General features: G+C 70.3%; 38 protein-coding genes and 1 pseudogene. 12 read left to right on the forward strand and 27 right to left on the reverse strand.

Annotation, left to right across the window (positions count from 1 at the left end; translation table 11 throughout):
• The 12 genes from IEJ02_RS24730 to IEJ02_RS24785 form a co-directional block, all read right to left on the reverse strand.
• Positions 1-575: SDR family NAD(P)-dependent oxidoreductase (locus IEJ02_RS24730; RefSeq protein ID WP_191066879.1), on the reverse strand; the 575-nt coding region annotated here is incomplete at its 3' end.
• Positions 576-613: 38 nt separating this feature from the next.
• Positions 614-1,372, reverse strand: coding sequence for an SDR family NAD(P)-dependent oxidoreductase (locus IEJ02_RS24735; protein WP_191066880.1), 759 nt, complete (start codon positions 1,370-1,372; stop codon positions 614-616).
• A 76-nt stretch (positions 1,373-1,448) separates the two neighbouring features.
• Entirely contained in the window at positions 1,449-2,936 is a 1,488-nt protein-coding gene (locus IEJ02_RS24740; RefSeq protein ID WP_191066881.1) for an APC family permease, read from the reverse strand.
• A gap of 197 nt (positions 2,937-3,133) precedes the next feature.
• Positions 3,134-4,489 carry an NAD-dependent succinate-semialdehyde dehydrogenase gene (locus IEJ02_RS24745; RefSeq protein ID WP_191066882.1) on the reverse strand — a complete coding sequence of 452 codons (1,356 nt, stop codon included), beginning with the start codon at positions 4,487-4,489 and terminating at the stop codon, positions 3,134-3,136.
• Between the two features lie 114 nt (positions 4,490-4,603).
• Positions 4,604-6,559, reverse strand: a complete 1,956-nt coding sequence (iolD, locus tag IEJ02_RS24750) for a 3D-(3,5/4)-trihydroxycyclohexane-1,2-dione acylhydrolase (decyclizing) (protein ID WP_191066883.1) — start codon at positions 6,557-6,559, stop codon at positions 4,604-4,606.
• 59 nt (positions 6,560-6,618) lie between these two features.
• On the reverse strand, positions 6,619-7,761 hold the full coding sequence (locus IEJ02_RS24755) for a Gfo/Idh/MocA family protein (RefSeq protein WP_191066884.1): 1,143 nt from the start codon (positions 7,759-7,761) through the stop codon (positions 6,619-6,621).
• Between the two features lie 159 nt (positions 7,762-7,920).
• Entirely contained in the window at positions 7,921-9,684 is a 1,764-nt protein-coding gene (locus IEJ02_RS24760) for a hydantoinase B/oxoprolinase family protein (protein ID WP_191066885.1), read from the reverse strand.
• Position 9,685: 1 nt separating this feature from the next.
• Complete coding sequence (locus tag IEJ02_RS24765) at positions 9,686-11,782, reverse strand: hydantoinase/oxoprolinase family protein (protein ID WP_191066886.1); 2,097 nt, start codon at positions 11,780-11,782, stop codon at positions 9,686-9,688.
• Positions 11,783-11,852: 70 nt separating this feature from the next.
• On the reverse strand, positions 11,853-12,737 hold the full coding sequence (locus IEJ02_RS24770) for a fumarylacetoacetate hydrolase family protein (RefSeq protein WP_191066887.1): 885 nt from the start codon (positions 12,735-12,737) through the stop codon (positions 11,853-11,855).
• A gap of 13 nt (positions 12,738-12,750) precedes the next feature.
• Positions 12,751-14,028, reverse strand: a complete 1,278-nt coding sequence (locus IEJ02_RS24775) for an aspartate aminotransferase family protein (protein ID WP_275559769.1) — start codon at positions 14,026-14,028, stop codon at positions 12,751-12,753.
• 18 nt (positions 14,029-14,046) lie between these two features.
• Entirely contained in the window at positions 14,047-14,994 is a 948-nt protein-coding gene (locus IEJ02_RS24780; RefSeq protein ID WP_191066888.1) for a C-terminal binding protein, read from the reverse strand.
• Between the two features lie 206 nt (positions 14,995-15,200).
• The gene (locus tag IEJ02_RS24785; RefSeq protein WP_223864363.1) at positions 15,201-16,985 is read right to left on the reverse strand and encodes a sigma-54-dependent Fis family transcriptional regulator; all 1,785 of its coding nucleotides are present in this window, start codon (positions 16,983-16,985) and stop codon (positions 15,201-15,203) included.
• A 770-nt stretch (positions 16,986-17,755) separates the two neighbouring features.
• On the opposite strand from IEJ02_RS24785, the gene IEJ02_RS24790 reads away from it, so the two are divergent.
• Entirely contained in the window at positions 17,756-18,982 is a 1,227-nt protein-coding gene (locus IEJ02_RS24790; RefSeq protein WP_191066890.1) for an MFS transporter, read from the forward strand.
• A 25-nt stretch (positions 18,983-19,007) separates the two neighbouring features.
• On the opposite strand, the gene IEJ02_RS24795 is transcribed toward IEJ02_RS24790, so the two are convergent.
• A complete protein-coding gene (locus IEJ02_RS24795; protein ID WP_191066891.1) occupies positions 19,008-21,734 on the reverse strand; it encodes a DUF6493 family protein in 2,727 nt (908 codons plus the stop codon).
• Positions 21,731-23,206, reverse strand: coding sequence for an SWIM zinc finger family protein (locus tag IEJ02_RS24800; protein ID WP_191066892.1), 1,476 nt, complete (start codon positions 23,204-23,206; stop codon positions 21,731-21,733). Before IEJ02_RS24800 ends, IEJ02_RS24795 begins: the two co-directional genes overlap by 4 nt.
• Before the next feature lie 52 nt (positions 23,207-23,258).
• On the opposite strand from IEJ02_RS24800, the pseudogene IEJ02_RS48810 reads away from it, so the two are divergent.
• From IEJ02_RS48810 to IEJ02_RS24815, 4 genes and pseudogenes are all read left to right on the forward strand, one after another.
• Positions 23,259-23,437: pseudogene (locus tag IEJ02_RS48810) on the forward strand (IS5/IS1182 family transposase); the annotation flags it as partial.
• A 428-nt stretch (positions 23,438-23,865) separates the two neighbouring features.
• On the forward strand, positions 23,866-24,951 hold the full coding sequence (locus tag IEJ02_RS24805) for a TolB-like translocation protein (protein ID WP_317985907.1): 1,086 nt from the start codon (positions 23,866-23,868) through the stop codon (positions 24,949-24,951).
• A 466-nt stretch (positions 24,952-25,417) separates the two neighbouring features.
• Positions 25,418-25,645 carry a hypothetical protein gene (locus IEJ02_RS24810; protein ID WP_191066894.1) on the forward strand — a complete coding sequence of 76 codons (228 nt, stop codon included), beginning with the start codon at positions 25,418-25,420 and terminating at the stop codon, positions 25,643-25,645.
• Between the two features lie 239 nt (positions 25,646-25,884).
• A complete protein-coding gene (locus IEJ02_RS24815) occupies positions 25,885-26,637 on the forward strand; it encodes a M56 family metallopeptidase (RefSeq protein ID WP_191066895.1) in 753 nt (250 codons plus the stop codon).
• Positions 26,638-26,702: 65 nt separating this feature from the next.
• Here IEJ02_RS24815 and IEJ02_RS24820 read toward each other — a convergent pair whose 3' ends face one another.
• The 4 genes from IEJ02_RS24820 to IEJ02_RS24835 all read right to left on the reverse strand — a co-directional run bounded on the left by IEJ02_RS24820 (position 26,703) and on the right by IEJ02_RS24835 (position 30,953).
• On the reverse strand, positions 26,703-27,083 hold the full coding sequence (locus IEJ02_RS24820; RefSeq protein ID WP_191066896.1) for a BlaI/MecI/CopY family transcriptional regulator: 381 nt from the start codon (positions 27,081-27,083) through the stop codon (positions 26,703-26,705).
• Between the two features lie 79 nt (positions 27,084-27,162).
• Positions 27,163-27,786 (reverse strand): TetR/AcrR family transcriptional regulator, encoded by a 624-nt coding sequence (locus tag IEJ02_RS24825; protein ID WP_191066897.1) that lies wholly within the window; start codon positions 27,784-27,786, stop codon positions 27,163-27,165.
• A 63-nt stretch (positions 27,787-27,849) separates the two neighbouring features.
• Complete coding sequence (locus tag IEJ02_RS24830) at positions 27,850-29,193, reverse strand: salicylate synthase (RefSeq protein WP_191066898.1); 1,344 nt, start codon at positions 29,191-29,193, stop codon at positions 27,850-27,852.
• Positions 29,194-29,294: 101 nt separating this feature from the next.
• Positions 29,295-30,953, reverse strand: coding sequence for a (2,3-dihydroxybenzoyl)adenylate synthase (locus IEJ02_RS24835; RefSeq protein ID WP_317985909.1), 1,659 nt, complete (start codon positions 30,951-30,953; stop codon positions 29,295-29,297).
• 325 nt (positions 30,954-31,278) lie between these two features.
• Between IEJ02_RS24835 and IEJ02_RS24840 the strand changes: the two genes are divergently transcribed.
• The 4 genes from IEJ02_RS24840 (at position 31,279) to IEJ02_RS24855 (ending at position 38,722) form a co-directional block, all read left to right on the forward strand.
• The gene (locus tag IEJ02_RS24840; RefSeq protein WP_191066900.1) at positions 31,279-35,991 is read left to right on the forward strand and encodes a non-ribosomal peptide synthetase; all 4,713 of its coding nucleotides are present in this window, start codon (positions 31,279-31,281) and stop codon (positions 35,989-35,991) included.
• A gap of 5 nt (positions 35,992-35,996) precedes the next feature.
• The gene (locus tag IEJ02_RS24845; RefSeq protein ID WP_223864380.1) at positions 35,997-36,788 is read left to right on the forward strand and encodes a thioesterase II family protein; all 792 of its coding nucleotides are present in this window, start codon (positions 35,997-35,999) and stop codon (positions 36,786-36,788) included.
• 116 nt (positions 36,789-36,904) lie between these two features.
• Positions 36,905-38,317: an amidophosphoribosyltransferase gene (gene purF, locus IEJ02_RS24850; RefSeq protein WP_191066902.1), complete on the forward strand. Its 1,413-nt coding sequence runs from the start codon at positions 36,905-36,907 to the stop codon at positions 38,315-38,317.
• Positions 38,318-38,356: 39 nt separating this feature from the next.
• The gene (locus IEJ02_RS24855) at positions 38,357-38,722 is read left to right on the forward strand and encodes a BlaI/MecI/CopY family transcriptional regulator (protein WP_191066903.1); all 366 of its coding nucleotides are present in this window, start codon (positions 38,357-38,359) and stop codon (positions 38,720-38,722) included.
• Here the strand turns inward: IEJ02_RS24855 and IEJ02_RS24860 are convergent.
• The 8 genes from IEJ02_RS24860 to IEJ02_RS24895 are packed head-to-tail and all read right to left on the reverse strand — an operon-like array spanning position 38,702 to position 52,757.
• The gene (locus tag IEJ02_RS24860) at positions 38,702-42,595 is read right to left on the reverse strand and encodes a type I polyketide synthase (RefSeq protein ID WP_191066904.1); all 3,894 of its coding nucleotides are present in this window, start codon (positions 42,593-42,595) and stop codon (positions 38,702-38,704) included. The two genes, IEJ02_RS24855 and IEJ02_RS24860, sit on opposite strands and share 21 nt — an antisense overlap.
• A complete protein-coding gene (locus IEJ02_RS24865) occupies positions 42,592-46,533 on the reverse strand; it encodes an SDR family NAD(P)-dependent oxidoreductase (RefSeq protein WP_191066905.1) in 3,942 nt (1,313 codons plus the stop codon). The genes IEJ02_RS24860 and IEJ02_RS24865 overlap by 4 nt, the downstream gene beginning before the upstream one ends.
• A 50-nt stretch (positions 46,534-46,583) precedes the next feature.
• Positions 46,584-47,432 carry an LLM class F420-dependent oxidoreductase gene (locus IEJ02_RS24870; RefSeq protein ID WP_191066906.1) on the reverse strand — a complete coding sequence of 283 codons (849 nt, stop codon included), beginning with the start codon at positions 47,430-47,432 and terminating at the stop codon, positions 46,584-46,586.
• Between the two features lie 13 nt (positions 47,433-47,445).
• The gene (locus tag IEJ02_RS24875; protein ID WP_317985910.1) at positions 47,446-49,032 is read right to left on the reverse strand and encodes a type I polyketide synthase; all 1,587 of its coding nucleotides are present in this window, start codon (positions 49,030-49,032) and stop codon (positions 47,446-47,448) included.
• Complete coding sequence (locus tag IEJ02_RS24880) at positions 49,029-50,804, reverse strand: fatty acyl-AMP ligase (protein ID WP_191066907.1); 1,776 nt, start codon at positions 50,802-50,804, stop codon at positions 49,029-49,031. Before IEJ02_RS24880 ends, IEJ02_RS24875 begins: the two co-directional genes overlap by 4 nt.
• Complete coding sequence (locus IEJ02_RS24885) at positions 50,789-51,301, reverse strand: hypothetical protein (protein WP_191066908.1); 513 nt, start codon at positions 51,299-51,301, stop codon at positions 50,789-50,791. The genes IEJ02_RS24880 and IEJ02_RS24885 overlap by 16 nt, the downstream gene beginning before the upstream one ends.
• On the reverse strand, positions 51,298-52,158 hold the full coding sequence (locus IEJ02_RS24890; protein WP_191066909.1) for a hypothetical protein: 861 nt from the start codon (positions 52,156-52,158) through the stop codon (positions 51,298-51,300). The genes IEJ02_RS24885 and IEJ02_RS24890 overlap by 4 nt, the downstream gene beginning before the upstream one ends.
• Complete coding sequence (locus IEJ02_RS24895) at positions 52,155-52,757, reverse strand: class I SAM-dependent methyltransferase (RefSeq protein WP_191066910.1); 603 nt, start codon at positions 52,755-52,757, stop codon at positions 52,155-52,157. Before IEJ02_RS24895 ends, IEJ02_RS24890 begins: the two co-directional genes overlap by 4 nt.
• A 178-nt stretch (positions 52,758-52,935) precedes the next feature.
• Between IEJ02_RS24895 and IEJ02_RS50445 the strand changes: the two genes are divergently transcribed.
• From IEJ02_RS50445 to IEJ02_RS24910, 3 genes are all read left to right on the forward strand, one after another.
• On the forward strand, positions 52,936-54,099 hold the full coding sequence (locus IEJ02_RS50445) for an MDR/zinc-dependent alcohol dehydrogenase-like family protein (RefSeq protein WP_191066911.1): 1,164 nt from the start codon (positions 52,936-52,938) through the stop codon (positions 54,097-54,099).
• 90 nt (positions 54,100-54,189) lie between these two features.
• The gene (locus IEJ02_RS24905; RefSeq protein WP_317985911.1) at positions 54,190-55,200 is read left to right on the forward strand and encodes a 3-oxoacyl-ACP synthase III family protein; all 1,011 of its coding nucleotides are present in this window, start codon (positions 54,190-54,192) and stop codon (positions 55,198-55,200) included.
• A gap of 22 nt (positions 55,201-55,222) precedes the next feature.
• A complete protein-coding gene (locus tag IEJ02_RS24910; RefSeq protein ID WP_191066913.1) occupies positions 55,223-55,960 on the forward strand; it encodes an SDR family oxidoreductase in 738 nt (245 codons plus the stop codon).
• A 73-nt stretch (positions 55,961-56,033) separates the two neighbouring features.
• Here the strand turns inward: IEJ02_RS24910 and IEJ02_RS24915 are convergent, their stop codons facing one another.
• Positions 56,034-57,653, reverse strand: coding sequence for an MFS transporter (locus tag IEJ02_RS24915; protein WP_317985912.1), 1,620 nt, complete (start codon positions 57,651-57,653; stop codon positions 56,034-56,036).
• Positions 57,654-57,671 lie beyond the last annotated feature (18 nt).

Below are 57,671 nucleotides of genomic sequence, written 5' to 3' on the forward strand. Positions count from 1 at the left end.
CGGAGAAGAGGGGTGTCCGTCTCGCCGGGGAAGACCGCGTTGACCCGGATCCGGTGCTCGGCCAGCTCGAGCGCGGCCGCCTTGGTCATGCCGCGCACCGCCCACTTCGACGCGACATACGCGAAGTTGTCGGTGAAGCCGACCAGGCCCGAGGTCGAGCAGATGCTCACGATCGATCCTCCACCGGCCGCCTTCATCGACGCCACGACCGACCGCATTCCGAGGAACGGGCCGACCTGGTTCACGTCGATCACCCGGCGGTACTCGCTCTCCTCCACCGTCTCGACCCGGTTGGCTCGTGCGATCCCGGCGTTGTTGACGAGCACGGTCGGGTGCCCGAACGCCGCCACACACTCCGCCACGACACGCTGCCAGTCGGCGATCGAGGTGACATCTCCCAGTAGCCAGTGGAAGCGATCCGGCCCGAGTTCGTCGGCCAGCGCCGGTCCGGAACCGGGGGTGATGTCGAACCCGATGACCCGTGCCCCCGCGTGTACGAGGGCCCGAGCATGCTCCTCGCCCATGCCGCTGCCCGCGCCGCTCACGACGGCGACCTTCCCGTCCAGCCGATCCATGGCGCTCCTTGGCGGTGGCGATGCGGTGTCGTGTCGGTTCACTGGGCGGTGAAGGCTCCGTCGACGACCACCTCGGTGCCGCTCATGTACGACGACTCGTCCGAGGCGAGGAACACAACCGCCGCCGAGATCTCCCCGGGACGCGCCCATCGTCCGAAGGGCAGGTCCTCGGCCGGTGGCATCGACGCGGAGGGGGTCTTGGCGTTCTCGCGGATCATGGGCGTATCGGTGTCGCCGGGGCAGACGGCGTTGACGCGGATGCCGTACCCGACGAGTTCGAGCGCGGCGGCCTTCGTCATGCCGCGCACCGCCCACTTCGACGCGACGTAGGGGAAGATGTCGGCGAAGCCGACGAGCGCCGCACTGGACGCGATGTTCACGATCGAGCCGCCACCGGATTCCCGCATGGCCGGGATCACCGCCTGCATGCCGAGGAACGTCCCGACCTGATTGATGTCGATCACTCGTCGATAGTCCGCCTCGGTCACGCTTTCGAGACGCTGCAGCGGCGATACGCCGGCGTTGTTGACGAGCACGTCGATCGTGCCGAACCGCTCGACACCGACCCGGACGACATGGCTCCAGTCCGCCGCGGTGCGCACGTCGCCGCGCAGGAAGACGACATGATCCGCGCCGTACTCCTCGACCAGCGTCCGGCCCGCGTCCTCGTTCAGGTCGAAGGCGACCACACGCGCCCCCTGGTCCAGGAACGCACGGGTATGGGAAAGGCCCATCCCCCGCGACGCTCCGCTGATGACGGCGACCTTCCCGGCCAGGCGGGTCCCCTGTGACGTCATGAGCTCTTCCTCTTTCTCGGCGACGGAGTGGGCTGATTTCTCAGCGACGGAGTGGGCTGATGGCGGATCGAGGCGCTCACTGCCGCCCGATCCTGGTGAAGACGTCGGGCTTGGCACGGGCCAGGTGGCTCGCATAGGCGATTCCGGCGATGAGCACGACCGGCAGAAGCAGGGTCATCAGGAGCGATGCCGTCTCCCCCGCCCCGATCAGGGCGTCGACGTGCACGACGCTCAGCACGAGGATGGACAGGAGTCCGATCAGCCCCAGGATCGGCGCGACGACCGTCTTCCAGACGCGCGCCGGGGTGTCGACGCGGTTCTTGGCGAAGTAGGCGATGATCGCGATCGACACCAGGCACATGAGGAAGATCACGACGATCGCCCCGAGGCCGTTCGTCCGGATGTAGATCGTGAACGCGTTCGTGCCGTCGTTCTCGAAACCGGTCACCGCGGCCAGCGCGACGACCGTGATCAGGGTGAGCACCGTGACGACCACCGAGGCGATGTGCGGCGAATGGTGGCGTGGGTGCGCGGCGCCGAACCGGCTGGGGAAGACCCCGTCCTTGCCGAGCGAGAAGCCGTAGCGCGAGATCGTGTTGTGCTGCGCGAGCAGACACGCGAACGTCGAGGTGATCACCAGCACCTTGATGACGTCGGGGAGAACGGTGCCGAGGTAGCGCGCCGCTGTTTCGCCGAAGAGGCTCGCGGGGTCGGCCTTCGCGGCGCCCGCGACGCCGTCCGGACCGAGCGCCGTGAGGAACGCCCACGCGGCGACGACGTAGAAGACCCCGATGAGGATCACCGCGAGATACGTCGCACGAGGCACCGTCTTCTCGGGGTCCTTGGCCTCCTCGCGGTAGATCGCCGCCGACTCGAAGCCGATGAAGCAGAGCATGCCGAAGAGCAGAGCGAGGCCGAAGCCGCCATCGGTGAGGGCGCCCGCCGTGAGCGGCCGCACGGGGATGCCGTCCGGTCCGCCGTCGATGAAGACGACCGTGTCGAAGGCGATCACGAGCAGTACCTCGAGTCCGAGGGCGACGCCGAGCACCTTCGCCGAGAACTCGATGTGACGGTAGGAGAAGATGCCGGTGAGGGCGGCGCCGACGAGAGCCCAGACGTACCAGGGAATGTCCGGGCCGTGGAAGGTGCCGCTCACGAGCTGCCGCACATACACGCCGAAAGCGATCCAGGTCGGCAAGGCGAGCAGCAGATAGCCGAACAGCGCGATGAACGCCCCACCGAGTCCGACCCTCCGGCCGAGCCCAGCCGTGATGTACGCGTAGAAGGCACCGGGCCGGCTGACGTAGCGCGTCATGGTGGCGTAGCCGAACGCGAACAGCAGCACGATGAGCATGATCATCGCGTATGCGGGCACGATCGCGTACCCGGCGAAGCCGATCACCGAGGGCATCAGCCCGACTACCACGAGAAGCGGTGCGGCGAAGGCGACGACCGAGAACACGATCGAGCCGACGCCGAGTCGGCCTTTCAGGCCTTGTGCCGGCGCGTCCTCATCGACTTCGACGGTTGGCGGAGCGGCTTCGGAATTTCTCTGTGCAGCCACCATCGGCTCCATTCATCGTTAAATTCATCGGAAATCCGAGGATCATGATGGCGAACACTGAAGCAGTGTACATGTCCCGTTCCGGGACACTTTTGGTGCGTCTCGCCTTGCTTATCGTCACGCGACGGCGCGCAGGAGACGGGGAGACCCGAAGCTTCGATTCCGGGGCTCCCCGTCGGGAAAAGAGAGCGTCGCGCCTACTTCGCGAAGCGGTAGAGCTTTTTGTTGGCGAACTCGAGCATGCCGACCTTGCCCATTTCGCGGCCGTAGCCCGACTTCTTGACGCCGCCGAAGGGCACATCCGGACCGCCGAGGCCGGCGGCGTTGACGAACACCATGCCGACGTCGAGCCGGTCGCCGACGCGCTCGGCGCGCTCCAGGTCGTCGCAGATGACGACCGAGCCAAGGCCGTAGGGCGTGGAGTTGGCGAGCTCGATCGCCTCCTCGTCGCTGGAGACGCGGTAGAGCTGCGCCACCGGGCCGAACAGTTCCTCGCTGTAGACGTCCATGCTCGGGGTGATGTCGCTGATGACGCTCGGCGTGTAGACGTTGCCCCGCGGCTGGTTGTCACCGACGAGGAGCGTCGCGCCCTGCTCGATGGCTCCCCGCACCTGGGCCGTCAGCGTCTTGGTCGCGGAGTCGGACGAGAGCGGCCCGAAATCGCCGTTCTCGTACGACTGGGCTCCGATAGCGGCGGTGAATTTCGCCGCGAACTCGTCGAAGTAGCGGTCGATGACGACGATGCGCTTGGAGCCGATACAGCTCTGCCCCGTGTTGTCCATGCGGCCGTTCACCGCATGCTCGACCACGCTGTCGATGTCAGCGGTGTCGAGCACCAGGAACACGTCGGAGCCGCCGAGTTCGAGCACACACTTCTTCAGCGCACGACCCGCCTGCTCGGCGACGATCGCACCGGCGCGCTCGGAGCCGGTGAGCGAGACGCCCTGCACGCGATCGTCGGCGATCATGTCGGCGATCTGCTGGTGGGTCGAGAACACATTCACGTACGCGCCATGGGGGAAGCCGGCATCGAGGAACAACTGCTGCAGCGCGAGTGCCGACTCCGGACACTGGGCGGCGTGACGAAGAATGACCGTGTTGCCGAGGATCAGATTCGGCACCGCGAATCGCACGACCTGGTAGTACGGGTAGTTCCACGGCATGACCCCGAGGATCACGCCGATGCCTTGGTAGCGGAAGAAGGTCCGCAGTCCGTCGGCGACCTCCAGCTGCTCATCGGCGAGCCACCGCTCAGCGTTGTCGGCGAAGGCGGCGGTGATCTTGGCAGCGAACTGGATCTCGCCGATTCCCTGCGGAATCGGCTTGCCCATCTCGCGGTTGATGATCTTCGCGAGTTCGTCTTGCCGCTCGATGAAGAGCTCGGAGAGACGCTGAGCGTGAGCGGCACGCTCGCGCACCGTGGTGCGGTGGGACCACCCCTGGTATGTCCTGTGGGTAGCGGTGAGGGCGGCCTCGATCTCCTCCGCGGTCGCCGCGGGGTATTCGGCGACGGTCTCGCCGGTGGACGGGTCGGTAACGGCGAACGTACCCATCTGTCCTCCTCCTTGATTTCTTGGGGCGCTTTCGGATGCTGTGCCGGAAGAGACGGCTGCCCCCCGATGGGATGCCGTGGGGCAGCCGTGGTGGTCTTCGCGCTGGGATTCCGATCAGACCTCGCTGCCCGGAGCGATCGTCGGGCCGTAGTAACGCTGGCGCTCACGGCCCTCGCGGTGCTTCTCGCCGCCCTCCAAGGTCTCGGGTCGCTCCGAGGTCATCGCGGCGCCGACATCCCAGAAGGCACCGTTGCCCGTGAGGTAGCGCCAGGGCTCCACGTGGGCCACCACGACGGCCGGGCGGCCCTGGACTCCACGGGCCTCCTCGAGTGCCGCCTTGAACTCCTCGATCGTCGTGGTCGACCACGAGACCGCGCCCATGCTGGCCGCGTTCGCGGCGATGTCGACGGGCACGACGGCCCCGTCGAGGCGACCGGTCTCCGCGTTCCGCTCACGCAGCTGAGTGCCGAACTCACGGCCCGGGCCGCCCTTGGCGACCTGCAACGGCCAGATGCACTGATGCCCGCTGTTGTCGATGATCACGACGGTGATCTTCTTGTGCTCCTGAACCGCGGTGATGAGCTCGGTCGGCTGCATGTAATACGTGCCGTCGCCGATCAGGACGAAGACATCACCCGCCGCCTCCGGGCGGGCCAACCGATAGCCGAGACCGGCCGGCAGCTCGTGCCCCATGCAGGAGTTCGCGTACTCGGAGAGGACCTTCGTGCCGTTCGAGGTGTCCCAGGCCTTGTGGACGCCGCCGACCACACCACCGGAGCCGAGCACGAGTGCGTCGTCGGCGCCCGTGTGCTTGTTGAGCACGTCGATCACCTGCGCCTGGCTCATGTTCTCGCCGGGGATGTATTCCAGGTCGTGTTCGAGCGTGTCGGCCGTGGCCTGGCGCGCGCTCGCGATCTCGTCGCGGTATCCCTCGGCGCTCTGGTACGCGGCCGCGGTCAGCCCCTCATGCAGGGCGGTGAGCGACAACTTCGCGTCGCCGACAACGGGGTAGGAGCCCATCTTGTGCGCGTCGAAGGAGCTGACGTTGAAGTGCACCAACTGGACGTCGGGGTTCTCGAACAGCGAGTGCGACGCGGTGATGAAGTCCTGCAAGCGGGAGCCGACGCTGATCACGCAGTCCGCCCGCCCGGCGATCCGGTTGGCGCCGATCGTGCCGTCGACCCCGAGCCCGCCGAGGTTGAGGTCCGAGATCGGGCCCATCCCCTTGCCCGCGTAGGTCTCCGTGACGGGGATACCGAAGTCTGCGCTGAGCCTCGCGAGTTCGTCGGCCGCATCCGAGTAGCGCACGCCGCCGCCGGCGATGAAGACCGGTCGCTGCGCGCGGCGGATGATCTCGATCGCGTCGCGGATCTCCTCCTGTGCCGCCGGTCGACGGCGGATGGGCCAGACGCGCGGGCTGAAGAACTCCTCGGGGAAGTCGTACGCCTCACCTTGGATGTCCTGCGGCAGACAGACGACGACCGCACCGGTGTCGACCGGGTCGGTCAGCACCCGCATGGCCTCGGGCAGGGTCACCAGCAGCTGAGAGGGAGTGGTGATGCGGTCGAAGTACCGGCTCACCGGGCGAAAGGCGTCGTTGGCCGACACATCGCGCTCCACCGGGTGCTCGATCTGCTGGAGGACCGGGTCCCCCTTGCGGTTGTTGATGATGTCGGCGGGGAGCAGCAGGACCGGGAGGCGGTTCGTGGTCGCGGTGGCGGCGCCGCTGATCATGTTGGTCGAGCCCGGCCCTGCGGAGGCGGTGCAGGCGAGGGTCGCGGCACGATTGGCCGCCTTGGCGTACCCGATCGCCGCGTGCACCATCGACTGCTCGTTCTTGCCGGCGAAGTGGGGGAAGTCGACGCCGTACTCGTCGATGCCCTGGGCCACGCCGACCGAGTTGCCGTGACCGAAGATTCCGTACATCCCCGGGATCAAGCGACGGCGCTCGCCGTCACGTTCGCTGTACTGAACCTGCAAGTACTCGACGATCGCCTGCGCGACAGTGCGCCGACGCACCTTCTTGCTGGGGGCGCCGACTGCGGTATCGACGGCCGCGGTGGTGGTCATGCCTTCTCCTAGGTCTGTGAATGAAACGTCGGCGTGATCGTCCGGAGTGATCGTCCGGATCAGTCGAATCGGTAGGGCTCGTGCGGCCCGACCGACGGAAGGGGACGGGGGCGTTCGCAGGTGCTCTCGATCTCGATGTGACGACCGAGCTCCGACGACTTCTCGAAGGCCAGAAGCACTTCGAGCACGTGGTAGGCGAAGGCGCCGCCGGTGCGGGGCTCGAGTCCGTTCCGGATCGCGTGCCCGAACTCGGCCAGGCCGATCCCGCGGTATGCGTCGTCACGGTGTGTGATGGGCGTCTCGCGCCAGTCGCCGCCACCAGGAGGCGTCATGTCGAGGGCGAGGTCGCCGGGCTCACCACGGCGGAGGATCGGCGCGCCGGAGAAATGGTCCGGGTTGGGCGCGGCGATCGATCCGCTCGTGCCGTAGATCTCGAGGTGGGGAAGATGGTGGTTCCACACGTCCCAGCTCACGATCACCGTGGCGGTCGCACCGGACTCGAAGTCGATCGAGCCCGTGACGTGGGTCGGGGTCTTGATATCGATGACGCCGTCGTAGCCGCCCGCCGCGGCGGGACGGGGGCGGGTCTCCGAGGACCTCGGAGCACTGGCCGAGACCCGCTTCGCCGGGCCGAGGAAGTTCACCAGATTGGTGACGAGGTAGGGGCCGATGTCGAGCATGGGGCCGGCGCCGGGGCTGTAGAAGGGATCGATGTTCGGGTGCCAGTGCTCGTAGCCGCGGTTCGCGAACGAGGCGAAGACGGCGACGGGCCGGCCGATCCAGCCGTCGTCGATGAGCTTGCGGCTGGTCTGCATGCCCGACCCCAGGAACGTCGTGGGCGCGGACCCGACCCTCACGCCCGCGGCCCGGGCGGCGTCGAGGATCTGCCGCGCCTCCTCGAGCGAGGTCGCGAACGGCTTCTCCGACAGCACGTGCTTCCCGGCGGAGATCGCCTGAAGAGTGACCGGAACGTGCAGCTTCGGCGGGGTCAGGTTGAGCACCAGCTCCACCTCGGGGTCGGCGAGCAACTCGTCGGGAGTGAGTGCCTTCGGCACCGCATACTCCGCCGCGCGCTTGGCGAGTGCCTCGGCGTTGACGTCGGCAAGTGCGACGATCTTGACGTCGGGATGGACCCCGATCTTGTCGAGGTACTGGTTGAGCACGTTTCCGACGCCGATGATGCCGACTCGAATGGGATCCATTTCTCTCACTTCGTTTCTGGGTTCCGAACGCTCCCGGCCGGAAGCCCTGTCGAGGGCCGGAGTATCACGGGTAGCGACGCATTATGTTCACTCCGTAATCGCCCTGGTCGGTGTCGGGACACGAGACGGATGACGGGTGCGCGGGGACGTCGCCGAGCCTTACGAGCGGGCCGACACCCGCTCGCGGCGGAGCTTCGCCGTCGCGGCGTCGTCGACGACGCCGTCCGTGATCACGACGCCGTAGACATCCAACGCCGACTTCGGCGTGATGCGGCTCTCCCGCAGGTCGTTGAGCACTGCGGCCGCCTCACGCTCGAGGGGGTCACCATAGCCGCCACCGCCGGGCGTGATCGACACGACCTTCTCGCCACGGAGCATGTCGTACCGGCCGACGACCGGGATCTCCTTACGACTGCCGTCGACACCTTCGACCCAAGCCTGCGGAACGGCGCCTCCGGCACCGCCGCGAACGCCCTTCGGCGGGTTGAACTTGCCCTCGAGCCCGTACGTGATGGTCACGTCATCGTCGCGGGCCTCCATCGTGACGCGCGTCGCGAGCCCACCGCGCTGACGACCGGCGCCGCCCGAGTCGGCGACGAGCACACGCTCGTGGATGAGGATCGGGTAGCGCTGCTCGTCGACCTCGACACTGTCGTGGTAGAGCAGGGCGCCGCACACGGGGCGCTGGTAGGTCGGCCAGCCGTCGACGTACGGTGTCGCCGGGCCGCCGACGCCGCCGACCAGGATCTGGTTCACATAGGCGTTGCCGTTGCGCTCATCGATACCCGAGACCACGGACTTCGCCGGGGCCTGTCCGGTCGCTCCTTCGGCGGTGCCATACCCGTCCTCAATCTGCGAGAACGCGGCCTGAACGATGTTGACGACCCGGTCCGCCAGGTTGGTCGTGCCCGACGAGCACGAGTAGGGATGCTTCGGCACGCCGACGGCGCAACCCTCACGCAGCAGCACCTCGAAGCGCCGGAAGGTGCCGGCGTTGCTCGGCAGGGACTCCGGAAGGCCCGACAGGATGCCCGCCAGCGCGGCTCCGGTCGCCGTAGCGCGTGTGAGGTTGAGTCCGTTCGGCAGGTTGTCGGGGTTGTCACGCAGGTCGATCGTGACCCGGCCGTCGGCCGGCTTGACCGAGATCGTGGCCTGGAGGGGAACCCCGTCGGGACCGGTGCCGGGGAAGGGGTCGTGTGACGTCGAGCCGGTGAGAACCCGCTCCGGCAGCGTCTCGACCGTGCTCGTCGCGAGGCGCTCCGAGTAGTCGAACCAGGCGTCGACGAACTCGAGGAGCGTGTCGGCGCCGAACTTCCCGGCGAGTTCCCGCACCCGACGCTCGGCGATGCGAGAGGCCCCGACCGAGGCGAGGTAGTCGCCGTACCACTGGTCGGGCACGCGGATGCGCGCGCGGCACATGCGGACGATGTCGTCGAGGTCGGTGTAGTCGCGCTGAATCCGCACACACGGGAAGATCAGCGCGCCTTCCTCATAGACGTCGCGCGCGGTCGCGTAGAACGTCGTCGGGAGCGAGTTGCCGCAGTCGGCCTGGTGGGCCTTGGTGACGGCGGTGAACAGGTGGCGCCCCTCGACGAAGATCGGCACGAGGATGCAGTGGTCGGCCGCGTGGGAGTTGCCCAGGTAGGGGTCGTTGTGCAGGAACGCGTCACCCTCGCGGAGGTCGTCGTGCAGCGCGACCATGTCCTCGCCGAGGGGACCGGCGCCGAAGACGTGCACCGGCACCCCCTCGGCCGCGGCGAGCAGCTGGTTGTCGGCAGTCAGCACGGCGCAGGAGAAGTCGCGCGCCGTGTTGATCACCGAGGAGCGTGCGGACCGGAGCAGCCCGCTGGTCATCTCGCGGACGATCCCGTCGAAGGCGTTCGCCAGCACCGAGAGTTTGACCGGGTCGAATTCACGTGACACGTCACGCCTCCTTACGCGTCAGGTAGATGTTGGAGCGGTCGTCGAGCGTCGCGTCCCACTCCGGCGGCACGACGATGGTTGTCGTGGGCTGGTCGATGACGGCCGGGCCGACGATCTTGTCGCCGGGTCCGAGGGTCACGCCGCGGTAGCGGGTCGTGTCGAAGCTCTCGCCTCCGAAGGTGATCGGATCGGTGCGGTGCGACTCGGGCGATCCACCCGCGGCGACCGTGTCCTTCAGCTGCTCCGGCCGGGGCACCTCGACGCGCACGCCCCAGGTGATGATCTCGACGCGGCTCCGCGCGTCGTGGGTGCCATTGCGGCGGTCGTGCTCCGCGTGGAACGCGCGCTCGATGACATCGGCGGCGTCGCCGTGGGTGTTCGGCGCCTCACCGAGATGTACGCGCAGATCCCACGCCTGACCGGGGTAGCGCGCGTCGACGAAGTAGGTGACCTCGGCCTCGGCTCCGACACCGTCGAAGCGGGCCGCGAACTCGGCCGCCTTCACCCCGATCTCCTCGATGGCCCGCGTCGCCGACTCGGCATCGAACGCGTGGGTGTCGTTGTGCAGTGGCGAGAGGAACTCGGTGGCGATGGGCGCACGATGGGCACCGTAGGCCGCGAGCACTCCCGCGGTCGCCGGGATGAGAACCGTGTCGGCTTCCAGCAGCACGCCGATCGCCGCCGCGACCATGGCTCCGGCGCCGCCGCCTGCGACAATGAGCGCGCCGCGCGGATCGACGCCCTGCTCGAGTGAGGCCTGTCGGATCGCCGTCGCCATGTGGCTGGCCGAGACGTCGAGGATCGCCTGCGCCGCCTGCTGGATGGTCATGCCGAGCGGGCCGGCGATGCGTGACTCGATCGCACGCACGGCGGCGTCGCGGTCGAGGGTGAATCCGCCCTCGAAGCCGCTGGCGTCGAGGTAGCCGAGCGCGACGCACGCGTCGGTGACGGTCGGCTCCTCGCCGCCGCGGCCGTACGCCGCCGGGCCGGGGGTGCTGCGGGCGCTCTGCGGGCCGACGCGAAGCAGCCCGCCGCCGTCGATCCAGGCGATGCTGCCGCCGCCGGCCCCGATGCTCGAGACCGCGACCGATGACAGACCGGTCAGGTGGCCGACGAAGGGCTCGCCGAGCCACGCCTCGCGGGTGTGGCGCACCACGCCCTTCTCGACGAGCGACACGTCGAAGGTGGTGCCGCCCATGTCACAGACGACGACGGTCTCACGGTCGGGTGCCGCCGCCGCACCGACGAGCGGGGCCATCGACGGACCCGAGTTGAGCAGCAGTACGGGCCGGTCCAGCACGTCGGCGACGTCGAGCACGGCGCCCTCCGAGGTGACGACCAGCAGGTCGCCCGTGAACCCGTACGTCACCAGGTCGGAGCGCAAGTTGCCGAGGTGATCGGCCATGAGGGGCTTCAGCGAGGCGTCGATGGAGGCAGCCGACGAACGCCGGTACTCGCGGATGGTCGGGTTCGCCTGGTTCGAGAGCGTGTAGGGGACGCCCGGGAGGGTCTCCTCGATCAGCTCCGCGAGGCGGGCCTCGTGGGAGTCGTTCATGATCGACCACAGGAACGACACGGCGATCGCCTCGACGCCCTCGGCGACGAGGGCCTTGAGGACGCCCCGCACCTGCTCCTCGTCCAGGGGCACGAGCACGTCGCCCTCGGAGTTGATGCGCTCACGGATCTCATAGGTAAGTCGGCGCGGGATGTACGGGCCGGGGTAGGCGGCCTTCGAGTCGAAGGCGTCGCGGCGGCCGCCCTCCCGCAGCAGCAGGGTGTCGGCGAAACCGTCGGTGACCAGCAGCGCGGTCTTGGCGATCTTGCCGGTGAGCACGGCGTTGGTGGCGTGCGTGGTGCCGTAGACGATCACGTCGGCATCGCGCAGCACTTCGTCGCCGTTCCAGCCGACGGACTCGGCCGCACGGCGAACCGCGGCCTCGAAGCCGGTGAACACGCGGTCGTACGTGGTGAGCGCCTTGCCGACGGCCATGTCGCCGCTGTCGGAGCCGACGACCACGTCGGTGAACGTGCCACCGGTATCGACGGCGATGCGATATCGCGCGTCGCGGCCGCTTGGATTCGTCTGGGCCTCGGTCATCTTTCGTCCATGTCTGTCGAGAACGTGCGGGTGGTGGTCGCCCATGTGGGGTGGGTGCGGTGTCGCGGCGTCAGCGCTCGGCGACCCGGTTGCTGAGAATGCCGACGCGCTCCACGTCGATCTCCACGGTGTCGCCCGGCTTCAGCCAGATCGGTGGAGTGCGCTTCGCTCCGATCCCCTGAGGTGTGCCGGTCGCGATCACATCGCCCGGCTCCAGCGTGAGGAAGCTGGAGATATAGGAGACGATCCTGGCGATCGGGAAGATCTGGTGCCGGGTATTCGAGTGCTGCAGCTCCACACCGTTGACACGGGTGATGAGTTCGAGCGTCTGCGGGTCGCCGATCTCATCGAGGGTGACGAGCGCGGGACCCCACGGGGTCGAGCGGTCGACGGTCTTGCCGGCCGTCCACTGAGTCCCGCGGTACTGCAGGTCACGGGCCGAGATGTCGTTCAGTGGGGCGAGGCCGGCGACGTGATCCAGGGCCTCGTTCTCCGACACGTGACGCGCCGCGCGGCCGATGACAACGGCCACCTCGCCCTCGTAATCGAGGTTCGCGCTGACATCGGCGCCCTGGATTTCATCCTCGGGGCCGACGAGAGTCGTCGCGAACTTCACGAACACGTCGGGGTACTCAGGCAGCACGCGGCCCGTCTCGGCGACGTGGTCCTTGTAGTTCAATCCGACGCAGAGCACCTTCGTCGGCTCGGGAACGGGAGTGGTCAGGTGCACGTCGGAGCGAGCGCCGACTCGCGTATCCGGATTCTGGTCGATCAGCCCCGCCACGTCGGTCGAGAACGCCTTGAGCTCGGGGCCGTACACGGTCAGAAAGTCCCGGACGGATGTGGTCGGCGTCGTGCCGGCCGCCCTCAGCAGACGCTCGAGGTCGAACACTGTGTCATGGAGGAGCACGCCACCTCGGACGCGGCTCTCGTGGAGGTAGGAGACGATGCGCATGGGTTCTGCCTTCTCATTCCTGTGCGCCGGCGGCGACGGCGAGCACGGCGTCCGCGAGGCGGTCCGCGATATCGTCGACGACCGCCTGGTCCATCGGGGTCGACAGCGAGAGCAGGTTGGCCGGCGAGCCGAGCAGGCCGCGGTTGTACGACTCCCACCACAGACGGTGCTGCGTGGATTCGTCGACCTTCTCGGAGCCCGCGGGAACGGCCCGGAGCAGCGAGCCACGCCCCCGCACCTCCCAGCCGACATCCGCCACACGGGCCATGACCGACTCGCGCGCGGCGTCGCCGAGGCCGTTCAGCCGCTTCACCTCGGACTCGCCGTAGAGGCGCAGCGCTGCGGCACCGGCCGCCATGCTGACCGGGTTGCCGGAGAACGTGCCGCCGTGCGGCAGGCTTCCGGGCCGCGTCGGGTCCACCTCGGACATGAGCGTGCCGAGGCCGACGACCGCGCCGACCGCGAAGCCGCCGCCGATCGTCTTCCCCGTCGTCAGGAGGTCGGGCGAGACGCCGTACTCGCTGCTCAGACCGCGAAAGCCGAGTCGGAGGCTGATGACCTCGTCGATGATCAGGACGATCCCGTAGCGGGTCGCGAGTTCTCGCGCCGTGGTGACGAACTCGTCGGAGATACGCAGCAGCCCCGCGCGGTTCGGCAGGAGATCGAGGATGATCGCCGCGTAGGCGTCGGGCGCTGCCTCGATCTGCCGGCGGAGGAACTCCGCGTCGTTGAGCGGAACGGGAGTGACGTCGTCGATCACCCCCTGGGGCACACCGCGGGTATAGGTCGGGCCGCCGGGGACGAGGGCGATGTCCGACGTGCCGTGGTAGCCGCCCTTGGTCACGATCACGCGCTCACGGCCGGTGCTCGCGCGGGCGATCCGGATGGCGGACATGACGGCCTCGGTGCCGGAGTTGGTGAACCGCACCTGATCGAGGTCGGTCAGCCGCGAGAGCAGCAGATCGGCCAGCTCCCACTCGTAGAGGTTGGGGATGCCCCAGCTCGCCCCTGACGACAGGGCCTTGGTCGCCGCCTCCGTGATGTCCGGGTGGGCGTTGCCGTGGATGAGCGAGGTGAAGTTGTTGTTCGCGTCGATCAGCTCGCGGCCGCGGTCGTCCCAGACGCGGCAGCCCTCGCCGCGAACGGCGTAGGGGCTCGGCGCGCCGGTGTAATAGGTGGACCGGCCGTAGCCGCCCGGCAGAAGCGGATAGCCGCGCGGCCCCCGGCGCAGGTGCGGATCCTCCGCAGGGGCGCCGCCTGAGACGCGGTTTGTCTGGATATACGTCGACACGTCGGTCTTCTCCACTTATCAGTTCACGAGGTCGATGAGGGGCCGCCCGGTGAGCGCGAACCTCGCCCGTTCCACCGCGCCGTCCTGCAGCGCTCCGGTCGAGCGGTTGGAACGCCAGGCGATATGCGGGGTGAGGATCGTGTTGGGCGCGGATCGCAGCGGGTGATCGGCGGCGACCGGCTCCCGCGAGAAGGTGTCGATGCCGGCGCCGGCGATGTGGCCCGACGTCAGCGCCGCCGCGAGCGCCTCCTCGTCGATCAGTCCACCGCGCGACACGTTCACGACCACGGCCCCCTTGCGCATCCGCGCGAGCACGTCTTCGGAGACCAGGTGCCGCGTGTCGTCGTTCAGCGGGAGGTGCAGCGAGACGACGTCGGAGTTCTCGAGCACGCTCTCCAGGCTGCCGAGCTCGACCGGTCCGTCGGCGACGAAGGGGTCGTAGCCGCGCACTCGCGCACCGACCGCCGAGTACATCCGCGCCACATGCCGGCCGATGCGCCCCAGGCCGACGACGCCGACCTCGAGCTGCGAGAGCACGGGGGTGTCGTAGCCGATGACCCCGGCCCAGCCGAAGTCGCGGATGGCGGCGTCGCCGGTCGGAAGCCGACGCGCGAGCGCGAGGCCCATCGCGAAGGCGTGCGAGGCCACCTCTTCCGAGGCGGTGCCGGGGACGATGGCGACCGGGATGCCGGCCTTCGTGGCGGCGTCGACGTCGATGTTGTCGTAGCCCATGCCGTAGCGGATCACCGCGCGGCACTTGTTCATGATCGGGAACTCCTCGGCGGTGAGCCGCGCGTAGGGCGTGACCAGCACGATCTCGGCGTCCGGCAGGCCCGCGCGGAACGCGTCCGCGTCAGCCGCCGCGACGAGTTCGTAGTCGAGCTCGTCGGCGAGCGCATGCTCGCGACGCAGATCCGGGAAGTGGTGAGGGGCCACCAGGATGGTCCCCGGCTCATCGCCGCTCATATCGTGCCGTCCTGTTCGCGTCGGGGTCTCGTCGTCGCCGGAGTGCGGCCCGGGCCGGTATTGATCGAGGCCGGTTCCGGGGAGCGGACTCAACTAAAACCCGGTGCGAGCGCGACCATCCGTGCCAGATCGGCACACTCGACGGGCGTCTTTCGGACACGACGAACGGCCCGGACCCAAGCGGGTCCGGGCCGTTCGTCGGGTGGTCAGAGGTCGAAGCCTCGACTGCGGAAGTAGTCCATGCGCCGGTAGAAAGTGGAACGCCCGATCTCGAGGATCTCGGCAGCGAGCCGTCGATTGCCCTTCGCTTCGCGCAGGGCGCCGCGGATCTCGACCAGCTCCGCGTCTTCGAGACGCGACAGCCGCCCCTTGGTCAGCATGCGGTGGAAGCTCTCGGGAAGATCCTCATCACAGACCTCGATGCCTCGGGATCGCTCGACCGCGTCCGAGACGACCTGGCGCAGCTGGGCGATGTTGCCCGGCCAATCGGAGTTGGTGAGGGTCGCGACGAGCCTTCGGGAGAGCCGACGATCGCCGATCTCCCTCGCGATCGCGTGGGCCAGCAGGGGGATGTCCTCGCGTCGTCTGCGCAGCGGGGCGAGCGTGATCTCGAGCGCCCCGCCGGCGTCGGCGATCGCGCGGGTCGCATCCGTGACGCTCGCGGCGGTGAAGATCACGGTGCGGCGCGCGCCGCCTCGCAGGCGCGCGGCCACGTCGCGGGAGTCCATGGGCGAGAGCTCGTCGGCGTGGGCGATGAAGAGGACCGGCTCGAACTCCGTGTCGGCATGCTCGCGCACCTCATCGATCCGGGTACTGACATCGGCATCGCGTGCGTCAACCCGGATCACATCGCCGTGGACGTCGGCGATCGCCTCGGCGAGCCGCGTCTTTCCGCTACCGGGCTCGCCGATGATGGCCACGGACCGACGCTGCTCGACCGCAGTCCGGGCCGAGTCGACGGCCCGCTGCAACGAGATGCTCTGTCCATCGAGGCGCTCGAGCAGCTGGTCGGAGGGGGACGAGGCGTCGAGCCGCGAGACCGTCGGCGCGTCCTGCCGCGAGACGGTCGGCGCGTCCTGTCGCGAGACCGTCGGCGCGTCGAGCGTCCGGCCGCGGCGGGCGAGTGGACGGACGACGGCGACGGCGCCGAAGCCCGAGGCGGACAGCTCCACCGGCGAGACCTCGATGCTCGCCGGCCCGAAGCCCGCAAGCATCACTTCTACGTTCGTACCATGTCCCGAGGACATCACGCTCTTGGCATAGCTGGTGACGACCGAGAGATCGGAGCCTTCCAGGGACGCCGTCGCGGCGGAGTTCATGAGCGAGTGCTTGCCATCGGTCACCACGACCGCGGCCTTCCCCCGCCGACGCGAGATGGTGAGGTACTCGCGCAGAAGCGTGCGCTCCCGCGACGACATGCGCGTCTCGATCTCACGCTCGATCCGCGACGTGACCCCTTCGAGCATCAGGAGCGTGGACGACGGGTCGAGCCTCTCCACCCGGGCGGCGGGCAGCGTCAGCCCGACCACTGCTCGCACCCGGTTGTGGAACGGGTCGCGGATGAGCGAGGCGAAGCACCAGTTGCAGCGCATATCCTCTCGGAAGTGCTCCTCGGGCGACAGCCAGACGCCACGACCCTCTTCCAGCGCCACGCCTTCGCCGTTGCTGCCACAGCTCGCCTCCAGCAGCGAGTAGCCCTGCGGGAAGTCGACATCCTCCCTCAGGAAGGGCGGCTGGACCAGCGCGCCATTGGGCGAGCTCAGGCTCACATGGCCACCGATGTCCTCGGCGACCTCGTCGAGCTTCCGCAGATGCGGCTCAGCGATGAGCATGGTGCGCTCGTCGACACGCCCCTCATCGATGAAGCCGCGGTCGGCCTGCGAGTCGACGCCCGCGGCGCGACTGCGCCGCCACGAGCGGGCGACCACCGGACGGAGGGCCGAGAGATCGTCGGTGGCACGGCTCAGGAACAGGTCGCGGATCTCGGCCATAAAGTGGGGCGTCGACGATACGCTCGACGGGGACGATGCGACTGACACCATGGTGATTTCCTCGTCAGTTGCGTGTGCAGGGCATGAGCTTACCTAACAGCCGTTAGCGCATCTTGTCCACTGTTCTTCCCGATCGAATCGTCTCGACGTGTTCAATTCCTCAACGACACATTCCACGACTGGATCGCCGCTGTCGAGTATTCGCCCCAAAAGGGCGCGGCGGTCCCCGCTTGCGTCAGCGGAGACTTGAACGCGACCGGGATTCTACATGTCTTCCTCGATGACACCACCCCCTCGGCGTCCGAATTATCCCGTTATCGACCCCGTGCACACCGACCTCCGCGACACCGGCCGCGCCGCTTGCCGGCCCGTCACCGATGACGAGGCTATGCCGATATCCACGAATTCGGCTTTGCCGTGCACTGATCTCGTGCTCGACGGCCCGGTTATCCAGACCGCCGACGACATCGTCCTGGGACCTGTTAAACGAGCGGTATAACTGGGGTTGTTGATTACTGACGGCGGATGAGAAATCGGCCGTCGAAGGTGCTATTGAAGACAGCGGCGCGCAGGTCGTCGTGCGGCATCGGGGTGTAGGTGCTGGGGATGCCCGTTGCCCGCGCGCGGGTGGCGGCGATCTCATCGCCGGTGAGGCTGTCGCCGGAAGCCCTTCTTTCCCTCTCCGGCCAGGCAGTACATTTGTACACGTCATACGGGTGCTCCCCATGCCCGGCCCCTGGTCGTTCCTGCTCCCGCGGAGTCCTGTCTTGATGGATCAGGTCATGCGTCGGCGCCGTGAGGCGTTATTCCTGTTCTTCCTCCTGCCGGGCATCGCGATGTCGTCGTGGGTGACCCGCACGCCCGATGTCCGGGACCGGCTGGAGGTGTCCACCGGTCAGATGGGGTTGGTGCTCTTCGGACTGTCGCTCGGTTCGATGACCGGGATTCTGTGTGCGGGACATCTGGTGTCCCGGTTCGGTACGCGGCCGGTGACCGCCTGGGGCACGGGGCTGGTCATCGTGGGTATGGTCACGATCAGCGCGGGCAGTCTGACGGCGTCGGTGCCGGTGGTCATGGCGGGTCTGTGCTTATTCGGCGCGGGCATGGGGTCGGGGGATGTGGCCGTCAATGTCGATGCCGCCGATGTGGAGCGGATCACCGATGTGACGACGATGCCCACCCTGCACGGCTGCTTCAGCCTGGGCACGGTCATCGGTGCCGGTGCGGGTATGGCGGTCACGGCCATCGGCGTGCCAGTGCACTGGCATCTGGCGGTGGTCACGCTCATATCAGTCGTGATCTTCTGGTACGCCATCCGCTCCGTGCCCTCGGGCACTGGTCTTGGCGCGCCATCCCAGGCGGAGGAGGACACCGCCAGGTCCCGGCCCAAGGTCTGGAAGGATCGCAGGCTCGTCCTGATCGGCGCGATCGTGCTGGCCATGGCTTTGGCCGAAGGGGCCGCCAACGACTGGCTCCCCCTGCTCATGGTGGACGGACACGATCTGGACGCCGCGCTGGGATCTCTGGTCTATGCCGGGTTCGCCGCCGCCATGACCCTCGGCCGCTTCACGGGCTCGTTCTTCCTCGAACGTTTCGGGCGGACGTCGGTCGTACGGGCCAGCGCCGTCTCGGGGGCGCTGGGCCTGCTTCTCGTGATTTTCTCGGACAACGTCGTGCTGGCGGGGGCGGCGGTGCTGTTCTGGGGGCTCGGGGCATCGCTGGGCTTCCCCGTCGCACTGTCCGCCGCGGGCGATTCCGGCCCTGAACAGACCGCCCGTGTCAGCCTGGTGGCCACGATCGGCTACGTCGCCTTCCTCGTCGGGCCGCCCGGCCTCGGCTTCCTCGGCGACCACTTCGGGCTCCGCTCGGCCATGCTGGTGGTACTCCTCTTCGTCGCGTCCGCCATCTTGCTGGCGCCCGCGGTCGACACCCATCGCCGCCCCACGGTGGCGAGGTCCGTACCCGAGAACGAGTCGGAACGCTCCCGCAACTCATAACACCCGAAGAGGGCGTGGGCGCCGCTCAGCCCAGTACGTCGCGCAGCAGTCTCGCGTTCTTCACCACCTGGCTCGATGCGGAGCCCGCCGCGACGGCCGTGACCGCGGGGATCTCCCCCTTCGCCGCGCAGCGCGAGGCGCAGTCGACGCCGAGGGCGAGCAGCGGTCCGGCGCCCCGGACCACGGGGTCGCGCAGCAGGTGGGGCAGGGCGGCTTCGAGCACGGACCAGACGGTGGCGTAAGCGCCGGTCTCGGCCGCCGTCCGCAGGGAGGCAGTCACCCGGTGCGCCTGGTTCCACTCGGCGCGCAGCACCTCGGCCAGCTGTCGTCCGAGCAGGTCGCTGTTCAACTGTCCCCGCGCGGCGAGCACGAGGAGTGCGTCCACCCCCGCGTCGCGTTCGACCGGCTGTTCGTACGTGAGGCTGTACACCAGCGCCAGGTGCAGCGCGAATCCCGCCGGGCCTCCGGACTCCGCGGCGCACGGCAGGGTGGGGGCCCAGTTCTGTATGAAGACGAGGTAGTCGAAGTCGCCGCGGGCCAGCACGGCTTCGCGGTGGTGCGGCAACTGGGCGAGCCAGAAGGGAAGCATCCCGGAGAAGCCGGAGGGGCGGTACGGCCCGAGCAGGGCCGCGGCGGCCGGGAGCAGCGGGGGGCCGGTGGTCGGCTGGGGGCGTTCGTACCTCAACCAGTCGGTCAGGCTCTTGCCCGGGTGGTCGCCGGGCCAGTTCTCCGGCTCGGAGTCCCGGTGCGGCAGACCGCCCTCGTGCAGCCACTGTGCCAGCCGCCGCCCGGCCTCGGACCTCAGCTTCCCCGCCGCGGCCAGCACCTTCTCGTCCACGGCCGTGGTGACGCGCAGCAGCGCCTGGGCGAGGTCGACCGGCGCGGGTGTGACACCGAGTCCGTCGAGCACCGATATCCGCCGCACGAGTGCGGCGGCGTCCAGCGCACCGGTGGTATCGGTCGGCACGGCCAGCAGGAAGGGCTGTGCGTCGGCTTCGATGATGTCGATCGCCTCGGCGAGGCGCGCCGCCAGCAGCTCCCCGGCCACGGAGAAGCCGAGGGACTCCAGGCGGGCGGCGAAGTGGCGCTCCCTCGGCTCGTCGCCCACGAGCGCGGCGGCCACGTCGTACACGTCCGACTGGGTGGAGTCGGTGTACCAGGCGGGCTCCTGGCGCATGACCGGCTTCAGCGCACGGACCAGCGCGGCCCGGTCGAGGTGGGCGTGGCGGACCAGCCCGTCCAGGGCGCGCTCGAACATCACCACGTCCCGGTCGTTCGCGACGACCGCGGCGACCTCCTCGGCGACCTCGGCGGCCGTCTCGATGGGCCCCGGCACCGGGCGCGGCTCGGGCACCGCGGGCAGCGTGTCGGCGTACGGCTCGGTGAGGTGGTCCGGGCCGGTGCCGAACAGGTCGGCGGCCCGGGCCGCGAGACCAGGGCTGATCCGTGCGGCGGCGGTACGCAGCTCGGGCAGTACGGAGTCGCCCGCGGCCCCGAGATGCCGGGCGATCACGTTGAGGGCGCGCTCCTGCACGTCGACGTCCCGGTGGTCGAAGGCCGTCGCCGCGTCGAGCACGGTCCGGGCGGCGCGCGCGGGGTCCTTCCGGGCCGCGCGGTCGAGCCGGGTGAGCTGGGCGCGGACCAGCTTCTTCTCCGGGCGGAGCAGGACCCGTTCGCACGCCTCGGTCAGCACCTCGGGCTCCAGCAGCCCGGCCTCGTCGAGACCGGTCAGGACCTCCTGGGCGTAGGTTGCCACCGGCAGGGACAGGTCGAGCAGTGCCACATGGGTCCGCAGGGCGGGCGCGTTCTCGGCCGGGGTGAGGGCGAGAGCGCGCAGGTACGCGAGCGGCGGGGCGGTCTGCCTGCGCGGGCCGTCCTGGAGCAGTTGCGAGAGCAGTTGCTCGGCGATCGCTGCGCGTTCGCGGGACACGGAGGCGCGTTCCGCCGGGGTGAGGGCGAGTACCGTCAGCACGTCCATGGCGCTCGACGCCTGTTCCGGAGTGGCGGCCAGTTCGGAGAAGACACGCCGGATCAGCGCGCCGCGGTCGACCATGCCCTCGGCGGAGAGGCTGATGAACACGCCCAGCAGGGTGTTCTCCATGGCGTGCGTGAGGCTCTTGTCGGCCCACACGTGGTGGAACAGGTGCACCTCGAGTTCGATACCCGGTCGCTCCAGCACCAGCGGGAGGAGCTTCGGCGACAGGTCGTCCGCGCGCAGCCGCTCCAGGAGGCTGGCGCCGGGCCGGGCCCCACCGCGGAGGTGTGCGGGGTGCTGACGGCCGGGGCGGCGGCTGCTCAGCCAGCCCTCGATGAACCCGTCGGTGGTCGGGAGGGGGCAGCCCGTGTCATGGACGAGATGTTCGATGAGCTGGGCCGTGTCCTCTTGCTGGGAGTAGGGCTCCCACTGCTCGGCGAGCTGTGCGGCCAGTTCGGCCCGCCAGGCGACGGGGTGAAGGTTCACGATGTCGAGCATCCACGTGCCGCCAAGGGGCAGGCGGCGGCCGAGCACTCCGTGGTTGTCCTCCTGATGGATCCAGTCGGCCGCGGCCACGGGGTCGGTCCGGCACCCGAGTTCGGCGGCGAGCTGGGCACCCCGCTCCGTTTCGGGGCGGTTGTACCAGCCGTCCCGCAGCGTCGTGCGCCGGGCTTCCAGCGCGTCGGCCTGTGCCGCGCGTTCGTCCGCCGTCAGGGCGCCGAGTTCCCGGAGCACTCCCTCGACGTCGCAGGCTTCCGCGAGTCGGACCAGCTTCATCGTGCCGTCTCCGATCGTGCCGTGTTCGATCGTGCGGCGTTCGATCCCGCCGTGTTCGATCGTGCGGCGTTCGGCGTCGCTTCGGCGGCCGCCGCCGTGCCGCGCACCATGCCCACCGCGAGCACGTGTCTGCAAGGGCCGCGTCCGCCCCGGTACTTCGCCCACCAGAAGCAGGTGCAGCTCAGCTGTCCCGACGTCTCGTCGGTGCGGACCACATGGGCGTCGTCGCCCGCCCCGACCCGGGCCAGCGTGCCGTCGAGCCGCACCGACCCGTTCGCGACGAGCGCCCGCGCCCCGCGCAGCCGGGGATTGCGGGTCTCCGCGGCGCCCACGTGGTACGGCAGGTGGCGATGGAAGTACGCCTCCTCGGCGAGGTCGTAGCCGATCCGGCCGGACGTCCCCAGCATGGTCAGCGCGGCCCGCACCCGGTCGGCGGACAGACCTGCCTGCCCGGACAGCTCGGCGACGTCGATCCTGGGCTCCCAGGCCAGCAGTTCACCGACCCGTTCCGCGTCGGCGGCCGCGGGTCCGGTGGCGAGGTCGTGGAGCACTCCGCCCTCGCCGGAGAAACCTCGCGAGGCGCTCTGGGAGAGCATCAACGTCAGCCGCATGCCCGGCAGCCCGACCTCCCACGCGACGGCGGCGGTCCCGTCCGCCGCGGCCGGGGCGGTCGGCGCGTACACCCGTACGGTCGTCGCGTGCCGCAGTACCGTCCGCAGGGTCAGCAGCCGCTCCGGCCCGGGCAGGCACACGGCACCCGGCGCCGGCCTGGACGTGGGACGCAGGGTGTGGCCCGCGGGCACCACCCAGCGTGTCGTGCGGGCATCGGAGCGGCGGGTGGGCGGGGGCAGCGCCCGCAGCATGGCGGCCGCCTCCGCGGCGGGCACCTCGGCCCGAAGGGCGAAGCCCGCCGCGAGCACCTGGGCCTCGGCGAAGCCGCGCAGCCAGCGCTCCGGCAGCGGGACCCGCTTCTCCACGAACTCACCGTCGAAGGTGCGGACCGTCAACTCCTCCGGGCCCAGGGTCAGATGGAGCGGGTCGAGCCCGCCGAGCCCGGCCAGCGCCCGCCGCAGCGGCAGGTTGACGTCCACGTTCGTGGTGCCGTGCCCGACATCGTCACCCTCGAGGCCGGGCGCGAGGACATCGAGCCGGGCGTACACACCGCAGCAGCCGGAGAAGGACTCAAACCGCAGTCGGTCGCCGTCGGCCGTCACCACCGGGTCGAGCGGGACTCTGGTGCTCGACCATTGGCTCGGCCGGTAGTAGTGGGCTGCCGCCACGTCGGCGACCGCGAGCAGCGCCGTCGCCGCGGCGGCCGGCGCGGTCAGGAACCCGGTGAAGAAATGGGGGTTGGCCGCCTCGCCGGCTGGAGTGGCACCGCCCGAGGTCTCCAGCGCGAGAGCCCGCCCGGCCGTGGAATCGCGCACGGCGGAGGGGCGTAAGTAGGAGTAGGCCTGCACGAGTTGGGTCACGCGCACACGCTACGATCACCCACTGACACCGAGGGCACGGCCCGGGTCAGACCTGATCGACAGCCTGCCCCCGGCCGGGGGTGAGCGGAGTCGGCCCCGGCGCGAGTCCCGGCCCCGCCGCGGATCCGGCACGCCATATGCCGACCGCGGCTACGGCCACGGCGTCTGCCGTCGCCGCCCGCGTGGCGCGGCATCACACCGAAGATCGCCCGGCGCGGCGAGCCGCACGGCATGGCCGTACCCATAGCCGCCCAGCAAGCCCGCGGCGAGGCCGAGGCGAGGCCGAGGCGAGGCCGCTCATCCTGGCCGAAACGGCAGAACAGCGGTGATCGCTCCAGCTCAGTCCCTCCCCGAGAAGCCTCCGGACAACGCCGGCAAGAAACCGGTCGGCTTGACTGCCCGCTCGATGTCCTGGCGCGCTCGCCGTCCCAGGACGGCCTTCGCGGACCATGCCTACTCCTCCCCGGGCAACCGGGCCCGCACGCGCGGACGCTCACGTGACCGATACCGCGCCTCTCAATACGTCATGTGACGCATTGTCCCCCGCAGCGCCATCGCGGTTCCATGCTTGCGGACCTCCGGTGGGGAGCTGGAGGACAGACCGTGTCCTGACTGGGGGGAATATGAGGGGAAACGCGAATCGGAGCGCCACCAGACGTGTGCGGGCCGCCCTGAGCGCGGCGGTCGTGGTCTGCGCGGTCACAGCGGTGCTGCCCGGAGCCGCCTCGGCCGAGCCCGCAGGCGTCGCAGGCGTCGCGGGCGTCAGCGGATCCGGGGTCGAGCGGATCAGTGTCGCGACCGACGGCACCCAGGGCGACGGCGACTCCGCCGGCGCCACGATCACGACCGACGGCCGGCGTATCGCCTTCTCCTCGTTGGCGAAGAACCTCACACCCGCCAACCCGGTGACATGGGAGCGGGTGTTCGTCCGCGACCAGCGGACGAGCCAGACCACGCTGATGAGCAGCATCACCCCGACGAATCAGGGCCCGGTGATCAGCGGTGACGGGCAATACGTTGCTTTTTGGGGGCTGTTGCAAAGAGACACGAAGTCCTTCCTGTCCCAGGTGAGCTCGGGAAGCACGATCGGCATCAACTGCCCGGGCCTCAGCTGCAGCCAGCCGTCGCTGAGCACGGACGGCCGCTACATCGCCCAGGTCGCCACCTTCAGTCGACCGCCGTCCCGCCAGCGCATCGAGGTACGGGACTGGCGTGCCGACACCACGGAGACCGTCGCCGAGTTCGACCACACCGTCTCGGCCCGGCCGTCCATCAGCGGCGACGGCCGCTTCGTCGCCTACCAGGACGGGCGGGCGGAGGACGTCTTCGTGTGGGACCGGACCGATGACACCTCATCCGGCCCGATCGAGGGCCCGTCCAAGGCGGCGACACTCGTCCAGCTCAGCAAGGACGGCAGCAAGGTCGTCTACCTCTCGGGCTCCGACACCTACGTCCACGACGAGAGCTCGGGCACCGACCAACTGGTGCCGAACGTGCGGGGCGTGGCCATCGATCCCACCGGCCGCTATCTGCTGTACGCCCCACGCGACACGAACGGACCATCGCTCACCCTGCGCGACCTGGAGACGGGCACCGACGAGATCGTCTCGAACCAGCCCGCCTCGGCCGGGATCGACGCGGTCGGCGCCGGTGGGCGCGACGTGGTCTTCCACTCCGCGGCCGACGACATCGTGCCCGGCGACACCAACGGCAAGTCGGACGTCTTCGTCCGCCACTTCTACTGATCGGCCCCGGTTGTCGCGCTCTCCGGGTGCCGCACCGCTCTCGCGCCCGCGCGGGAGCACGGGAGTGCGGGGGCAGTGGGGCCCCGGGACAGCCCCTGACCATGAACCCCGCCGGGCCGACCGCGGGTGTCCTCGGGCATCAGGAGCCCGAGGACACCCGCCGTATGTATGGCCCCGGGGGATCCAGCCTTGCCGGTGACTCGTCACGTGGTCTGCCTGCCGCGCAGTCGATCCAGCAGGTAGCTGCCCCTCCCACAGGCCCTNCCTTGCCGGTGACTCGTCACGTGGTCTGCCTGCCGCGCAGTCGATCCAGCAGGTAGCTGCCCCTCCCACAGGCCCTGAAGATGCCGCGAAAAGTCATTGACCGGTTTCCGGAGCCATTGCAAGACTGTTAAGTCTGTTCAGTTCAGCCACGGGGGCAACGGAGTTGAGCGTTTTAGGGCCGCGCGGACAGGGTCTCGCGCATGTGTTGCAGGAGAGGGCGTTACGGTCTCCCGGCGCCGTCGCCCACCGGTTCGTCGCCGAGGACGAGACAGCCCCACGGCTCGCCGCCATCGTCGAGGGCACCGGTTCGAATGCCGTGCTGACCAGCTCGGACATCGTGCCCTTCTGCGAGCAGCCGGTCGCCCGCCGGCAGGCCGTCCGCGACGGAAGTGGCCGCCGCAGGGCGTCCACGACCGGAGAGTCGCCCTAGCCAGAGCCCCGTGGCCGGGAGAGGCCACGGGGCTCCGCGAACGGTTGGAGGACAGACAACGGGGGTACCCAGGCATGACCCGCTTCGCGCTGCTTATCGGCTGTCTCGTCATGTGTGCCGTCTGGTTGCCCCGGACCCTGTCCCGGGCCGGGTGGCCGTCGCGCTTCCCTCGTGCCGCTCTGGCGGTGTGGATGGGGCTCTTGACAACGGTGTCGGCGACCGCTGTCGTGATGGGCCTGATGACCGTACGACATGCGCTGTGGTCCTCGGCGGGGACCGCCGTGCTCCGCTGCTGTCTGGTACCCCTGCCCTCCCCGCTGATGGGCCGGATCCTGGGGGGCCTGTGTCTGGCCGGTGCGGGCATGGGCATGGCGGTCGCGGTGCGAGGCGCCTTCGTCGGCGGGCGTACGCTCGGGCGGATGTGCAAGGAGTGGCGCGATCATGTCGCGACGCTCGACGTACTGGCCAGTCCGCTGCCGGGGCTGCCCACCGTCGTTCTGGACCACGCGGCCCCCGCCGCGTACTGCGTACCGACCCGCGGCGGCCGCATAGTGATCACCTCGGGCGCGCTACGACGGCTGACAGAGAGCGAGGGAGCAGCCGTCGTCGAGCACGAACGGGCACATCTGCGTGGCCGCCACCACCTGATGACGGCCATCACCACGTCGCTTGCGCGGGCGTTCCCCCGCGTACCGCTGGTGCGGCTCGCCCGCCCCGCGGTGGCCCGGCTCGTCGAACTCGCCGCTGACGACTGGGCATCGCGCCGCTGCCGCTCCGACGTCGTCATCGCCGCACTGTGTGTGCTGGGCGCGGAGACAAACACGCCGAGGGCTCTCCAGTCGGGGAACGAAGGAGTACCCGAACGCATTCGCCGACTGCGCCGGATGCCCGCGGACGGCGTGGTGCGGGTCGTGGTGCCCACGGCGGTCGCACTGTCCGTGGTCGCTTCGCTGCCTCTGATCAGTGTGTGGGCGTGGGCGGGAGGGTGCTGACGCGGCGGACCTGATCCTCGCTGTCGAAACCGCCGCCCGCCGGACGTGAAACGGGGCGGGTCGCGTCAGGTGTCCGCGTCGTCGGCGTCGGGCAGCTGATGCAGGGCGGAGCGCAGCGCCGTCGAACGTTCCCTGCCCAGCCCTTCGACGAAGTGGAGCAGCGCCACTTCGGGGTCCGTGCTGGCCCCGAGTACCTGTCTCATGAGCCGGGCGACACAGGCGTCCCGGGCTTCAACGGGTGTGTAGACGTACTGCTTTCCGCGCTTGGTCCGCTCCAGCCAGCCCTTGCGAAACAGCTTGTCCATCGTGGTCATCACGGTGGTGTAGGCGAGTGGTCGTGTGCGGGAGGAATTGATCTGCCCCGCGACGTCACGGACGGTGACCGGCTCGCCGCTCGCCCAGACCCGGTCCATCACCGCGGACTCAAGACTGCCCAGGTTCCACATCGTCCGACCTCCCCAACCGTGCCTCGCGATGATATCGGCACGGCGCCGGGGGCCGACTCGGCGGTTTCGGGGAAAAGTCCTACGCTCCCGGGCGTCGGAGACCGGCGAGCAGGGTGCGCTCGAGTATCGACGCGGCCTCCCCCGCCCGCAGACGCCGTGCCGAGGTCTCCGAGGACGCGGCGTGCAGCAGGCTGTAGAAGACGGTGACGAGCCACGTGCGGGGCAGATCGGTACGGAAGACCCCTTCGTCCTGGCCGCGGGCGATGAGGCGGTCGACCCGGTCGAGCACCTTGCGATGCTGCCGACGCCGACGAGGCTCCCCGATGAGGCCCTCGGAGGCCGTCACCAGGAACGAGTGCTGGTCGAGGATGGGCCAGCACGAGTGCACCATGCGGACCATCGCCTCGTCGGCCGGGCCGGTGTCGAGATGCTGGCCTTCCAGCGCCTTGTCGGCCTCGTTCACCGAATGGGCGAGGACGGCCTCGAACAGTTCCTCACGCGAGGGAAAGTGGGAGTACAACGTCACCCTGCTCACGCCGGCGGCACGGGCGACGGCGGTCATGCTCGCGTTGGGGTCCTCGCGGAAGCACTCGAGCCCGGCGGTGACGATCGAGACGATGCTCCGCTCGGCGTCGGCCCGCCTGCGCGGGGCCGCCCGTGCCGCGCCGCCCTGCTGCGCTTGGCGGCCGGGAGTCGTAGGCATGTGGGGAGTCTACGACAGGGTTCCGTGGCTTGATCCATGCCGCACCCGTCGGTCGCCCCGCGGTCACCCGCCGTCGACCGGGACGATATGCCGTGACACGCTCCGCAACTTCTCGCAGCTTTCCTCGAATTCGCGCTCCGGATTCGAGTCCCTGACGATCCCGGCGCCGGCCCGCAGCCAGGTGCGCCCGCCGCTCCGGTAGACGGTGCGCAGGACGAGGGCCGCGTCCAGATCGCCTTCGCTGCCCACCGTCAGGACCGCGCCGCTGTACAAGCCCCGGGGCTCCGCTTCGTGACGTCGGATGACCGTGTAGGCGGCCGTCTTGGGGGTACCCGACGCGGTCACGGCCGGGAAGACCGCCGCCAGGGCCGGCCAGGGCCCCTCGGCGCGATCCGCGAGGCGACCGGTGACGCGCGAGGCCAGGTGCTGCACACTGCCCCGCCGCTTGACGTCCATCAGCTCCTCGACACGCACCGTCCCCGGGGCACAGACCGTGCTCATCTCGTTCCACGCCACCTGCACGGAGACCGCGTGTTCATACACCTCCTTGGCATCCGCGAGCAGTTCGGCGCGCAGTCGGTCGTCCAGGTCGGTGTCACCGGTCAGCGCCCTGGTGCCGGCCAGCGGCTGGGTCGAGACCGCACCGTCGGCCGCGACCTCGACGACGGTTTCCGGGCTGAATCCCGCGGCTTCGAGCCCGCCGAGGTGCAACAGGAAGGAGCGGGCCGGGGTGTTGGCCCGACGGCCGGTCAGGTAGGTGCCGATCAGATCGACGTCCTGTTCCACCTCCACGGTCCGGGAAAGGATCACCTTGTGCAGTTCACCGCCGCGTATGGCGGAGACCGCGGCCGCGACGGCGGCCTGGTACGGCTCCCGGGCGCCGCCTGTGATGTCGACGGACACCGGGGAAGGGGGCGCCGGTTCGGTGTCGGGGCCGGCCAGCAGACGGCAGACCTTGTCCACCATGGCCGGGTCGGTACATCGGATCAGCGCCCGCCCGGTACTGATGCGCACTTCCACGGCGGGGACGACCAGATGCAGCAGGACCTCCTCCGCCGACGGCACCGCCTCGCCCGGGAGGCCCGCGAGGACGTACGAAAGCTCGAAGGAGGCCCAGCCGTACGCGCGCCACCCGTCGACGGGCACTCCGTCGAGGAGCCGGCGCACCTGCCGCAGCGGTTGGTCCGTTCGCGGCACCGAGGTGTGTTCCGTACCTGTCCGGTAGTCGACGCGGTCGCGGAGGACGGTGAGTTCGGCCGTGGGGTCGGCCGCGTAGCACCACTCGCCCTGCCGCTCGTACACCACGTACCGCTCGTGCGGTCCGCGCCGCGCGAGACGCGTGGCGTGAACCATCGGGTCGCCCGGAATGTTCAGGGTGATTTCGTGGTAAGGCTGCCGCTCGGCCATGGGTGTCCTTGGGTGTGAGGGTGAACGGTCGGCTCGGAGCTCGCGGATGGCTTGATGTCCCTGGGGGCCGCCCCGGGGATCGCCCGGGACGGCCCCCAGGCTCAACGGGGACGGGCGTCCGCCGCGGGGTCACCGGGGCGGAACTGCGCTGCCCCCGCGCTCGATCCGGACTCGACGGCCCGGGCGAGTTCGCGTTTGTCGACCTTGCCCACGCTGGTCAGGGGAAAGGAGTCACAGATCCGCACGATGTCGGGGATCTTGTATGCGGCCAGCCCTCGGTCGCGCAGGAAGGCGACCACGTCCGGGACCTGGCCGTATCCCTCGCGCAGGAGGAGGCAGGCGCAGGTGCGCTCGCCGAGGTACGGGTCGGGGACGGGCACCACGGCGGCGTCCAGAACGGCGGGGTGGGCCCTGAGGTGGTTCTGCAGCTCGTCCGCCGAGACCTTGTCGCCGCCCCGGTTCACGAGGTCCTTCTCCCGTCCCTCCACGACCAGCCGGCCTTCCGGGGTGAGCCGGACCAGGTCGCCGGTGCGGTAGAAGCCGTCGGCCGTGAAGGCCCGTCGGTTGTGTTCGGGCGCGCGGTAATAGCCACGCAGGGTGTAGGGCCCCCGGGTGAGCAGGCTCCCGACCGCACCGGGCGGGACCTCCCGGTCCGACTCGTCCACGATCCGTATCTCGTCGTCGGGACAGAGCGGGAGTCCCTGCGTGGTGGCGACGGTCTCCGGGGGGTCACCACGGCGGGTGTAGCTGAGGAACCCCTCGGCCATACCGAACACCTGCTGGAGTTCGCAGCCGAGGGCCGGGCCGATCATCCGGGCCGTGTCCGGGGACAGCCGGGCGCCGCCCACCTGGAGGAGTTCGAGGCTGCTGATGTCGGCGGAACTCCACTGCGCGGCCTGTGTCCACAGTGCGGCCAGGGGCGGCACCACCGCCGTGACCGTCACTGAGAACCGTTCGATCGCGGCGAAGGCGCTGTCGGGGCTGGGCGACGGGCACAGGGCGACCGAGCCGCCGGCCTGGAGCGTGCCGAGGACGCCGGGGCAGGCCAGCGGGAAGTTGTGGCCCATGGGCAGGACGGCGAGGTAGACACTGCGCCGGTTCAGTGCGCAGACCCCGGCGCTGGCACGGAGGTTGTAGAAGTAGTCGTCGTGGGTGCGCGGGATCAGCTTGGGCAGTCCGGTGGTGCCGCCGGAGACCAGCAACAGCGCCGGATCGCCCGGCTCGGGCGCCGACAACGGACGCGGCTCGGCGTCGACCTCACGCAGGGGGGTGTGCGGTCCGGGCTGACCGGCGATCAGCACATGGCGGATCGAGGGGGCTTGCGCACGGACGTCCTGGGCGAGCGCCCGGTAGTCGAAGCCGGTCTCCGGGTCGATGTCGGGGATGACGTAGGCGACGGCGTCGGTGCTCCTGCACAGGTGTACGACTTCGCTGGCGCGGTAGGCGGGCAGCCCGAGGACGGGCAGGGCGCCCAGCCGGAACAGAGCGAAGAGCAGCGGCAGGAACTCCGGGACGTTGGGGAGTTGGACGACGACGCGATCCCCTGGCCGGACGCCGAGCTCACACAGGCCGGCGGCGAGTCGGTCGCTGCGCCTGTCCAGTTCGGCATAGCTCCACGACAGGCTCTCGCAGAGCACGGCCGGGGCGTCCGGATGTTCACGCGCTCCGTCACGCAGGAGGTCGCCCAGCGGCCGGCCCTGCCAGTGTCCGGCCCGGCGATATCGCTCGGATAATTCGTCGGGCCACGGAACCACATCCACAGGATCACACCTCCCAAATCGAGATTTCCAGGAATCCACGAACCCTTACTGGACCGTAAAGAATCTTCACCACTCCAGAGTTTCAGTCAATAAAGCAATCGCAAAGATAGAGTAAAGTCAGGCTCAGATTCGCGTTCAATTTCCCCTACTACGACAGGATTTACGCGGCCATTTCGGGCATACCCCTGCCGGGTACTACCTCTTCGAGTACCTCCCTTCCGCCAGACGCACGGAGTGATTTAGGTTGAGTCGGCGGAATTCCCTATCCGTGCCATTCATAAATCGCCGGTAAATCAGTCGGCGAGGCCCCGGAGAGAGGACAGCCATGACACCCCCCGCCTCCGCTGCGGAGCTGCAGATACGCGAAGCCCTGTCCGAGGTGCTCGGCCTCCCGCCGGAGGCCGTTCCGGAGACGGACAACCTGATTTCGCACGGGCTCGACTCGATTCGCGTGATGGCCCTCGTGGGGCGGTGGCGCTCGGCCGGAGTCGAGGTGGACTACCCGGAACTGGCCAAGGAGCCCACCGTGGGAGCCTGGACGCGCCTGCTCGCAGGGCGGCTGCCCCCCGTCGTCCCCGCGGAGGGCGGCCGATGTACCGACGGCCCGGACACCGGCCCCGGGGCCGTACCGGACGAGACCTCGCCCTTCCCGCTGACCCCGGTGCAGCAGGCGTACTGGATCGGGCGCGCCGACGGCCAGTCGCTGGGCGGCAACGGCTGCCATGCCTATGTCGAGTTCGACGGCCGGGATGTCCGGGCCGACCGCCTGGAGTCAGCCGTACGTACGCTCATCGCGCGGCATGGAATGCTCCGGGCACGGTTCCTGGACGACGGGACCCAGCAGGTGTCGGCGACCTCGCCATGGCCGGGCCTGACCGTGCACGACCTGCGGGAGTTGTCCCCGCAAGAGGCGGACGACGTCCTGGATCGTGTGCGCGGCCGGCTGTCGCACCGCCGGTTCGACGTCGCCGCCGGCCACGTCTTCGACGTCCAGCTGTCGCTGCGACCGGGGGGCGCCACCCGGATCCACTTCGGGATCGATCTGCTCGTCGCCGACGTTCTCAGCATCCAGCTCCTGCTCGCCGAGATGGCGGCGCACTACAGAGAGCAGCCCCAGGCGACGGCTCAGGCGGCCGCGGCCGCGCCGGCCTACTCGTTCTCCCGCTATCTCACCGACCTGGCCGCGCGGCGCGGTGCGTCCCGCGAGAAGGCCCGCGCCTACTGGCGGGACCGGCTCGCAGAGTTGCCGGCGGGCCCCGCTCTGCCGCTGGCCGTGGACCCGGAGCAGGTGGAACGGCCGAGGTTCATCCGACGCCGCACGCGGCTGGCGCCCGATGCCTGGCGACGGTTCGCCGAGCGAGCCCGGGCACACGGGGTGACCCCCGCCATGGCTCTGGCCGCCGCCTACGCCGAGGTGCTCGGTGCCTGGAGCGCCCAGCAGCGCTTCGTGCTGAACCTCCCGCTCTTCGACCGTCAGTTGCTGCACCCCGAAGTGGGCGGCCTGGTCGCCGACTTCACCAACCTCGTCCTGGTGGCCGCGGACACCTCGGACGGGGCGCCGTTCGTGGATCACGCACGGCGGCTGCAGACCCGGTTCCAGACCGATGCCGCGCACACCGCGTACTCGGCGGTCGAGGTCCTGCGCGATCTGGCCCGCGCCCGGCCCGGCGACCGGGTGTCCGCTCCCGTCGTGTTCGCCAGCAACATCGGCTCCGAGTTCGTCGGGGAGGACTTCCGCGGCACTCTGGGCGAGTTCGGCTGGATGATCTCCCAGACGCCGCAGGTATGGCTCGATCACCAGGTGTACGAGGACGCCGACGGACTGCTGCTCGCCTGGGACGCCGCCGAGGAACTGTTCCCCGACGGCCTGCTCGACGCCATGTTCGGCGCCTACGGCCGACTCGTGCGGTCTCTCGCCGGTACGGATGACGACGCCTGGTCCTCCCCCGTCCCGGCCCTCCTGCCCGACGCCCAGCGCGTCGCCCGCGCCAGGGTCAACGACACCGCCGCCCCCGAGACCGGGGAACTGCTGCACGACGCCGCCATCCGGACGGCCCTCGAGCACGGACAGCGCATCGCGCTGCGCTGGGGTGCGGACGGGCGGATGAGCTACGACGAACTGCTGCGGCGCGCCCTGCGCGTGGCCGCCCGGCTGCGCGAGCGGGACGTGTCGAAGGGCGAGCCGGTCGCCGTCGTCCTGGACAAGGGCTGGGAGCAGATCGTCGCCGTTCTCGGCATCCTCCTCGCCGGCGGCGCCTATCTGCCGGTGGACACCAATCAGCCGCCGGCCCGCCGTGACGTCATGCTCGCGGACGCCGGGGTGCGCGTGCTCCTCACCCACTCCCGGGTGGCCTCCTTCGAGGAGTTCCCCGCCGCGGTGCACGCCATCGAGGTCGACACCCTGTCCCCCGCCGCCCCCGGGACCGCGCTGCCGAAGGCCGTCGCGGGCGGAGAGGACCTCGCGTACGTCATCTACACCTCGGGGTCGACCGGCCGCCCGAAGGGCGTGATGATCAGTCACCGCAGCGCGGTCAACACCGTGACGGACGTCAACAACCGCTTCGGCATCACGTCCGAGGACCGCGTCCTCGCGCTGGCCGCGCTGGGCTTCGACCTTTCCGTGTACGACATCTTCGGTCCGCTGGCTGTCGGCGGCGCTCTCGTGCTGCCCGACGCGGAACGCCGCGGCGACCCCTCGCACTGGGCGGACCTCGTCGCCCGGTACCGCGTCACCCTGTGGAACTCCGTGCCCGCCCAGCTCCAGATGCTCCAGACTTACGCCGACAGCGAGCCGGCCCTCGATCTGACCTCGCTCCGGCTCGCCCTCCTGTCGGGGGACTGGATACCGGTGACCCTGCCCGACGCGGTGCGCCGTCGATGTCCCGGCCTCGAACTCGTCAGTCTCGGCGGTGCCACGGAAGCGGCGATCTGGTCGATCCACCACCCCATCGGGGAGGTACCCGCCCACTGGCGCAGCATCCCGTACGGCAAGCCGCTGGCCAACCAGACCTTCCACGTACTGGACACCGCGCTGCGGCCGCGCCCCGACCTGGTCCCCGGGGAACTGTGGATCGGGGGCATCGGACTGGCCGAGGGGTACCTGGGGGACGAACAGCGCACCGCGGAACGGTTCGTCGTCCATCCCGGCACCGGGGAACGCCTCTACCGCACCGGGGACCTCGGCCGCTATCTGCCGGACGGCGACATCGAGTTCCTCGGCCGCGAGGACTCCCAGGTCAAGGTGCGTGGGCACCGTATCGAACTGGCGGAGATCGAGGCCGCGTTGCTGTCCGAGCCCGACGTGGAGTCCGCGGCTGTCGTCGTCGACGACACGAGCTCGACGAACCGGCACATCGCCGCCGTGGTGACCAACAGGCGGTGTGAAGACCCGTTCACCGCCGCCGGCGCGGCCGAAGGACTGGCTCGGACCGCCCATGCCACGGCCGTACGGGCGATCGAGCGGGCCGGACTCCGGCACGTCGGGATGGCGCAACAGCGGCTGAACGGCGTGGCGTTCACCGCCATGGCCGCGGCACTGCGCGCATCGGGCGCCTTCCCGCCCCGGGCCGAGCCGCCGACAGCGGAACAGATCATGCGCCGAGCGGGGGTGCCGCCCCGCTTCCACCGTGTGGTGCGCCGCTGGCTCGCGGTGCTGGAGCACGAGGGTCTGGTCCGCCGCGACCCGGACACCGGCCGGTACCAGGACCTGATGGCCGCCGACTCGGTCCTGCTCGCCGAAGAACTGGACCGACTGGAGACCGAGGGCTGCGCGCCCTTGTGGACCGCGCCTGTTCTCGCTCTGCTCACCGCGAGCATGCGGAAGCTGCCGGAGATCCTGCGCGGCGAACTGGACCAGGTGCGGTTGCTGTTCCCCGACGGCGGAACGGACTCCGCGCGGGCACTGTACGCGGACAACGCGATCATGCGGTACCTCAACCGTGCCACGGCCGCGCTCGCCGCCGCACTCGCGGCCGGGGCCGCCCCCGGGCGTCCGTTCCGTGTCCTCGAGGCAGGGGCAGGCGTCGGTGCGACGACGGACCAGATGGCGATGGCGCTGCCCGCGGCAGCGCGGGCAGCGGGGACGGAGCCCGACTACCTCTTCACCGACGTGTCACCGTTCTTCCTCAACGAGGCACGCGGCCGTTTCGCCGCCCACCCATGGCTGCGCTACGGCCTGTTCGACTTCAACACCGACTACCGCGCCCAGGGACTGCGGCCGCAGAGCTTCGACATGATCGTGGTCGCCAACGCGCTCCACAACGCCCTGAACATCGACATCGTGCTGGCCCGGCTACGGGAGCTGCTCGCCCCCGGGGGCTGGCTGGTCCTCACCGAGCTCACCGTGGACCGCCCCGACCTGATGACCTGGATGGAGTTCCTGATCCGCCTCGACGGGGCGAAGCCCGACGCGGAGGGGGATTTCGAGGACCGGCGGCGGGGCCGCGACCAGACCTTCTTCACCGTGGACGAGTGGCGCACCCTGCTGACCGAGGCGGGCGCGCAGGCTGTCCTGGTCCTCCCGGAAGGCGGCGGCGAACTGGCCTCGTTCGGCCAGCATCTGATCGCGGCCACGTTCAAACGGGACCGGGCCGACATCGACCTGGAGGGCCTGCGCGACCATCTCGCCGAGCAGTTGCCCGACTACATGATCCCGGCCCGCCTGGAGGCGGTGGAGGCCCTGCCGCTCAGCGCGAACGGCAAAGTCGACCGCAAGACCGTGCTCTCCTGGGTGGCCGACGGCCGACCGGACGAGGCGGGGCGCTCGGCACCGCCGCTGGACGAGCTGGAACGCCGCCTTGCCGCCCTGTGGGCGGAGCTGCTGGGTGTCGGCGCCGTCGCCCGTGACGACAACTTCTACGAACTCGGCGGAGACTCCCTGCTCGTGGCCCAGTTCATCGGGCGGCTGCGCCGCGAGCTGCCGGCCGCGGCGACGCTGTCCTTCGAGGAACTGCTGCGGGCCATGGCGCGCCGGCCCACCCTCGCCGCGGTCGCGGAGCGGCTGCGGCAGGTGGACGACGAGGAGGTGCCGGGCCGGTGAACCGCATGGCATCCGGATCCACCAGCCTCGCGCGGCAGTGGCTCCGTGGCCCCAGGCCCCGGCGCCGCCCCCGGCTGCGTCTCGTCTGCTTCCCGCACGCCGGCGGCTCGGCCCGCTTCTTCTACCCCTGGCTGCGTGAACTCCCCTCGAACGTCGAGCTGCTGGCGGTGCAGTATCCGGGCCGCGACGACCGTATCGACGAACCCGTACTGGATCGGATGGACCTGCTGTGCGAGCCACTCGCCAAGGCCGTCGCCGAAGTCGCCGACGTACCGCTGGTGCTGTTCGGGCACAGCATGGGGGCATCGGTGGCCTTCGAGGTGGCCCGGCGGCTCGACTCCCCGTCGTCCGGTCCGGTACGCCACCTGTTCGTCTCGGCCAGGCCGGCCCCTTTCTCGGCCGACCTCGCCCTCGGACCACCGCGAGACGACGACACCCTGGTCAGGGAACTGGCCCGGCTCGGCGGGACCGACCCCACCCTGTTCGACGACCCCGAGATCCGCGCCGCGCTGTTGCCCGCGATCCGGGGCGACTACCGGCTGATCGAGGCCTACCGCTACCGGGCGGGCCCGCCGCTGTCCTGCGCCATGACGGCCGTGCTGGGGAGCCACGACCCGGAGGTCCCGCACCGGCTCGCCGAGGGATGGCAGGCCGCCACCACCGGCACCTTCACCCTGCGTGTGATGCCTGGCGGCCACTTCTATCTGTCCGAGCGCCGCTCGGATCTGATCGCCTATCTGCTCACGACGCTGGGGCTGCACGGCACCCGCCGCGACGGCCCCGCCTCGACCCCCTGACGACGGGGCGCCCTGCCACGCCCGAAGCGAGCCCGAGGACCCGAACTACTCCATGGAGGACCTTTGTGCCGGATCGGCAAGTACGGGGGCCAGAGCGGGATCGGCGGCGACAGCCGGTGAACGACCCGCTCGCCAAGCCCCGCGAGTCCTGCGGCGTCACCGGCACCTGGGGGCCGGCCACGCCCGTCCTGCGCACCATGATGATCGCACTCCAGCACCGCGGACAGCAGAGCGCCGGCATCGCCGCCTGCCGCGGCACCGGCATCGGGTGCCGGACGGGGTCCGGCCGCGTGACGGACGTCTTCCCCGACGCCCACCCCCGAGTGCTGCACGACGCACACGGGGCCGTCGGACACGTGCGGTACGCGACGTCCGGCGCCGACGGACCCGACGACGGATCGGCCCAGCCCATTCTGCTGGACAGCTGTGCCGGCCCGGTCTGTCTGGCGCACAACGGCACGCTGGTGAACACGGGAGATGCCCGCACGGAGCTGGGCATCCCCGCCGGTGCCACGGACACCGCCGTCCTCGGCCGACTGCTGACCGCGGCCATGGAGCAGCGCGGCGTGACGCTCTCCGAGGCCCTCCATGTGGTGCTGCCGCGGATCACCGGCGCGTACTCGCTGGTGCTCACCGACGGCCGTCGGCTGTACGGGGTCAGGGACCCCCAGGCGTTCCGGCCCCTGTGCCTGGGCCGGCTCGACGACACCTGGCTGCTGGCCTCCGAGTCCGCCGCCGTCACCGCGGTCGGCGGGACCTTCGTCCGCGAGCTGGAAGCGGGTGAAGTGCTCGAGATCGGCGCGGCCGGCTTCCGGAGCAGCCGTCTCGACGTGCCGGGAGCCCGACGTGCCTCGTGCCTGTTCGAGCACGTGTACTTCGCCCGCGCTGATTCCCGCATCGACGGCCGGAGCGTGTACGAGGCCCGGTACGCGGCCGGCCGGGCGCTGGCCCGGCACGCGCCTCCCCCCGCGGGCGCGGACGCGGTGGTGGCCGTACCCGACACGGCCCGGGTGGCCGCCGATGGCTACGCCTGGCAGGCCGGGCTCCCCTCCGTCCAGGGATTGCTGCGCCACGAAGGTGTGGGCCGGTCGTTCATCACCGCTGGCCCGGCCGGCCGCGCGACGGCCGTCCGGCAGAAGCTGTCCGCCGTACCGGCGGCCGTCGAAGAACGCTCGGTCGTCCTCGTGGACGACTCGCTCGTACGCGGCACCACCATGACCGCGGTCGTCGCCATGCTCCGTGAGGCAGGGGTGCGTGCCGTCCATCTTCGCATCGCGTCCCCTCCGCACCGCTGGCCGTGCTTCTACGGCATCGACACGGGCCGTGGGGACGCCCTGGTGGGCGCCCGGTTCGCCCCGGACCGCCTGGCCGCGCACCTCGGCTGCGACAGCGCGGGGTTCCTGCCGCTGGACGCCCTGCTGGGTGCGGTCGGCGGCGCCGCGGACTCGTACTGCACCGCGTGCCTCGACGGGCGGTTCCCCACCGCTGTGGAGCTCCCCGACGGAGCCGTGTTGCAGCGGCAGCCGTGAACCGACTCGCACGACATCTGCCAAACGTAGGGGGAAACGATGGGTACTTCACTGCAGATCCGGGTCCTCAATCTCCTCTCAGCGGCCAAACGTCCACTGCACGGACGTGAAGTGCAGGAAAAACTCAACCAGGAACGCGAGGACCGGCTTGCGTACACCACCGTGCTGACCGTGCTCACCAGGCTGGTGAACAGCGGCGCCGTCGCGCGCCACCGCAACGGACGCCAGTACATGTACCACGCCACCTGCCGGGACGAAGTGGGCCTGGCCGTACGGAAAGTGCTGACCAGCTTCGGGACCGACGCGGTCGCCCACTTCGTCGACCAGGCGTACGCCGATCCCGCGTTGCGGGCGCAGCTCCGCCTGGCCGTCGACGGCTCGGCGCTACTGAGCGAGTCCTCCTAGCGTCGCGAGGACTCGGTCGCTCAGTTCCCGCACGGTGGCCTCGGAGCAGCGTGCCGCGTCATACCACCAGTCGATGTGTAGGCGCCCCGACTGCCGGTAGGTCCGTACGTCAAGCACATGGCCGCGGCACAAGGGGGGCTCGCCCCACGGCAGGTCGTTCGGAGCCACGGCCCACAGCGGCGTCCGGCGTGCTCCCGTGGCCGCCGGGGCCTGCGTCCCGGCGTCGGTGAAGGTCACCTGGGCCTCGGGCAGCCGCCGCAGGGCCTCGGCCGTCTGCGGGTGGAGGTGCCGCAGCACGCCGTAGTGCACGCCGTGATGGGGGACGCTGCCCAACGCGTCGCGAACCGTGCTCAACAGACGTGCCGGGTCATCGTGGTGAGCCCCGGCGAGAAGGGGATACACCGAAGAGCACCGGCCCACGGTCCGGCTGAGGTCGATGCCCGGGAAGTCCGCGTCCCGGGCACTGCCCATGACGTCGATCAGCGTGCCCTCGCCGTCCGCCTCCGGGCTGAGGGCAGCGGACACCGCGGCGAGCACGAGCGCGCCCGGTGTCAAGTGCTCCCGCCTCTGGACCGGCCGCAACGAGCCCGTCAGGGCGGGATCCAGCACGGTGTGCAGCAGCCGTACCGAGGTTCGGGTGCCGGGGTCGGGTGCGGTCGCTCCGTCCGGGGCGACGAGCGCCGGCCGGGTGCCGGCCCGGCGCAGGAGGCCGAGCCAGTAGGGCCGTTCGAGCAGGACCGCGTCGTCGAGAGCCCAGGTCGTCAGGCAGTCGGACCAGGTCTGCCACGTGGTGCCGACCGCGGGCAGGTTCACCGGCCGGCCGGCCAGCAGCTGGCGGCACGCGGTGGTCAGGTCCTCGGTGAGAAGGCGCTGTGCCGTGAGGTCGGTGGCCGTGGCATGAGTCAGCAGCACGAGGTGACGGCCGCCCGGTGCACCGGAGTCGACGAGGAGCGCCTCCACGGCGGCGCGCCTGCCCGGGGTGCGCCGGCCGCGCGCCTCGGCTGCCGCCGCGGCGACGAGTGCGGAGGCGTCCGCCGTGCCTTCGGGCTTCCCCCGCACGACGGTCAGTACCGGACCTGTCGGCACTGCCCTGTGGTGTTCCCACATGCCGCTCGTCTCGACCAGTTGCACGCACAGCGCGTCGTGATGTCCGATCGTATGCACCAGCGCCTCGTCGAGCAGGTCTGCCGAAACCTCGTCCCCGACCCGGAGGACGACGGGTACGTCGAGTTCCGGCAGCGCGGCCGGGTCGGTCGTCAGCTCCAACTGGGCGGGAGTCAGCTGAAGTCGCTCGTCGGTGGAGACCGGCCGACGAGGGGAGACGGTCGTCTCGGGCCCGGTCCCGGAACCAGCCGCGCGAGGTCCCACCGCGTCGGTGAGCGCGCGCAGCGTGGGGTTCTGGAAGAGCGCGCGGGGACTGAAGCGCAGGCCCGCCGAACGGGCGCGGCCGGCGATCTGCGCGGCCATCACGGAGTCGCCGCCGAGCAGGAAGAAATCGTCGTCGAGCTCGATCTCGTCGACGCCGAGCACGTCGGACCAGAGGCGGGACAGGACCTGTTCGGTGGTGCCCGCCATGGCCTCGGGTTCGGCTGTGGCGCCCGCGGGCGGTGTCGCCGGTGCCTGCGCCGTCGCGTACGTCGAGTCCAGCCAGTGCCGCGCCCTCTGGAACGGGTATCCGGGCAGCGGGGTGCGACGGTGTCCGGATCGCAGTGGCGCCCAGTCCACCGGTACGCCGCGCGCCCACAGCTCCCCCAGTGCCGCTCGGAAGTCCTCCCGTGCGTCGCGCTCCTCACCCGGCCCGCCAACGAGGCTCACCGCCTCGCCCGGCTGGTGTTCCGGCCCGGCGCCGACGACGAGGTAGGTGCCGTCGGCCAGGGCGGTGTCCAACGCCGCTTTCCCGGAGAGGAGGACCGGGGCCGACGACTTCGGTGTGCGCTCGGGCGGCTCGCGCCGGGCGACGCGGCGCACCGCTTCCTCGAGGGTCATCGCTTCGGCGAGGTGGGCGGCGACGTACTCGCCGACACCGCTGCCGGCGACCGCGGCCGGCCGCACGCCCCATGCCTCGAGGGCGCGAGCCGTCGCGTACTGTGCGCAGAAGGTTCGCGCTTCGGCGGTCGCATCCCCTTCGCTCTCGCCGAACAGCTTGGCACAGTGGTCGAAGTGTTCGGCGAACACCGGATCGTGCTCGTACCGCGCCGAGGCCGTCCGCGCACCCTGCGGGTGGAGTCCGGAGAACGTCAGGAGTACCGCGGGCGTTTCCCCGGTCGCCGTGCTGTCGGTGACCGGACCGTCCGCCTGGGCGAGCACCGCCGCGGCCTGGTCCGCGTCCCGCGCCACGACGGCCCTGCGGTAGCGGAACGCGCGGCGCCCGTCTGCCAGAGTCAGCGCCACATCGCCCAGATCGGATCCGGGCTCGCCGCGCAGATGCTCCGCGAGCCGCCGGCCGGACTCGGTGAGGGCGTCCTTGGTGCGCGCGCTCACCACGAGGACGTGCGGTTCGGGGCGTGCGGGTGGCACCTCGTGGCGCGGCGCCTCCTCCAGGACCACGTGCACGTTGGTGCCGCCGGCGCCGAGCGAGGTCACACCCGCCAGCCGGGGGCGTTCGTCCGTCCAGTCGGTCAGCCTGTCCTGAATGCGAAAGGGCCCCATGGCGAGTTCGAGTTCGGGGTTGGGCTCGGTGAAGTGGAGCGTGGGTACGAGCTCGCGGTGCCGCAGACACAGCACGGTCTTGATGAGGCCGACGACTCCGGCCGCCGTCTCGCAGTGTCCGACGTTGCCCTTCACCGATCCGAGCGCGCACCACGGTTCGTCCGCAGCACCGCCGAACGCCCGGCGCAGGGCGGCCACTTCCACCGGGTCACCGAGCGCCGTGCCGGTGCCGTGCGCCTCCACATAGCCCACGTCACGGGGATCCACTCCGGCCACGGCGATCGCTTCGCGGATCACGGCGGCCTGCATCTCGACGCTGGGCGCGTGGTAGCCCATCTTCAGCGAGCCGTCGTTGTTGACCGCGGAGCCCCGGATGACGGCCCGGATGTCGTCGCGGTCGGCCAGCGCGTCGCCGAGCCGCTTGAGTACGACGACTCCACCGCCGCTGGTGAAGACCGTCCCGCCGGCGTGCGCGTCGAAGGGCCTGCAGTGGCCGTCCGGCGACATCACCGAGTCGAGGTCGCGCCGATAGCCGACGCGGTGCGGCACCTTGACGGACATGCCCCCCGCCAGCGCCACGTCGGACTCCCCGCACAGCAGGCTCTGGCATGCCAGGTGGACGGCGGTGAGCGCGCTGGAGCACGCTGTCTGCACGCTCAGCGCCGGGCCGTGCAGGTCGAAGGCGTGGGCGATGCGGGTGGCGTAGAAATTGACGTCGTTCGCCGACCACAGCGTCATCTGCTCCGAGGAGGAACCGGCCCCCAGCAGCTTGCGCGGATCGTGTCGGGACAGCACGTGGTACGGGTAGTAGCCGCACGCGGATCCGGAGACGAACACCCCGATGGCGGCCCCGCCTCGGGCCGGGTCGCAACCGGCGTCCTCAAGTGCGTGCCAGGAACATTCGAGCAGCAGCCGTTGCTGCGGGTCCATGGTGGCCGCGAGGCCGGGCGCGAACCCGAAGAACTCCGCGTCGAACTCCTCGATTCCGTCCAGCGTTCCGGCCCGCCGCATATAGGTCGGGTCGCTGAGCACGGAGTCGGGAACCCCCTGGCGGCGCAGTTCGGCGTCGTCCAGCGTCTCCAGGCACTCCCTGCCCTCGCGCAGGTTCTGCCAGAACTCGGCGACGCCGCGCGCCATCGGGAAGCGTCCCGCCATGCCGATGACGGCGATGCCCTCGGGAGGTTCTTCCATCGGGTCCGTGTCCTGCACCGGTTCGGTCTTCACTGCGGCCTCCTCCTTCGAGCATGCTGTGCCATGCGGGTACGGCGGGTCCGGGACCGTTGCTCGCCCCGGTCTTCCGCGGGATCCGCCGGCTCCGGCGCCCCGTCGGTGAGGCCGGCGGTGAGCTCGTCGGCGAGAGCGGTCACGCTCGCCCCCTCCAGGAGGCGGGAGACCGGGATGTCGAGCCGGAAGTCGTCCCTGATGGCGTTCTTGATCCGCACGGCGGCCAGGGAGTCGAGCCCGAGGCGGACCAGGGGCGTGCCGAGCGGCAGGCTGTCGCCCTGTTTCCGCAGCAGCGGGCGGATCCGCTCGGTGAGCCGCTCGGTCACGGCCCGGTGCACCGCCTCGCGACTCATTCCGGGCAACCGGCTCCGGTCGAAGCCGGCCAGGTCGGCCCGGTCCCGGGCCGCGCCCGCGACGACCCGCGCGAAGTAGGACGACGCGCGGGTCTCGGGGAACACCACGGCGTGGTCGTGCCCGAGCCGGACGGCACCCGCCTGGACACGCTCATGGGCGAACACTTCCTCCAGCGCGGCGAACGCCTCCCGGGGGTGTATCTTCCCGAGCCCGCTGACCGTCGCGTCCCGCGCGCCCCCGGTCTCGGCCCAGGGACCCCAGTTGACCGAGACGGCGGGCAGGCCGTGGGCGCGTCGCCAGTGGGCGAGCGCGTCCAGGCAGGCGTTCGCGGCCGCGTAGTTGGCCTGCCCGGGCGACCCCAGCAGGGCGGCGGACGAGGAGTAGCCGACCCACCAGTCCACGCCGTCCCGTGGGGTGGCGAGGTGCAGCCGCCAGGCGCCGACGGCCTTGGGCGACCACACGCGGCCGATCCGCTCCGCGTCGAGATCCGTCACCAGGGCGTCGTCGAGGACGCCGGCCGCGTGCACCACTCCACGGACCACGGCGCCCGTCTGCGTCACCGCCTGCATCAGGTGGTCGGCGACACCGGGTTCCGCGATGTCGCCGAGGACGACCACCACACGGGCGCCCAGGGCACGGATCTCCTCGATGCCGCGGGCCGCGTCCGCGCCCGGCACGGAGCGTCCGTTGAGTACGACACAGCCCGCGCCGCGCTCCGCCAGCCAGCGGGCGGTGGCCAGACCGAGTCCTCCGGTGCCGCCGGTCACCACATAGCCTCCCCCTTCGCGGACCGGGGCGCGTCCCGGTGCGGCAGGAGCTCCGGCGGGCAGCTGGGTCAGCCGGGTGACGTGACGTACGCCGTTCCGCCACACCACCTCGTCGTCGGGGGAACGGGAGCACAACTCCCGCACCAGCTGCCCGGGTTCGGGCTCCGGGTCCAGGTCGACCAGGGTGGGCCGTAGCTCGGGGCGTTCGAAGCGCAGCGAACGCGTCAGTCCGATCAGGCCCGCCTGAACCGGATCGAACGAGGTCGCACCCGTCGGCGGACAGGCGCCACGGGTGACGACGTACAGCCGTGGCGCTTCCGCGTCTCCCGGCCCCTGGTCGAGCCCGGCGGCGATCCGCACCATGGGCAGCAGGCGGCGCCCGGCATCCGCGACGGCCTCGGGGGCCTCCGGGTGCGCTCGGCCGGTCTCCCAGCCCATGAGCACCACTCCCCGGACCGCCGCGGCGCCCGGGATCCGCTCCGGGAGGTACGCGGTGTCCAGCGGTGTCGGGCGCAGACCGGCCCGCTCCATCTCCCTGAGCAGCCCGTCCCGGAACGCGTCGTCCTCGTCTCCCCCGTACACCAGCCAGTCGCCCGACGGCGCGGGCCCGGCTTCGGCCAGCGGCGCGGGTTCGTTCTCCACCGTGTAGAGCAGGCCGTCCGTGGAGACGGGCAGGGCGTCCTCGTCGAGGAATCGGAACCTCACCCCCCGAAGATCGGCCACGGGGAGCCCGTCCTCGTCGTACACGTCGAGGTCCGCCGTGCAGCCCTGTGCGTCGATGCGCAGACGGGCCCGGCAGGTGACGTCGTCGCCCAGCTCGCCGACCAGGCTCAGCCGTGCGATGCCGGCCGGCAGACAGATCCTGCCGGAGTCCTGTACCAGTGCCATGGCGACGCCGTGCAGACAGGCGTCGAGCAGTGCCGGGTGGAAGGTCATACGGGGATCGGGCGGTGCGGCGGCAGGGCGGCTCACCCGGCTGATCGTCTGGTCCGGGGTGATCGAGACCCCGGTGAGGCCGGCGAACGCCGGACCGTGGTTGAGCCCGGCGTCACGGAGCCGGGGATAGCACTCACCGGCGTCGCGGAACGGGCCGTCCACGGTGCACGGGGCGGGGGCGCCGGTACCCGCCGTCTCCCGGGTCATCACCGCGGTCCTCGCCGTCGCGTGGACGATGTCCGTGTCCCCGTCCCGGCTGCTGATCTCGACCTCTGCCTCGCCCGGCGCGCTGACCGTGAGCACCGTGGTCACGGTCACCGGTGCGGCGAGCGACAGCAGCCGGTGGAAGGTGACGTCGGACAGGACGATGTCCTCGGCCTTGGCCTCGAACGCGGTGCACGCCGCGGAGCGCGCCATCTCGCAGTAGCCGGTGCCGGGAAGGAGAGGCAGCAGCTCCCCGAGCCGGTGATCGTCCAGCCAGGTGAGCCGTGCCGTGTCGAGGGTCGTCTGCCAGAGGTGGCGGGCGGGCGTGCCCGGCAGCCGGACGTGCGTGCCGAGCAGCGGGTGGCCGCGCTCGGCCGTGGCGGCGACGCGTCCGGTCACCGGCTGTCGCTGCCCGTGGTCCCACACGGCCGTCGGGACATCCACCAGCCGACCCGGCGGAGCCAGCCGCTCCCAGTCCACACCGATACCCCGGCAGTGCGCCCGGGCCAGCCCCAACAGCAGGGCGGCCCCGGCCGGTTCGCCTCGGCGCAGGGTCTCCCAGGCGACGGGGTCGGCGAGCTCGGAGTCGGCCAGGGTGTCGGCCAGGGAACGGATGGCCACCGGGTGCGGCGACACCTCCACGAAGGTGCGCAGCCCGTCGGCGAGTGCGGCTTCGACGGCGTGCTGGAAGCGCACCGGACGGCGTACGTTCGCCGCCCAGTAGGCGCCGTCGAATGCGGGTGTGTCCCGCGGGTCGGACAAGGTGGTGGAGTAGAAGCGGAGTTCGGGAGGCGTGGGCTTCACATCCGCCAGCAGGCCGGTCAGTTCGGGTACGACGCGGTCGGCGAACCTGCTGTGTCCGGCGGCGTTGCCTCCCCGTACGGGATACGTGGCGATTCCGTCGGCCTCGCAGGAGGAGAGGAACTCCTCCACGACGTCCCCGTCGCCCGCCACCACGGTGGTTCGCGTCGAGCTGTAGACGGCGATCTCAAGGTCGACACCGGCACTCAGCCGCCGCTCCACCTCCCGGGCCGGCAGTTCGACGACCGCGGTGGTGCCGAATCCGAACATCCGGCGCTGCATGACCTCGGAGCGGCGGAGGATGACCTGTGCCGCATCGGCGAGGGGCAGGCCGCCGCCGACCACGGCGGCGGCGAGCTCTCCCATCGACTGCCCCATGACAGCCGCCGGCCTGATGCCGTAGTGCTGCCACACCGCGGCCAGTCCGATCTGCATGGCGAACAGGGCCGGCTGGACGGACGTGGCGTCCGCCTCGGAGAGCCGGGCCCGTGTCAGCAGTTCCCGCGGCGACGCGCGCCCGGCGGCGCGGAAGACCGGTTCCAACTCGTCCAGTACGGTCTCGAAGGCCGGTTCTCCGAGCATCCCGGCGCCCATTTCGTCCCACTGGGAGCCGTAGCCGGAGAAGACGAAGACCACGTCGGGCGACGACCGCGTCGGCTCCTCCGGCGCGACGACCCCCTCCCCGCTCTCCCCCGCGGCGAGGACACGGAGCCGGTCCACCAGCTGCGGCCGGTCGTGGGCGAGGATCGCGCCGCGTGCCGGGAGGTGGGGGCGGCGCAGGGCGAGCGTGTACGCCACATCGGTGAGGGCCGTTGCGGCTTCGGGTCCTTCGAGCCAGTCGGCCAGTGCCCCGGCGCGTGCCCGCGCCCCTCGCACGGACCTGCACGATACGGGGAACAGCAGCGGGGTCGGTGTCTGCTCGCCCATCACAGGTAGTCGGCCTGTTCACTGAGTTCGGTGTACCAGTCGAGGAGCGGCAGTACGTCCTCCCGCTCGCCCGGCGGCAGGGTGAAGACACACCGGCTCACCCCCGCCTCGATGCAGTGGGCGACCGCCTCCTCCTCGGGCGGGACCTCCACGACGGTCACCGGAACGGGCCCCAGCCCCAGCTCGGCGGCCTGCTCTCCCAGGAGGGCGATGCGGTCGGCGAGGTCCTCGCCTTCCAGCCCGTACATCGGCATCCACTCGGCCCTGGCCTCGGTCACCCGGTCGAGGGCCCTGGCCCCGGTGAGGCCCATGAGGATCGGCGGATGCGGTCGCCGCACCGGTTTCGGCAGCGAGACGATGGGGTCGAACGTGACGAACTCGCCGGCGAACGAGGCCTCATGGTCGGTCCAGATGGTCCGCATGACCTCCAGGTACTCCATGAGGCGCGCGGATCGGGTGGCCGGGTCGACGCCGTGGTTGAGCAGTTCCTCGCGTACCCAGCCGGTTCCCACGCCGAACAGGAACCGGCCCTGTGCGAGCACGTCGAGGCTGGCCACCTGCTTGGCCAGGATGATCGGATCGCGCGTGGGCACCTCGCAGATCCCGGTTCCGATCAGCAACCGGGAGGTCGAGGCGGCGACGGCGGACAAGGCCACGAAGGGGTCGAGGCCCTGCATCGCTTCGGGGACGACCGGTCCGCCGTCGGGCCGCGGGCTGTCGATGCGCACGGGCATGTGCGTGTGCTCCGGTACGAAGAGGGCGTCGAAGCCCCGCTCCTCCGCCTGGCGTCCCAGTTCCGCCGGGTCGAGGGAGAAGTCGGTGACGACGGACAGCAGTCCGAACTTCATGAGGACCTCACAGTCACGGGCGTACGGTGCGGGGCAGGTCGGTCAGGACGGCGTGCGCGTTGGTCCCGCCGATGCCGAAGGAGCTGACCCCGGCCACGCGCTCGCCTTCGCCCGTGGGCCAGGGGGTGAGCCGGGCTACCACTTCCAGGCCCAGGTCGTCGAGAGCGACGGCGGGATGGGGCCGGGTGAAGTGGAGGGTGGGGGGAATCCTTCCGTAGTGCAGGGCGAGAACGCTCTTGACGAGCCCCGCCAGTCCGGCGGCCGCTTCCAGGTGGCCGAGGTTGGACTTGACGGACCCGATCAGCAGTGGGCCGGTGCCGGTCCGGGCGGAGCCGGCGAGGACGCCCGCCAGTGCGCCGGCCTCGATGGGATCGCCGAGGCGGGTTCCGGTGCCGTGGGCCTCGACGTAGCCGACGTCGGTGGGGGCGATACGAGCCGTGTCGTACGCCTGCGTCAGCAGGGCCCGCTGTGCGGCGGGGCTGGGAGCGGTCAGCCCGTTGGACCGGCCGTCCTGGTTCACGGCGGTGCCGCGGAGCAGGGCGAGCACCCGGTCCTGGTCGCGCAGCGCGTCGTCGTATCGCTTGAGCACGACGCTCACACAGCCTTCGCCGCGCACGATGCCGTCCGCGGCCGCGTCGAACGGTCGGCAGCGTCCCCCGGCCGAGGATGCGGCGGCCTGATCGGTGTAGACCGTGCCGCCCGGTGAGAGCAGGACGTTGACCCCGCCGACGATGGCGAGATCGCTCTCCCCGGTGAGCAGGCTCTGCCGGGCCAGATGCAGGCCGACGAGGGAGGAGGAGCACGCGGTGTCCACGGTGAGGCTCGGTCCACGCAGGTCGAGCAGGTATGAGAGCCGGCCCGCGATGACGCTGAGCGTGGTGCCCGGCAGCGACCAGCCGTTGATGCCCGGGAGGTCCTCCATCCGCTGCCGGGCGAAGTCGTCGCCGCTCGCCCCGACGAACACTCCGGTGCGGCTGCCCGCGAGCCCGTCCGGCGGGATTCCCGCATGTTCCAGGGACTCCCAGGCGACCTCCAGGAACATCCGCTGCTGCGGGTCCATCTCGGCGGACTCGGCGGGCGCGATTCCGAAGAACTCGGCGTCGAAGCCCTCGATGTCGTCGAGGTAACCGCCCGTGCGGGTGGTGCGGTCGAGGACCGCGGCGTGGCCGGGCGAGGTGCGGCGGTACGCCTCCCAGCGGCCCTCGGGCACCTCACGGATCGCGTCGCCACCGGAGCGGAGAAGCTCCCAGAAGCCGTGGGGGGACGAAATCCCGCCGGGCAGCCGGCACCCCACCCCGACGACGGCGAGCTCGGTCGCGCCGTCCTGGGGGAAGGTCCGCCCGGAGCCCTGCCGGGACGCCGGCACGGGCGGAGCGGTGGCCGTCAGCCGCTCGGAGAGCTGCCGGATCGTGGGGTGTTCCCAGGCGATCGCCGGGGCGACCGGTCGGCCCAGGTGCGTGGCCAGTTGGCCGGAGAGGGCGACCGCCTTCCTGGACGTCAGTCCGTACTCGCGGAACGGCCGGTCGATGTCGATCCGGTCGGCGGGGAGGGAGCACAGTCCGGCAAGTCGTTCCACCAGCCACTGGCGCAGCTCCGTCACGATGCGGTCCGATCGGCCGCCACGGTCTGCGCGGCGAGTTCACCGTCGGAGTACATGTCGCGGCAGATGCGGCGGCGCAACTTTCCGCTGGACGTCTTCGGGATCGTGCCGCGGGTGACGAGCGCGACGTCGTGGAGCTCGATGTCGTGTGCTTCCGCCACGGCGGCACGGATCGCCGTGCGCAGCTCTCCGAGGTCGACGGTGGTCTCCGCCTCCGGGCGCAGTTCCACGACCACGACGGCCAGCTCCCGTTCGTCCGTCTCGACCGGGAAGGCGGCGACATGACCGCGGCGCACCGCGGGGCCGACCTGTTCGACGGTGACCTCGATGTCGATGGCATGGTGGTTGCGGCCGTCCACGATGACGATGTCCTTGGCCCGCCCGGCGATGAAGAGTTCCCCGTCGTGGAAGAAGCCCAGATCGCCGGTACACAGCCAGTCGGCGGTGCCCTCGAGGCGGCGTCCGAAGGTCTGGTCGCTGTCGGCGCGCCGCCAGTAGGCGCGGCACACGTTCCCGCCGCGAACCAGCAGTTCGCCCACCTCACCGGCCGGTGCTCGCAGGCCCGTGGCGGGATCCACCACGCGGACGTCCTGGCCCTGGAAGGCCGGCCCGCACCCCACGAGACGGCGGGCCCCCGGATCCGTGGCCGCACATACTTCGACGCGTCCCGCGGTCATGGCCTCGCGGTCGAAGCCGGTGACCAGCGGTTCGTCCTCCGCGCTGATCCCGGTCACGATCAGCGTGGCCTCGGCCAGCCCCCAGCAGGGCGAGTGCGCCGTGTGCCGGAAGCCGTGGGGCTCGTACGCCTCGGTGAAGCGTTCCATGGAATGCGCCCGGACCGGTTCGGAGGCGTTGCCGAAGTACCGGACCGAGGACAGGTCGAGTCCGACCCGCTCCGCCGCCGGAACCGCGTCCACGCACACGTCGAGACCGAAGTTGGGGATCATCGTGTGCGTACCCCGGTACTCGCCGAACAGCCGGAGCCAGCGCAGTGGTTGCTGGATGAAGGCGTGCGGCGTCATCTGCACCGCCGGGACCCCCACGGCGAGCGGCATGATCAGCGCGAAGACGAGTCCCATGTCGTGGAAGAAGGGAAGCCAGCTGACGATCGTCGACCGCTCGTCCACGCGTTGGCGGTCGACGTGCTGGGCGACCGACACGGCGATGTTGCGGTGGGTGACCTCGACGCCGCCCGGTTTCCGCGTCGAGCCGGAGGTGTACTGGAGGTACGCGGTTCCGGAGAGGTCGGTTTCCACGGGGGTCCACGCGTCCGCGTGTGCGTCGCGCACCTGGTCGGCGAGGACCACATGAGCGCCGGATGCGCTGCCGCCGACCGCGGAGAGCACCGTCTTGACCGAGTCCGCGTACCGGGCGAGCGTCACCGCCACCGCGGGGGTGCAGTCCTCCAGGGTGGGTGCCAGGCGCTCGGTGCGGCGCTGCAGTTCAGGGGGGAGCAGGGGCACGGGCAGCATCCCGGCGTAGAGGGACCCGAGGAAGGCGGCCACGTATTCGGGGCCGTTGGGGCAGAGAATCGCCACCCGGTCGCCGGGGCTCGCCAGCCGCTGCAGCAGCCCGGCCATGGCCCGGGCCCTGGTGTCGAGTTCGCCGCGGCTCAGCCGGGTGGTCCGGCCCGCCCAGTCGGTCTCGTGATCGAGGAAGGCCATGGCGAGCGCGTCGGGGCGCTCCGCCGCCCGTTGCCGTACCGCTGCGGCGAGTCCGCGTTCGAGTGTGGAGACCTCGTCCCGCAGGGCAGGCGTCAGGATGTCGTGCACAACGGATCACCGTCCTTGGCAAGCCAGTCGGAGAACGCCGCCACGTCCGGGAGGATCACCGTCGAGCACGACAGGACGGCCACGTTGTAGCGCATGTCCGTGATCGTGACGACGGTGCGTCCCGCCGTGAAGGCGCCATACATCTCGGCGGCGGTGCCCATGCTCGGTTCGTGTCCGGGTAGCCAGACGACACAGACGTCGCTGTCAGCGGCGAGGTGGGTCATCTCGTGGAAGACGTCGAGTAGTTCGAGCACCTCGGGATGGAGCCGGTCACGGACCACCACGGGCTCCTCGGCGACGGCCTCCAGCGCCCGCCGGAGCTGTGGTACCCGTTCGCCGTATCGTGCGAGGACGAGCTCATGGGGGTCGTGTACCACCGCGTCGGGGCGCATCCGCTCGATCATCCGGCGAAGCAGTACGCGGTAGGACTGGTCGCTCGCGTCGATGGCCCGCCGGCTGCCCTGCATGACGCCGGCCAGGAAGAAGCTCGTACTCACTCGTCCTCCGTCGAGTACTCGGGCCAGTTCTGTTCGAGCGGCACGACCTTGTGGTAGATCGCCGCGGCGTCCATGACGTACGCCGTGACCTCGGCCGGTGTGCCGTCCACCGCGTCGGCGATCAGCTCCAGGTCGCGGGTGAATTCAGGGGTCCCGACCCGGCTGACCCTGCCCTGGTTGTCCTTGGTGATCAGGAAGTCGGGATCCACGAGCTGGTCCCGGGGGCGTCCGGTGAACGGCAGGACCAGTTCGCCGATCCGGCGTTCACCACGGTGGAGGGTCCGGATGGACAGGTTGTTCTGCATGGGTTCGAGGAGCACACGTCGCGCGAACCCCGGCGGCACCGGAAAGGCCGGCAGTTCGGTCGCCAGGTGGAAGGTGAACGCGCGATGCGTCACCATGGCTGCCCGGCGAGGGCTGTAACGGGCGTATTCCAGCAGGAGCACGCCGTCGGCGAGCCACCAGGTTCCGCTGAGCCGTGCGGGCGCCGGTGTCCCGTCGGCGCGGATTCTGATCGGGTAGGCGTCGGTGCCTGCTCGTACCGTCCCGGACACGGCGTCCGCGCGGCGCAGCCGCAGCGGTTCGAGGTGCGGCAGATAGGGGTCGAGGACGGTGATCTCGCCGTCGCCGAAGTACATCGCCGGTGAGTGACCACCCGCGTACAGGTGAGTGGACCGGGCCCCACAGCGCTCCTCCACGAGCCGCGCCACTTCGAAGATCTGCCAGCCGCAGGCGCGCCCGAGCCGCCACGGCGGTGCGCCCGCCCCGTAGTACTCGTGGTACGACGCGGCGCTGCTGTACGGGACCCGGAACTGCACCTCTTCCAGAGCGTCCGCGAACACGGTCAACGCGTTCATCGGCGCAGCGCCGTTCCGGTGAAGTAGGGCCCGCTGAGCGGCGGCTTGGGCTTGATCCGCACGGGATCGGAGAGCCGCACGTCGAAACCGAGGGCCTCCATCCGCTCGACCGACCGGCGGTTGGGACGGCAGCCGAACTGCACGCGCCGCAGCAGCGGACTGGTCAGATCCTGGGCCCGGCCACGCCTGCCGACGTCACGGACGTGCTCGAAGAAGGACAGCGTCCCACCCGGTTTCAGTACCCGGTGGATCTCCCTGAGTACGCCGTCGAGGTCGTCCACGACGCAGAGCAGCAGGAAGCAGACGGCGGCGTCGAATTCCCCGTCCTGGAAAGGCAGGTGTTCGCCCGCCGCGTCGATCACCTCGACCGTCGGAACAATTCCGTCGAGTTTTCCGGTCAGCTGCGCGCGCATTCCTGCGGAGGGTTCGACGGCCACCACGTGGTCCGCCTTGTTGTAATACGAAAGATTACGCCCGGTGCCTGCCCCTATTTCGAGCACCCGACCGGCCAGATCGCCGACCAGCGTGGTACGCAGACGGGGTCCGCCAATTCCCTTTTCCAGTCTTTCCGAGAGGCGATCGTACTGCCGGGCGAGCACGTGTGATACGCGACCGTTTCCCATGTCGGGCGACTCTAGACCGGCAACCGGGACGACCGCAACAGGCAACTGAATTTCTACGAAAAGGTAGAACTACGCACGCGTAGAAAAGCGAGGAACTGTTGCTTCTCTCATGTTTTCGTGGCTACGGTAATTCGCGTTGCACAGGGAGGCGAACGTGATCCACACCGAAGCATGGATACTCCACGCAGGACCCGAAGGAGTCCGCCCGGAGGCCCGCCCGCCAGGGAAGCTCCGTCGCGGACGCCATTCCTTCGCCGCACCGGGCGATGATGAGGCATTGGTCGAACCGCTGTACGGATCCTGGGAAGCCAACATAGAGCACGCGCTGTCCCGCCGACCGATCGACGTGTGCCATCTGCGCCACGAGGAAGCGGTGGTCCTGGGCAACCTGGGCATCGTGCGGGTGCTCGACCCCAAAGGCTCGCCGTCCCTCAAGGAGGGCGACATCTGCATGGTCATGCCGTTTGCGAAACGCGACCGGTACGGCTACGCGGAACTCATCTACGCCTATGACGCGCCGCACACCGTCGGGCTGCTCGCGAAGCGCACGAAAATCGCGGCGGACCTTCTTCTGCCCATTCCCGAGAACAGCGCGTATTCGCTGCCCCAGTGGGCCGCCTACGCCCGCTACTTCACAGCCTGGGACAACTGGCGGGTCGCTCACCAGTGCTGGTCGACGCAGATGCCGAACCAGGATCCCGGCGAGCACCTGGTCTTCGGCTGGGGCGGCGGAGTGGTGCTGGCGGAGCTGCAGCTGGCGAAGCGGGCCGGATTCCGGGTCGCCATGACGGCCGGCTCCGACGGACGCCTCGCCGAACTCACCCGCCTCGGCATCACGGCGGTGGACCGCCGGCTCTTTCCCCACCTGACCCTGGACCCCGAGCACCCGCCCCTCGACGCCGAGGAAACAGCCCGCTACCGGGCATCCGAGAAGGAATTCCTCAGGACCATCGGCGCCCTCTCCGACGGCGCCGGCACGGCCGTATTCATCGACAACATAGGGGCACCCCTGTACAAGGCTACGATCAAGGCGATGGCACGGCAGGGGGTCGTGACCACCGTCGGCTGGAAGCACGGAATGCGCACTTTTCATCTGCGCGCCAGCGAGTGCATCAACCGGCACCTGCATGTGAACACGCATGTCTGGCGGTACGACGACTGCGCGACCATACGCGACCACCAGGAGAACACGGCGTGGATGCCGTCGATCGACCCGGCCGCCATCTATGAATTCGACGAGGTCGGTCAACTCACCGCGGACTATTCCTCCGGAAAGATCGACTCGTACTTCCCGCTGTACAGGGTGAATCAACTTTGATCATTCAGATCATTTCCGCACTGCCTCCCGGAGAAAGGAGAGCACTCCATGGTGAGGCACGCGCCATATCATCCTGAAGGCCGGCCTGGGGTGGGGATAAGGGCCATCGGATGCCATCTCCCCGAGCGGATCGTCACCAACGCGGAACTGGCAGGGCGGCTGCCGACGAACGACGCCTGGATTCGTGAACGCACCGGCATCGAAGAGCGCCGTTTCTCAGGCCCGGACGAGTGGTCGTCCGATCTGGGAGCGAGGGCCCTGGCCGATGCCTGCGAGCAGCTCGGCCTGGCCGTGGGCGACATAGACCTGGTCATCTGCGGCACCTACACCCCCGACCATCTGCTGCCCAACACGGCAGCCGCGATCATGAGCAAGGCGGGGATGTCGGGCACGCCCGGGTTCGACGTCAACAGCGGTGGCTGTCCCGGAGCCGTGTTCGCCCTGGACGTCGGCGTGAAGTACGTCGCCTCCGGCCGGTATCCGCGCGTCGCGGTGGTGCTCGCCGACGTGGGATCCAAACTCTTCGACCCGGAGGACCGCACCGTCGGCGTCATCTTCGGCGATGCGGCCGCCTGTTACATCCTGGAGCCCACGCTGCCCGGAACGGGGGTGGGAGAGGCTCTGCTGCGCAGCGACCCCGAGCACTACACCTCCGTGTACGCGGCCCGCGAGGCGCGCGTCGACGGGCACGGCCGTCCGAAGAAGTCCGCGTTCGGAGACAACTTCACCACCATGCGGGGCAATGACATCAAGCAGTTCGTCCTCGGTGTCATCCCCGGCTTCATCCGGGAGTTCGTCCTCAAGTCCGGGCTGGAGCTGGACGACATCGACTTCTTCGCCCTGCACCAGGCGAACCGCAATCTGGTGCACGGAATCCTGGACGCGCTCGGCCAGCCACACGCCAAGACGCTGACGAACATCGAACGGTTCGGCAACACTTCGGGGGCATCGCTGCCCCTCGTCCTGCGGGACGCGGTCGACTCGGGCCGGCTGCGCCCCGGGCGGCTCGCCCTGCTGACCGCGTTCGGCGGCGGTCTCAACTACGGGGCCGCCCTCGTCCGCTGGTGCGGGCCGGACGACTTCGTGACACACACTCCGTGAGCTTCCCGGGAAGGTCCAACTCTTGAAAACCACCTACGACTTCACGGGGCGCACCGTGGTCATCACCGGCGCCGGCCGAGGCATCGGCCTGGCGGCCGCCAGGTTCTTCCACGCCGCGGGAGCCGTGGTCTGGCTCGTCGGCCGTGACGGCGCACGGCTGAAGGAGGCGGCGGACGATCTGGACGGCGCACGGTTCGCGGAAGTGGATGTCTCCCGTACGTCCGAGGTCGAGGGCCTCGTGTCGGATGTCGTCGCCGACACCGGACGGGTCGACATCCTCATCAACAACGCGGGAATCCTCCGCGACCGCATGCTGTGGAACCTTACCGACGAGGACTGGGACTCGGTGCTGGCGGTGCACCTCGGCGGCCCGTTCCGCTTCATCCGGGCCTGCACACCGCACTTCCGCAGCCAGTACTGGGGGCGGGTGGTGAACGTGACGTCGTACGCCGGGATCCACGGCAACGTCGGGCAGACGGCCTACTCCGCGGCGAAGTCGGGCATCATCGGCCTCACCAAGACCGCCGCGAAGGAACTGGTGCGGTTCGGCGTCACCGTCAACGCCATCTCCCCGGTGGCCGAGACCCGGATGATCACCTCGCTCCCCGACCAGCAGCGCGAGAGGCTCCAGAGCATCATTCCCGCCGGATACTTCGCCCCGGCGAGCGAGATCGCCTGGGCCCTCGGCTTTCTCGCCTCGGACCAGGCCGGCTATGTCACGGGCACCGTGCTCCCCGTCGACGGCGGGATGTCGATCTGATGACGGCTCCCCAGTGCCGACGGGGCGCGGGTACTTCGGTACCCGGTCAGCCGGGTACTTCTTCGGTACCCGGTCAGCCGCGCCGCTTCTCCTGCAGGCGTACGCTCTCCGCCCGCCCCGGAGCCAGCAGCAGAACCGCTGCCGCGCCGACCGCCACGACCAGCGCGGCGACCAGCATCGCCCGGTCCAGGCCGTCGGCGAAGGCGGTACGCGCCGCGTCGGCCACGCGCGCTCCGGTCGCGCCGCCGATCCGCTCCGCCTCGGCCAACGCGGCGTCGAGGGAACTGCGCACGGTGCCCAGCGCGTTCGCGGGGATCGCGTCGTCGCGGTCGCCGACACCGGCGCGATACCCACTGTTGAAGGCGCTGCCCAGAATGGCGACCCCCAGCGCTCCGCCGACCTCACGGGTGACGTCGTTCACCGCGGAGGCCACGCCCTGCTTCGCCGCCGGAAGCGAAGCGACGATTGCGTCGGTGGCCGGCGCGAGACACAGGGAGATGCCGGCTCCGACCACGACCGTGCCCACCAGGACGGGAACGTAGGAGGAGTTCTTGTCCAGTGTCGTCAGGACTCCCATGCCCGCGGCCATGATCACCATGGCCGCGGTCAGCACGACCCGCAGTCCCGCTCGCCGCACCAGCATCGGAGCGAGGGGCGAGACCGCCGCGACGGCGACGGTCATGGGCATCAGGGAAAGGCCCGCCACCAAGGGGGAATACCCCTTCAGCCACTGGAGGTACTGCAGCATCACGAAAAACAGGCCGAAGGTCGCCACGCTGGCCATGACGATCACGATCGAGCCCGAGGCAAAGGCCCCGATCCGGAAGAACCGGGGGTCGAGCAGCGGGTGGCCGACATGCAGTTCCCACAGCACGAAGCCCACCAGGGCCGCCACACCGCCGATCGCCGCCAGCATCACCGCGGCGTCGCTCCAGCCGCGCTCCGGCCCCTCGATGATCGCGTACACCACGGCGCACAGACCCACGACCGACAGCAGCGCGCCCAGCACGTCAACCGGAACCTCGTCGGGATCCTTCGAGGTCGGGACGATCACGAGAACGAGGAGAAGAGACAGCAGCGCGAGTGCGGCGCTGAGTCCGAAGATCGACCGCCAGGAGAACGCCTCGAGCAGCGCACCCGAGATCAGCAGCCCCATCAGGGCTCCCCCCGCGGCCACCGCCGACCAGACGGCCACGGCTTGGGCCCGCTCTTCAGGCGGGAAGATCGTGGTCACGATCGACAGGGTCATCGGCATGATCATGGCCGACCCCAGGCCCGCCACCACGCGCAAGACGATCAGCATACGGGGATCGTCCACCCACAACGCCGCGGCCGACGCCGCTCCGAAGAGGCACACCCCGGCCAGCAGCATCCCCTTGCGCCCGTAGCGGTCGCCGAGCGCTCCGGCCGGCAACAGGAACCCGGCGAACACGAGACCGTAGGAGTTCATGATCCACAGGAGCTGCGACTGACTGGCCCCTGTGTCCCCGGCGATGTCCGGCAGCGCCACGGTGAGGCCGACGACCATGCTGACGATCATCATCAGCGCCACACACATGACCGCCAGGACCACACGCCTGCGCATCAGCCCGGGCGGCGCGCCCGCCGCGGGGGGCGCGGTCCCCTCCTGCTGCGTTTTCTCCATCTTCCGCTCCCTTGCGCGGCCGTCCCCGCATGAGGCCCGACCAGCCATACAAACGATTGATTAAAA

Source organism: Streptomyces sp. 5-10, from assembly GCF_014712245.1.
Lineage (GTDB): Bacteria > Actinomycetota > Actinomycetes > Streptomycetales > Streptomycetaceae > Streptomyces > Streptomyces violaceusniger.

Bases quoted from the DNA above. Each gene is read 5' to 3' on its own strand.
- IEJ02_RS24735 (WP_191066880.1), bottom strand. From the start codon at position 1,372: ATGACGTCACAGGGGACCCGCCTGGCCGGGAAGGTCGCCGTCATCAGC.
- IEJ02_RS24745 (WP_191066882.1), bottom strand. From the start codon at position 4,489: ATGGGTACGTTCGCCGTTACCGACCCGTCCACCGGCGAGACCGTCGCC.
- iolD (WP_191066883.1), bottom strand. From the start codon at position 6,559: ATGACCACCACCGCGGCCGTCGATACCGCAGTCGGCGCCCCCAGCAAG.
- IEJ02_RS24755 (WP_191066884.1), bottom strand. From the start codon at position 7,761: ATGGATCCCATTCGAGTCGGCATCATCGGCGTCGGAAACGTGCTCAAC.
- IEJ02_RS24765 (WP_191066886.1), bottom strand. From the start codon at position 11,782: ATGACCGAGGCCCAGACGAATCCAAGCGGCCGCGACGCGCGATATCGC.
- IEJ02_RS24770 (WP_191066887.1), bottom strand. From the start codon at position 12,737: ATGCGCATCGTCTCCTACCTCCACGAGAGCCGCGTCCGAGGTGGCGTG.
- IEJ02_RS24780 (WP_191066888.1), bottom strand. From the start codon at position 14,994: ATGAGCGGCGATGAGCCGGGGACCATCCTGGTGGCCCCTCACCACTTC.
- IEJ02_RS24785 (WP_223864363.1), bottom strand. From the start codon at position 16,985: ATGGCCGAGATCCGCGACCTGTTCCTGAGCCGTGCCACCGACGATCTC.
- IEJ02_RS24790 (WP_191066890.1), top strand. From the start codon at position 17,756: ATGGATCAGGTCATGCGTCGGCGCCGTGAGGCGTTATTCCTGTTCTTC.
- IEJ02_RS24795 (WP_191066891.1), bottom strand. From the start codon at position 21,734: ATGAAGCTGGTCCGACTCGCGGAAGCCTGCGACGTCGAGGGAGTGCTC.
- IEJ02_RS24815 (WP_191066895.1), top strand. From the start codon at position 25,885: ATGACCGTACGACATGCGCTGTGGTCCTCGGCGGGGACCGCCGTGCTC.
- IEJ02_RS24820 (WP_191066896.1), bottom strand. From the start codon at position 27,083: ATGTGGAACCTGGGCAGTCTTGAGTCCGCGGTGATGGACCGGGTCTGG.
- IEJ02_RS24825 (WP_191066897.1), bottom strand. From the start codon at position 27,786: ATGCCTACGACTCCCGGCCGCCAAGCGCAGCAGGGCGGCGCGGCACGG.
- IEJ02_RS24830 (WP_191066898.1), bottom strand. From the start codon at position 29,193: ATGGCCGAGCGGCAGCCTTACCACGAAATCACCCTGAACATTCCGGGC.
- IEJ02_RS24840 (WP_191066900.1), top strand. From the start codon at position 31,279: ATGACACCCCCCGCCTCCGCTGCGGAGCTGCAGATACGCGAAGCCCTG.
- IEJ02_RS24845 (WP_223864380.1), top strand. From the start codon at position 35,997: ATGGCATCCGGATCCACCAGCCTCGCGCGGCAGTGGCTCCGTGGCCCC.
- IEJ02_RS24855 (WP_191066903.1), top strand. From the start codon at position 38,357: ATGGGTACTTCACTGCAGATCCGGGTCCTCAATCTCCTCTCAGCGGCC.
- IEJ02_RS24870 (WP_191066906.1), bottom strand. From the start codon at position 47,432: ATGAAGTTCGGACTGCTGTCCGTCGTCACCGACTTCTCCCTCGACCCG.
- IEJ02_RS24890 (WP_191066909.1), bottom strand. From the start codon at position 52,158: ATGAACGCGTTGACCGTGTTCGCGGACGCTCTGGAAGAGGTGCAGTTC.
- IEJ02_RS24915 (WP_317985912.1), bottom strand. From the start codon at position 57,653: ATGGCTGGTCGGGCCTCATGCGGGGACGGCCGCGCAAGGGAGCGGAAG.